Raw genomic sequence first — 55,382 nt, forward strand, 5'->3', positions numbered from 1 at the left:
CCGTTCCCTGACATTCGTGCAGTGTTCTCGGTACACCCTGAGCCGTTCAGCGTGATTGCGCGTGCGGATGCGGGCGTGAATGGTTTTGCCGACCTCAAGGGCAAACGCGTTAACGTTGGTAACCCCGGTTCCGGTCAGCGCGCCACAATGGAAGTTGTGATGGAAGCCTATGGCATGGACATGGGCGATTTCGCTCTTGCGACCGAGTACAAAGGCTCGGAAATGGCCAAGCAGCTGTGTGACGGCAACATCGACGCGATGGTTTATACCATTGGTCACCCAGCCGCCGCGATCAAGGAAGCGACCACAACCTGTGCTGCGAACCTTGTGAACGTTGTGGGTCCTGAGATCGACAAGCTAGTAGCGGATAACCCGTTCTATCGCGTAGCGACTATTCCGGGCGGCATGTACAAAGGCACCGACGGCGACACCACTACATTTGGTGTGGGCGCGACCTTTGTGACGTCGGCGACCATCCCTGATGACGTTGTGTACATTGTGGCGAAATCGGTGATGGAGAACATCGAAGATTTCCGCAAGCTGCACCCTGCGTTTGCCAACTTGAACCCAGCGGAAATGGTCAAAGACGGCCTGAGTGCGCCACTGCACCCCGGTGCGGCCAAAGCGTATATGGAGCTTGGCCTGCAGTAAGGCAGGTATGACCCTGAGTTAAAGCCTTTGAAAGCGCCCCGTGTGATGCGGGGCGCCTTCGCATATTCGTTCAACGGGGACAGACATGGCACAAGATCATCAAAATGATGGCACCGCCGCCGCCGACGCTATTGTGGCAGAAGCCGATACAGGCGCGCGCAACGCGACTGGATTTCAAGGCAAACTTATTATCTGGATCTGCATCATCTGGTCGCTTTTCCAGCTTTATATCGCGTCGAAATTGCCCGGAGTGCTGGCGCAACTGACCGGATTTACTGATTTTGCCAATGTGGTGGCGCAGGCGCGTTACATCCACCTGGCGTTTGCCATGTCTTTGGCGATTCTGGCGTTCCCGATGTTTAAGACATCGCCGCGCGACCGCATTCCGCTTTATGATTGGGTGTTGATTGCGTTGGGCGTTGGGGCCAGCCTCTATCTTGTTTTCTTCCGCTATCAGATCGCTGACCGTCCGGGTCTGTGGACCGATACGGATATGATTGTGTCGGCCATCGGCATGATAGTCTTGTTGATCTGTGTCTATCGCTCGCTTGGATTGCCGTTGGTGATCATTGCGTCGATCTTTGTGTTGTTTGCCTTTTTCGGCGGTGAAAGCGCGTGGGTGCGGGACATCACCAACTATGGTGGGGCCTCGCCCAAGAAGGCGCTGGGCCACTATTGGATGCAGACCGAAGGGGTGTTTGGCGTGGCGCTGGGCGTCTCGACGACGATGATCTTCCTGTTTGTTCTGTTTGGCGCGCTGCTTGACCGTGCGGGTGGGGGCAACTGGTTTATCAAAGTGGCGATTGCCCTTTTGGGTGCGCTGCGCGGTGGTCCTGCAAAGGCCTCGGTTTTGGCCTCGATGATGACCGGTATGATTTCCGGATCGTCAATTGCAAACACCGTGACCACAGGCACGTTCACCATTCCGCTTATGAAGCGGATCGGGTTTTCGGCCGAAAAAGCCGGCGCGGTTGAGGTGGCGAGTTCCACCAATGGACAGCTGACACCACCGGTGATGGGGGCCGCGGCCTTTTTGATGGTGGAATACGTCAACATTCCCTACATCGACGTGGTGAAACACGCGTTTTTGCCTGCGGTGATTTCCTACATCGCGCTTTTGTACATCGTGCACCTTGAAGCGCTGAAAATGCAGATGCAGGGCCTGAAGAAAGCCGGGCGGCACATCGGGCCGATCCTTATTCTGATCCTGTTCCTGTCTGGCTTCCTTGTCCTCGGTGCCTGTACGTTCTTGATGATTGGCCTGCGTGGCGTGCTTGATCCCATTATGGGCGACAGCATTTATGCAGCCGTCGGCATGGTCGGGCTGATCTATCTGGCTTTGCTATATGTCGCGTCGAAATATCCTGACGTCGAGATGGACGATCCCAACGCACCGCTTGAGGCACCTCGGCTGACGCCGACGCTGATTGGTGGCTTGTACTATGCGCTGCCGATTTTCATTCTGGTGTGGAACCTGATGGTGAAGACCGACTCGCTTGAGCGGCTTTCACCTGCGCTCTCGGCGTTTTGGGCGACGATCTTTATGGTCATCGTGGCGCTGACCCATCGCCCGATCAAAGCGTTCTTCCGCGGCGAAGGTGCTTTGGCGGAAGCGGTGATGGCGGGCAAGGACGACTTTGTTCAGGGCCTCATTATGGGGGCACGCAATATGATCGGGATTGGTGTGGCAACGGGTGCAGCGGGCATCATTGTCGGTACCATCAGCCTGACCGGCGCGCATCAGGTGATCGGGCAGGTGATCGAGGTGATCTCGGGTGGAAACCTGATGATCCTGCTGCTGTTGGTGGCTGTACTTAGCCTGATCCTTGGGATGGGGTTGCCGACGACGGCGAACTATATCGTGGTCAGCTCGCTCATGGCGCCGGTGATCATCGGTGTGGGCGCGCAATCCGGCCTCGTGGTGCCGCTGATTGCGGTGCATATGTTCGTGTTCTACTTTGGCATTTTGGCGGATGACACGCCACCGGTGGGCCTTGCGGCCTATGCGGCGGCGGCGATTTCGCGGGGCGATCCGATCAAGACCGGTATTCAGGGCTTTGCCTATGACATTCGAACCGCGTTGTTGCCGTTCATGTTCATCTTCAACACCGACTTGTTGTTGATTGACGTGGGTCTGGGTAAGGCGGTGCTGGTGTTCTGTATTGCCCTTATCGCGATGCTGATCTTCGCGGCGGCGACGCAGGGCTATTTCATCGCCAAATCGAAACGATGGGAGAGCGCGGCGCTATTGTTCATTGCCTTCATGTTGTTCAGGCCGGACTTTTTCCTCGATCAGGTAAGTGAGAAATACACCGTTGTCGAAGGGCCAGCCGCGCTTGAGGTGATCAGTGCTCAGGAGCTTGGCAGTACCGTGCGACTGACGGTTTCGGGACCGGATTTTGACACTGGTAAGGATCGACGAACAACAGTGACTTTTGTCTATGAAGGACCGGATGCGGACGCCGCGATGGGGGACAACGGGCTGACGGTGTTTGCCGAGGAGGACAAGCTGTTGCTTGAAGAACCCTTCCCGGGTTCGCCTTTCTTCGGAACGTTGGGCACCGAGTATGACTACTATGGCGACAGTCCGGTGGTGATCGCAAAAGCCGAAGTCGAAAACGATCGCTTGCCCAAAGAGCTGTTCTTTATTCCGGCCCTGTTGTTGCTGGCGGGTCTGATGTTGATCCAGCGTCCGCGCGCAACACAACCGGCGTTCTGAGGAGGAACGGATATGTTCAAGACAATTTTGCTGACGGTTGATGTGAATGACCTGAAGGGGGCGGAACGCCCCGCAGACGTAGCCTCCGAAATGATGAAAAACGGAGGGGAAGAGCTGCATGTGATGAACGTCGTGCCGGACTATGGCATGTCGATTGTCGGCAGCTTTTTCAGCGGTGATCACAACAAGGCGATCCTAAAGGAAGCCAAAGGAGCGCTTGAGGCTTGGGGAAAAGAACGCTTCGCCGAAGTTCAGAACCTGCGCCTGCATGTAGATCAGGGTACGATCTATGATTTGGTGTTGAAAGAGGCCGAAGCGGTCAAGGCCGACGCAATCATCGTCGGTGCCCACAAGTCGCATCTACAGGATTACCTGATCGGACCCAACGCGGCGCGGATTTCGCGCCATGCGAAACAGTCAGTTTTTGTGGTGCGATAAGCGGTTTATTAGCAAGTGAAAAGGGCGCTCCGACTGGAGCGCCCTTTTTGTTTGGAGGTGCCTAGAGGCCAGACAGGCGGTCTGGGACTGGCAGGTTTAGCCCGGCATTTTTTCAAAAGCGGGGAGAGCGTCGTCAAGAACCGTGGCCTGCATTTTGCTCGAGGTGTAAACATTCACTTTCGGGGTGAATTCCTGATGTTCGTTGATCAGGCCCGCGCGCAACCCCAACATGCCTTCGCGTGCCGAGTTTTGCGTGAACATAGGCGTTCCACAGGTCCCGCAGAAAGATTTGGTCATCGTGTTGCCGGTATCCGAGCTGTGCTGGTAAGTCTTTGGAGTGCCGGTGACGTTTACGTCGGTCTGTTTCATGAACATCAAAGTGGCAAAGGCGCTGCCGGTAGATTGGCGGCATGCGGTGCAATGGCAGTTTGCCATGACAGGCACATCGCCATCAGCGTCGAATGAGATCTCGCCACAGAGGCATTGGCCAGTAAGTTTTGTCATCGGATTTCCTTTGAGTTTGCGCGTTGTTGTCGCGCCGACACTAGGGGAAACGCCGCGATCATCAAGTCGCCAACGCAAGAGTGATCACTTTGATCTTTTCGGCGGTCTCCGCTGGTTTCCGAGATTGCGCGTTGGGTGTGAGGGAAATGGCCTGTTGGGTCACAGTTAGGCAGATTTATTTATTCTGACAAAAAAACTCGGATTGACATAATTGAGTGATTTTGTCAGATATGACTCGCGGGACAACAGGGAGCATAGGCATGACCTCATTTGAGGACCATCCGGTGTATGACGCGAAAGATCTGACCAAAGGCGAGACGCAGGCGCGGATCGTTTTGGACGGGCAAGTTTACACGCTGCGCATCACCAAAGCCAGCAAGTTGATCCTGACGAAATGATGCGGCTAATCCGCATGAACGAGATTCCATCGAAGGAAAGAGACAGTATGAAACGCACAATTTTGGGCACCTCGTTTGTGGCGCTGATTTCGGCCGGTGCGGCCATGGCGGACACAGCCGTGTTGACGACCTATGCCGATATTGCCGCGGCAAATTATGGCGACAGCACCGCAACGGCCAAAGTACTTGGCGCAGCGGTTGATGCGTTGATCGCAGATCCTACCGAAGCCAATCTGGCTGCAGCGCAGGCCGCTTGGGTGGCTGCGCGCGTGCCGTATCAGCAGACCGAAGTCTATCGCTTTGGCAATGCGATTGTGGACAGCTGGGAAGGCAAGGTGAATGCTTGGCCGCTGGACGAGGGTCTGATTGACTATGTGGATCCGTCTTATGGTGGCACTACAGACGAGAACCCTCTGGCAGTGGCGAATGTGATCGCCAATCCAACGCTGACGGTGAACGGGGTCGAAATCGACGCGACCAACATCACGCCGGAATTTTTGGCCGAAACCCTGCACGAAGCTGATGAGGTCGAGGCCAACGTGGCAACTGGCTATCACGCCATTGAATTCCTGTTGTGGGGTCAGGATTTGAACGGCACCAACGCGGGGGCAGGCGCACGTCCGGCGAGCGACTTCGCAGTGAGCTCCGCTTGCACGGGCGGCAATTGTGCACGACGTGCGGATTTTTTGAAGGCCGCGACTGATTTGCTGATCAGTGATCTGGGGTGGATGACCGCGCAGTGGGTCGATGGCGGTGCTGCGCGTGAAGCGGTTCTGGAGAATGAAGCGGCGGGCCTGAGCGCGATGCTGACCGGGATGGGCAGCCTGTCTTATGGCGAAACTGCGGGCGAGCGCATGCGTCTGGGTCTGATGCTGAACGATCCGGAAGAAGAGCATGACTGCTTTTCCGACAACACCCACAACAGCCATTTCTATAACGGTCTGGGCGTTCAAAACGTTTATCTTGGCAGCTATACCCGCGTGGATGGCACCGTGATCAGCGGTGCGTCTTTGTCCGGGCTGGTATCTGCGCAAGACGGCGGACTGGACGCGGAGATGAAAGCCAAGCTGAGCGCAACAATGGTGGCGTTGGGTGCGATTAAGGAAGCGGCTGAAGGCGGCTTTTCCTATGACATGATGCTGGAAGCGGGCAATGCGGACGGTGAGGCCCTGATTATGGGTGGCGTCGACGGCTTTGTGGACCAGACCAAGTCGATTGAGCGGGTTGTGGGCGTGTTGGGGCTGGACGACATCGCGGTCGAGGGATCGGACAGTTTGGATCGGCCGGACGCGGTCTTCCATTAACAGGAGGCGCAACGTGTGGTTGAAATAAAGAGGTGCGGACATATTGATCCGCACCTTTTGGTGGTTAGTATGCTGAGGCATGGATATGTCGGCACAGAAAAAAGCCCGATGGGGCGTCGCAGCGAGTTTGCTGTGTGCCGGATGGGTGTCGGCAGGCGAAAAACTGTCGGAGCCACATCTGAACGTGGTGCCGAGGGCGACGCAGGAACAGGTGCGGATTGATGCAATTTTGCAGCCGCCGACGGATTTTTCCAAGCCTGAGGTCTTTGAGGTGCTAAGCGCAGGTGCGGCAACGGTGTCGCGGCGCATGGATGGCCAAGTGTTTTCGCGACACGCCGAAAATTTGCCAGAAAATCAGCGACTGGATTTCGAGCTGGGCCGCGCGATGTTTGAGAAGCTTTGGGTGGCGTCGCCGTCGTCGACGCGGGCATCCGACGGGCTTGGGCCGTTTTATCATGCGCGCAGTTGCGGAAGTTGTCATGTCAACGACGGCCGCGGATTTGCCGGCACGGACGGGCTGTTGATCCGCGTTTCGGTGCCAGATGGAGATGGCGGAACGATGCCCCATCCGACGTATGGCGGGCAGTTGCAGCACAAGGCGCTGAGCGGCATGCAGGCGGAGTTTCAGCTTGGCATCCGCTATGACGAGGGGTCCGTTGCGTTGGCGGGGGGCGAAAGCGCCGACCTGCGCGTGCCCAGCTATGATCTTGATTTAAGGCAGGGTCCGTTGGGTGACGGTGCAATGATCTCGGCGCGGGTTGCACCCGCGATGATCGGATTGGGTCTTTTGGAGGCCATTCCGAGCGAAACCATTTTGGCTTTGGCTGATCCCGAAGACGCCAATAATGACGGGATATCCGGACGGGCCAATGTTGTGACCAGTGCCGAATATGGCGTGCCGATGTTGGGCCGGTTTGGTCACAAGGCGACGTTACCGACGGTGAGCGAACAGGCGGCGGCGGCGTTCTCTGCCGATTTGGGCCTCTCGACACCGCTGTTTCCGTGGCATTGGGGGGATTGCACAGAGGTGCAGCAGGATTGTCGCACAGCGCCGCACGGCGGCGATCCGGAGCGTGAGGGACTGGAAGTGGACAGCCGAGCGATGGGTGTGGTGGCCTTATACAGTCGAAATCTGGGTGTGCCCGCGCGGGCGCGTGTGGATGATCCCGAGGTGTTGCGCGGTAAAGAGTTGTTTCATGTTTCGGGATGCGTGGGCTGTCATACCCCGAAACATGTGACTCATCGTCTCGACGGTGGGGGCACAGGAAGCTTTCAACTGATTTGGCCCTATACCGACCTTTTGTTGCATGACATGGGAGATGGATTGGCCGATGGGCGGCCGGATGGTTTGGCCACCGGCCGCGAATGGCGGACAGCGCCACTGTGGGGACTTGGCCTTGTGGCGCAGGCAGGTGGCCAGCAAGGGTATCTGCATGATGGGCGCGCGCGCACCGTGCTGGAAGCTGTGCTGTGGCATGGCGGCGAGGCAGGGCCTGCGAAAGAAAAGGTGGTGGCGATGCCGCCAGAAGATCGCGCCGCGTTGTTGGCGTTCTTGGAGAGTTTGTGATGATCCGAAGCTTGGTTTTGAGCCTTTTGGTTATGGTGAGCGGTGCGGCCAAAGCGGCGGCGCAAGACGTGGACCTGTCAGCGCGGGTGACGGCAGCGGTTGAGCAGCATGTTTTGCCAAGTTATGCGCGATTTGCGACGTCCGCGCGGGATTTGTCGCGTGCGGCATATACCAACTGCAACGCGGAAGATGAGGCGTTGCGCGGGGCATATCACGCGGCGTTTGATGATTGGGTGCGGGTCAGCCATTTGCGCTTTGGTCCGAGTGAGACGGACAACCGCGCCTTTGCTTTGGCCTTTTGGCCGGACTCGCGCAGCAAAACCCCAAAGGCCCTGGCGGGTTTGATTGCAGAGGAAGTGCCCGCAGGGTTGGAGGCAGCAGAACTGATGCAGCAATCGATTGCTGTGCAGGGATTTTATGCGCTGGATTATCTTTTGTACGATCCAACCTACATGACGATGGGTGCGCCGGAGTATCGCTGCGAATTGATCCGCAACCTGAGTGAAGGCATCGCGGTGCGGGCTGAGGAAATCGATGGAGATTGGGGGCAGTACTATGCCGCCCAGATGATCGCGCCCTCTAAGTCGGGGGCGTATCACACCACAAATGAAGCTGCGGGAGAGTTGTTGAAGGCTGTGGCTACGGGGCTGCAGTTCACCGAAGAAGCGCGGCTGGCGCGGCCCTTGGGCACGTTTGATCGCCCTCGGCCCAAGCGGGCGGAGGCCTGGCGGTCTGGCCGGTCGCTGCGCCATGTGGTTCTGTCACTGGAAGCAACACGAGATCTGACGGCGGCATTGGCAGGCGAGACGTCGGTAGCTGCGCGGTTGGACGGTGCGTTTGAAACCGTGTTAAACAATGCGACCTTTGATGATCCGGCGTTCGCCGGTGTTAAAGAGCCGATTGCACGGCTGACGATTGAAAGCCTGCAGCAATACGTTAATGCGCTGCGCGAACAGGTTGTGGCGGAAATGACAGTCGCGCTTGATGTGTCGATTGGTTTTAATGCGTTAGACGGAGATTGAGATGACTTCGCGGCGTCGGTTTATGACAGGGGCTTTGGCGGCGAGCGTGGTACCGGTGCGCAGCTGGGCCGCGATCGGGGATCCGCAATACCTGAGTGCCGCGCGACGTTCGGATGGGACCTTTGTTTTGGTTGGGTTGCGCAGTGACGCGACCTTGGCCTTTGAGATGCCTTTGCCAGCACGTGGTCACGCCGCGGCGGCCCATCCGGAGCGGGCGGAGGCGGTGGCCTTTGCGCGGCGACCCGGTACCTATGCCATTGTGCTGGATTGTTCCGACGGGAGCATACTGGCGCGATTGGAAGCGCCACGGGGGCGGCATTTTTACGGGCATGGCGTGTTTTCCAAAGACGGTGCGCGGCTTTATACCACCGAGAACAACTATGAGAGCGCGGCGGGCGTGATCGGCGTTTGGGATGCCGGAAACGGGTACCGGCGTTTGGGTGAGTTTTCGTCAGGTGGCGTTGGCCCGCATGAGGTGTTGCGTTTACCGGGTAAGGAAATGCTGGTCGTGGCCAATGGCGGCATTCACACGCACCCAGAAAGTGGGCGGGAGAAGCTGAATCTGAGGCACATGCGGCCCAATTTGACCTATCTGGATGGCAAAGGCACCGTGGTACAGCGGGTGCAAATCAGGGATGACTGGCACCTCAATTCGATCCGCCATCTTGCGGTGGATGCGTCAGGGCAGGTGGGGTTTGCAATGCAGTGGCAAGGTGAGTTCTGGGACGCGCCGCCGTTGTTGGGATTGCACCGATTGGGTGAGACCGCGCGGTTTTGCATGTCGCCAGAAGCCGTACATCTGGGAATGAAAGGCTATGCGGGCAGCGTGGCGTATTGCGGCAGCGGCATGTGGATTGCGATCTCGAGCCCGCGCGGCGGGTATGTGGAGAGATTTGACGCCCTGAGTGGCGCGTATCTTGGCGCGGTGGGCGCGGCGGATGTTTGCGGGATCAGCGGCGCGGGCATGGGCATGATGGCGACAACCGGCGATGGCCATGTCGTTGGTATCCAGACGAAAATTGCGGCTTTTCACCCGTTGGCCTTTGACAACCACCTTGTGGCGATCTGAGATCTATTCGGCCGCAGCACGATTGTGAGCACCGTTCAGGATCGCGGCCAGTTCGGGCTTGCAGGAGCCGCAGTTTGTGCCTGCTGACAGGGCTGCACCGATGGCTTGAACACTCATCAGCTGGTTGGTTTCAATCGCCGTCAGAATGGTGTTCACCCCGACGTTGAAACAAGCACAGACGGTGGCGCCGGGATCGGGTTGATCTGCGCCCGGACGTCCGGCAAGCGCCCCTGTGCCGTCGGTGCCAATCAGGCCGGTGGCGAACGTACGTGAGACGCTGACAGGGGTCGGAGCGGCGTAGAGCGCACCAATGAGCTTGCCGTTTTCGTGCAAAGCCACGCGGGCGAGGTTGCGTGCGGGATCGGTGACGCTGCTGGCTTTGGCTTCGGGCGCCTCAAACAATGTGCGCGCGTAGTCTTGCCAACTTTCGGGCGCTTTGGTGTCGGCAAGTTCTGTGCGCCAACCCGTGTCGGACTTTGCTTTGGCCCAGTACGCAGTTTGTGGGGAGATATTGGCCACGCTGACAGCAAAGCCATACCATGCGGGACCGTATGGTTTGATCGATACTGGTGCGGATTTGCTGTCGGGCTGACCCGAGATCGGATCGGTGATAGGCGGCACCAATGCAGAAACTCGACCAGCGCTGGCGGTTTCGCCTGTCCAGTGTATTGGCGCAAAAACGTTGCCCGGCGTCACGCGATCCGTAATCAAGACGCGCAGAATGGCAGTGCCATGGTGGCTCTCAACTTGCGCCAGATCGGCGGCGCGCAGGCCAAGCGCAACTGCGTCCTCAGGATGCAATTCAAGGAAGGGTTCGCCATAATGCTGGTTCAAACGCGGGGCGAGTGCGGTGCGGGTCATAGTGTGCCACTGATCCCGAATACGGCCGGTGTTCAAACGATAAGGCAACGCGGCGGGGGATGCGCGAAGGGCAGGCTGCGCGACGGGCAGCATGTTGGCGCGTTTGTTGGGCGTGAAGAAACCGCCATTGGCAAAGAAGCGTTCGGTTCGGGAGCCATCGGCGCGGACAGGCCAGCGCGTAGGTTTGAAGGCGTCAAAATCGGCATCTGAAATGTCGGAGAGGCCACTGATGTCGAAGTCTTTGCCCTGAGCGGCTGCGAGACCGGAGAGGGCTGCATGTTCGCGAAAGATTTGCGCGGGGGTGTCATAGTCAAAGCCGGAAAACCCCATACGGCGGGCCACGTCTGCGATGATGTCCCAGTCGTGGCGAGACTGGCCAGTGGGCGGCATCAGCGGGCGTTGTCGGCTGATGGTGCGGTCGGAATTGGTGACGGTGCCATCTTTCTCGCCCCAGCCTGTGGCTGGTAGAACCACATCGGCCAAAAGCGCGGTGTCTGTTGTGGCCGACAAGTCCGAAACGGCAACAAAATCGCAGGTCTTGATGGCGGCCTGCACGGCGTTGGCGTCGGGCATGGACACGGCAGGATTGGTGCACATCACCCACAACGCTTTGATCTTGCCTGTTCCGATGGCTTGGAACATGTCGACCGCCTTGAGACCTTGTTGGTCAGCCATTGTCGGCGCGTCCCAAAAAGTTTGCACCACGTCGCGGTGGGTGGCGTTTTCGATGTCCAGATGCGCGGCCAGCATATTGGCCAAGCCGCCGACTTCGCGTCCGCCCATGGCGTTGGGCTGGCCGGTGACGGAGAACGGCCCGCCGCCGGGTTTGCCGATGCGACCTGTGGCAAGGTGGCAGTTCAGGATTGCATTGACCTTGTCGGCGCCGTGATCGGATTGGTTCACGCCTTGGGAGAACACAGTGACGGTGTTTTCGGTGCGCAACCAGAGGTCGGCAAAGGCTGTGAGCTGCTCGGGAGGCAAGCCGGTATCAGAGACGTCGGTCGAACTGGCGGCGTCCAACGCTTCGGAAAAGCCTGAGACGTGATCGCTGACATAGGCCGCGTCGACCGCGCCTTGGGCGTGGGTTTGCGCCAGCAAATAATTGAACAGGGCCACATCCGTACCGGGGCGCAGGGCAAGGTGCATGTCAGCAAGATCGCAGGTTGCAGTGCGGCGCGGGTCAATGACGACGACTTTCATCGACGGGCGCGCGGCTTTGGCGGCGGCGATGCGCTGGTAAAGCACCGGATGGCACCATGCGAGGTTGGATCCGGTGAGAATGACAAGATCGGCCAATTCAAGGTCTTCGTAGGTTCCGGGCACGGTGTCGGTGCCAAAGGCGCGCTTGTGGCCAGCGACGGTGGAGGCCATGCAGAGGCGTGAATTGGTGTCGATATTGGCGGAGCCGATGTAGCCTTTCATCAGCTTGTTGGCGACGTAGTAGTCTTCGGTCAGCAGTTGGCCAGAGACATAAAACGCCACGGAGTCGGGACCATGTTTGGCAATCGTTGTGCAAAACTTTTCGGCCACCAGATCGAGCGCTTCGTCCCAACTTGCGGGCCGGTTGTCGATCTGCGACGCGAGGAGACGACCGTCCGCAGTGACGGTTTCTCCGAGCGCCGACCCTTTGGAGCAAAGCCGTCCAAAGTTGGCAGGGTGCGCGGGGTCGCCTTTGACGGTGAGGCCGCCCGCGTTATCACGTGTCGCAACCACACCGCACCCGGTGCCGCAATACGGACAGGTCGTGCAGATCGATTTGGTCATTCTGCGGCCACAGAGGTTTTGACGGCGGCGGCGGAAATCAGAATGCGGTTGTCTTCGCATTTGATCGCATACGTGCCAACTTTGCCTTCGTCGGCCCCTTGGGCCTCGCCAGTGGCAAGGTCAAAAACCCAATTGTACATCGGGTCAGTCACTTTTTCGTCGTGCTGGATGCCATTGGAAAGCGGGCCAGCTTTGCCCGGCAGATATTCATCCAGTGCATAAACGTTACCTGTAGCGGTGCGGAAGACCGCGATGTCACCGTGATGGGTGCGCACGACGCGCGCGCCGCGCAGGGGGATGTCGTTGATGCTGCCAATGTCGATGAAATCACTCATTCTGCTGCCACCTTTGTAAAGTCCGCGATGGGGGCGAATTCGTGGGCGTCAACGCCTTGCTTGGCGCGTTCGGCCCATGGGTCGATCTGGTAGAATTTCTGGCTGTAGTGGAAACGCTCGGCCAGCGCCTTGCGGTTTTCCAGATCGTCAACAACCTGCTCCTTGACCCAGTCCAGACCGACTTTGGCGATCCATTTGTAAGGCCGGTGCAGGTATTGCGCCCCTTCGCGATAGAGTTGGTAGAAGGCGCAAGAAACTTCGATGGCTTCCTCTTCTGTGGCGACTTGCACCAGAAGATCTGTTTCACGCAGATCAAGCCCTGCGGCGCCGCCGACGAGGATTTGATAGCCGCTGTCGACGCAGATGATGCCAAGATCTTTGCAGGTGGCCTCGGCGCAGTTGCGGGGGCAACCGCTGACAGCCAGTTTGAACTTGTGCGGCGACCATGCGCCCCACATGGCCTCTTCGATCTGGATGCCAAGACCGGTGGAGTCCTGCGTGCCAAAGCGGCAATGATCCGATCCCACACAGGTTTTCACGGTGCGCAGGCCCTTAGCATAGGCCTGACCGGAGATCATGCCGGCCTTACCGAGGTCATACCAAATGGCGGGCAAGTCGTCTTTCTTGACGCCCAGAAGGTCGATGCGCTGACCGCCTGTCACCTTGACGGTTGGCACGTCGAATTTGTCGGCGGCATCGGCGATGGCGCGCAGTTCATTCGGGGTGGTGATGCCACCCAACATACGAGGCACCACTGAATAGGTGCCGTCTTTCTGGATGTTGGCGTGCACGCGTTCGTTGATGAATCGGCTTTTGCCGTCATCCTCATAAGCACCGGGCCACGCGCAAACCATATAGTAGTTCAGCGCAGGACGGCACACGTGGCAGCCGCAGGTGGTTTTCCAATCCAGTTCCTGCATGGCTTGCGGGATGGATTTCAACTCCTTTGCGACGATCAGTTTGCGCACGTCGTCATGGGAAAGGTCGGTACACTTACAGACCACTTCCTTTTCGGGCATTTTGAACTCGTCGCCGAGCGTAAAGCCTAGAAGATCACCCACCAGACCCACGCAGCTGCCGCAGGAAGAGCCGGCTTTGGAGGTGGATTTGACCGCGTCCAATGTGTGGGCGCCGTTGTTGATGGCGGCGATGATTTGTGCTTTGGAAATGCCGTTACAGCCACAGATTTCGGTATCATCCGGTAAGGCTGCAACGGCTGCCATAGGGTCCAGGGGGGACCCTCCTTGGTAGGCGGGGCCAAAGATGAGCGTATCGCGCATCTCGGAGATGTCCTCGCGGTCTTTGATCAGGCCAAAGAACCAGTTGCCGTCTGCCGTGTCGCCATACATGACGGCGCCGACGATGCGGTTGTCTTCAATCACAAGACGTTTGTAGACGCCGCGTGCCGGATCGCGGAAGACGATGTCTTCGCGCCCCTCTGCGTCGGCGAAATCACCTGCTGAGAACAGATCACAGCCGGTGACCTTGAGCTTGGTGGCGACTTCTTTGTTCGAGAAAGCCGCCTGTTCGCCTGCAAGGGTTTTGGCGATGACTTTGGCTTGGTCAAAGATCGGCGCCACAAGGCCGAAAATATCGCCGTTGTGTTCTACACATTCGCCAAGCGACAGGATGTTTTCATCTGACGTGACCATCTGGTCGTCCACATGGATACCGCGACCCGTGGCCAATCCGGCCTCAGCGGCCAGCCCTACCGATGGGCGGATGCCGACGGCCATCACCAGAAGATCGCAAGGCAATTCGGTGCCGTCATCCAGCAAGAGAGCTTTGACCTTGCCGTTTTCACCAAGGATTTCCTTGGAGTTGGCCGAGCATTTGACGGTGATGCCTTTGTCGACCAGCGCCTTGCGCAGAAGGTAACCGGCGGCCTCGTCCAACTGGCGTTCCATCAGGTGGCCCATGATGTGCACCACGGTTACGTCGACACCGCGCAGGGCAAGACCTGCGGCGGCTTCAAGACCCAGAAGGCCGCCGCCAATCACAACGGCTTTGGCATCAGGTTTGTCGCCAAGCGCGATCATCGCGTTGGTGTCTTCCAGATCGCGGTAAGCGATCACTCCGTCCAGATCATGGCCGGGCAGAGGAATGATGAAAGGGTTGGAGCCGGTGGCGATGATCAGCTTGTCATAGGCCAGCACGTCATCGTTGTCGGATGTCACGGTTTTGGCGGCACGGTCGATATTGGCGACCTTTTGGCCAAACCGGCAGGCAACGCCGTGTTCCTCGTACCACTCGGCGGGGTGGGTGATGATGTCCTCAAACGCTTTGTCACCCGATAGGACGGGGGACAGCATGATCCGATTGTAGGTGCCGCGCGGTTCGGCGTTGAAAAGGGTGACGTCATAAGCGTCAGGGGCGGCTTCGAAGAGATGTTCGAGCGCGCGGCCCGCGGCCATCCCAGCCCCGATGATGATAAGTTTCTGCGTCATGTCTGTCCTGGTGACCCGCCATAAGCGGCGTCTTTCATCACGCCCGAAAGGGTCGTGTATGCGGTTTCCCAAGCGGCTTCGGTTTCAGCGTCGAAATCGTTGCCCAGCCCGGTTTTGAGCGTGTGGAGCAGCGCTGCTCCCACAGGTTCATAGTGATCAGCGGTCACGCCATAGCCCACATGGGTCACGGCGAGGTTTTGTGCGACTGGCACGATGCGATCCAGATCGCGCAGCCCTTTGACGACGGCACCCAAAGTGGCCATCAGCTTGGCGCCCTGCTCGGCCATGTCGCTATGGAAAAGCGGTGTGACCTCTGGGGCGATTTCAAAGAGGCGGGCATAAAAAATCTCTGCCGCTTGTGGCGCGATAGGGGCCACTTTTTCGAAACTCTGTTGAACCAATGTGATCTGGGTATCGTTCATCTTTGCTACTCCGCTGCGATGGCCTTGGCCGGTTTTGCCTTTGGCTTCGCACCGTGCTCGTATTCTTCAAGAAAATCGAGCACATCCTGGCGGTAACGGTAGTAGTCTGGGTGCTCCAGCAGCGCCTTGCGGGTGCGTGGGCGGGGCAGGTCCACATCGACGATTTTGCCGATTGTGGCCTGTGGCCCGTTGGTCATCATGACCACGCGATCCGCCAAGAGAATGGCCTCGTCCACATCGTGGGTGACGCAGATCGCGGTCACTTTGGTGCGGTCCCAGACTTCCATCAGCACTTCCTGAAGCTCCCAGCGGGTGAGGCTGTCGAGCATGCCAAAAGGTTCATCTAGAAGCAGGAGTTTTGGCGACAGGGCAAAGGCGCGGGCGATGCCGACGCGTTGCTTCATGCCGTTAGACATGGAGTGCGCGGGGCGGTCCATGGCGTCACCCAGACCGACGCGTTCGAGGTAGTATTCGATCACGTCTTGGCGTTCGGCCATCGAGGCCTTCGGGTAGACTTTGTTCACGCCAATCGCGACGTTTTCCTTGGCCGAAAGCCACGGGAAAAGGTTGGGCGATTGAAAGACCACTGCGCGTTCGGGATCAGCGCCTTCGACGTGGCGGCCATCAAGGCGAATGCCGCCTTTGGAAATTTCATTCAGACCGGCCGCCATTGTCAGAACTGTGGATTTGCCACAGCCGGAGTGACCGATCAGCGAGATGAATTCGCCGCGCTGGATCTTGAGGTCAAAATCTTCAACCACGGTGAGCGGGCCTTTGGGCGTTGGATAGATTTTGTGCAGTTTGGAGAAGTCCAAAAAGTTGTAATCAATCATGCCTTTCTGGGCATCTTTGACGGCCGCTGGCACGCCGTGGATCGGGGTGACGTCTGGCAGCACTTTGGTGCCTTCGGTCTTGGCCGCGATGCCGACATCCATCAGGTATTTGGTCACTTCGGCGCGCAGTTTTTTGAACCCGTCGTGGTGGTTCATTTCGATGCGGTCGCGGCGGCGGGGGATGTCGACTTTGAACTCTTGGCCTAAGGTGCCGTCTGGGTTTAGCGCGATGATGCGGTCGGCCAGAATGATGGCTTCGTCCACGTCGTTGGTGATCAGCACACAAGTCTTTTTCTCGGCCTGCCAGATGGCCTCGATTTCGTCCGCAAGGTTGGCGCGGGTGAGAGCATCAAGGGCACTAAGGGGTTCATCAAGCAGAAGAACTTCGGGGTTCATCGCCAAGGCGCGTGCCACGTTCACACGTTGGCGCATGCCACCTGACAGCTCGGCTGGGCGGCGGGTGGCGGCGTGCGAGAGGCCGACCATTTTGATGTAGTGATCGACCTTGGCCTCTTTTTCGGCCTTGGACATTTTGGGGAACACGCTGTCGAGCGCGAGGCGCACATTGCCGTTCACCGTCAGCCACGGCATCAGCGAATAGCTTTGGAAAATCACGCCACGTTCCGGACCGGGACCAGAGATGGGTTTGCCTTTGAACGTTACATTGCCGGCGGAGGGCTTTTCAAGGCCAGCCATCAGGTTGATCAGTGTGGTTTTTCCCGATCCGGAAAAGCCCAGAAGGACGAGGAACTCGCCCTCCTGCACTTCCAAATCGATGTTTTTCAGAACGTCGGTTTTGGCGGTGCCTTCACCGAAGCTTTTGGAAACGTTTTCAAATTTCAGGATGCTCATGGGGATCACCGGTTGGATGTGAAGGTGAAGAGCGATTGGATCGCGTACATCAGGCGGTCCAGCAGGAAGCCGATGATGCCGATGGTGAAGACGGCGACCATGATCTTGGCGAGCGAGGAGGAGCTGCCGTTCTGGAATTCATCCCAGACAAATTTGCCAAGACCGGGGTTCTGCGCCAGCATTTCAGCCGCGATCAGAACCATCCAGCCAACCCCAAGCGACAGGCGCAGGCCGGTGAAGATCAAGGGCAGGGCCGAGGGCAAGACCAGTTTGGTGATCTTGGTATATGTGTTCATTTTCAAGACTTTGGACACGCTCACCAGATCCTTGTCGATGGAGGCGACGCCTAAGGCTGTGTTGATCAGCGTCGGCCACAGAGAGCAAAGCGTCACGGTGATGGCGGAGGTCAGGAAGGCTTTGGAAAACAGACCGTCATCCACCGTGTAGGTAGCGGAGACAACCATCGTCACGATGGGCAACCATGCGAGTGGCGAGACCGGTTTGAAAATCTGGATCAGCGGGTTTACGGCGGCGTTTGCATATGGCGACAGGCCAGCCATGATGCCGACGGGTACGGCGATCAGTGTGCCGATCAGGAAGCCGAAGAAAACGGTTTTGATCGAAGTCCAGATTTGTTTGTAGAAGCTCGGGCTGCCTGTGTATTTGATATCTTTGACTTTTTCAGGCTGACCGTTGGCGATAAACTTGGCGTTACGCGCATCGACACGTTCAAGGAACTTGGCCTCTTTGGCGGCTTTGGCCTTGGCGTCTTCGTGCAGAAGCACGGCTTCGGTCCAGACCTCTTTCGGTCCGGGGACAGCGCCGAGCGAGGTTTGCACTTTGGGCGCGAAGTTGGCCCAGAGCATCAGAAAGACGGCGATGGCCAGAAGCGGCACACCCAACAGACGCCAGATCTCGGCGGCTTGGGCGCGCGGATTGTCACCAGCAGCGGCTTTGAGGAGAGGTGTGACGAAGCTAAGGCCGAGGACTTGGAACCAGCCGTCGGCCTTGTTGATGCGTGTGAAGAGGCGTGCGCGGCGTGCTTCGCGGTCTTCGTCAGCAATGGATTGAGGGTCGATTGTGGTCATGGCTGGGTCCTTGGCCGGGAGGCCGTTTTGGCTGTCTGTTTTACGTCGGTATCGCATCGGCATTGCGACGGTGTCGTTTAGGCCGGGATGGCGGGTGGGTCGCTGGTTGCCCCGTGGGGCAACGCCGCCCCACCCGCCATCCCGAGGGAGTGATCGTTAGCCCTGGATCTCGGTGCCGACGACGCGCTGTTCGCCTTTCAAGCCGATTGGCAGGCTGTCGAGGTAGGCGTTTGGCGCTTTGCCGTCATAGGCGATGCCGTCGATGATATCCTCGGACGGTGTTGGCGCTTTGTAGCCGTCGCTGTCCCATGGGAAGTCAGCCTCATTGGCCAGACCTTCGTCGACGAGCAGACGGGCTGCTTCGAGATAGATCGCAGGCTTGTAAACCGACTTGGCAGTCTCGTCGTACCAGCTGTCAGGCTTGGCTTCAGAGATTTGGCCCCAGCGGCGCATTTGGGTCAGGTACCAGATGGCATCGGAGTAGAAGGGGTAGGTCGCGTTGTAGCGGAAGAAGACGTTGAAGTCGGGAACCTCGCGCTTGTCGCCTTTTTCATATTCAAACGTGCCGGTCATCGAGTTGGCGATCACCTCGTAGTCTGCGCCAACGTATTCAGGCCGGCTGAGGATCTTCACCGCTTCTTCGCGGTTGGCGTTGTCGTTTTCATCGAGCCACATGGCGGCGCGGATCAGCGCTTTGGTCACGGCGATGGTGGTGTTTGGGTATTGCTCGGCGAAGTCGGCGTTGATGCCAAAGACTTTCTCTGGGTTGTTTTTCCAGAGCTCATAGTCGGTGATCACGGGCACACCGATGCCTTTGAAGACGGCCTGTTGGTTCCAAGGCTCACCCACGCAATAGCCGTAGATTGTGCCGGCTTCCATTGTGGCAGGCATCTGTGGTGGTGGCGTCACGGACAGCAGAACGTCTGCGCCGATCTGGCCGGTGATGTTTTCGGGGGAGTAATATCCCGGCTCCAGACCACCAGCGGCGAGCCAGTAGCGCAGTTCGTAGTTGTGGGTCGACACAGGGAAAACCATGCCCATGTTGAAGGGCTTGCCTTCGTCGGTGTATTTTTCGACGACCGGCTTGAGCGCGGATGCGGAGATCGGGTGAACTGGCTTGCCTTCGGCGTCATGTGGGATGTTTGGCTTCATTTCTTCCCAGATCTGGTTGGAAACGGTGATGCCGTTGCCGTTCAGATCCATCGAGAAAGGCGTGATGATGTGGGCCTCGGTTCCGTAGCCGATGGTGGCCGCGAGAGGCTGGCCCGCCAGCATATGCGCGCCGTCGAGTTGTCCGTCGATCACACCATCCAGAAGCACTTTCCAGTTGGCTTGCGCTTCGAGAGTCACGAACAGGCCTTCGTCGTCGAAATAGCCCTGTTCATAAGCAACCGCGAGCGGGGCCATGTCGGTGAGTTTGATGAAGCCGAATGTCAGTTCGTCCTTTTCGAGCTCCAACTCGGCCAAGGCGGGACCCGCGAGCAGCGTCGTGGCCGCGAGGATGGAAGTAATGCGTTTCATGTGTCTGTCCTTTGCGTTGCCTGTGGCGAGGCGGGAGAACGAAAAAAAGCCGCTGACCAGCGCCGAGGGAGGAGGTACGGCGACAAGTCGAGCGGCTTTGCTCTGTATTTTCCCCAACTCTGGGGAAAGTATGAGTTGGAACAACCTTGCTCCAAACTTGCTCTTATCTGGCAGCGTTCGCGGCGGCGCAGCAAGAGATGGGCGTTCATTTATGCTGCGATGCCGCATTGGTGCATGGGTTTGCACAAAAATTCAGCGTTCTGGCCGGTCCGGGTCGAAAACCTGACCATCAAAAAAGCGATCCGGGCCGAGAATCAGTGTGCCTGAGTCGGTTGCGGCGCGGGTTGGTTCGGACAGCGCACCTTCGAGTTTTTCAGACGCAGCCGGTAAGTCGGCGCCAAGGGGGCCGAGGTGGCGACGGTAGAGATCGGAGCGGAAAACGGCGGCGGCCTTGGTCGCGGATTGCGCCCGGTCCAGACCAAAACGGGCCGCCATGCGGGCACCGATCCATGCGCCCTGGCTTTTCCATGGGAAGGTGGCTGCGCCAGCGAAGAAATCCATCATTTGTGGCACATGGCGCGACCGGCCGCGGGCGTTGATCAGGAGGTTGCCTGAGAGGGCGCGTTCGGTGATCTCGGCGGAGACACCGAGATATTCCGGCCAGCTGAGGATCTCGGCAGCGGTGGCGTGTTTGTCCGGCTGGTTCAGCCAACGGCCCGCTTTCCAGATCGCGCGCATCAGGCGACCGGTGATGTCCGGTTCCGATGTCGCCCATTCATGGCGCACGGCAAGGACTTTTTCTGGCGCGAATTGCCAGATGGCCGCGCCGGGCAGCAGCAATGTGCCGCCACCGTTCTCAACTGTGATTGAGCCCCAGGGTTCGCCAACACAGAAGGCGTCGACCTCGCCGGAGGAGATGGCGTCGGCCATGAGCGGGGGTGGGATGGTGCGCACATCGAGAGCTTGGGCGGTATTCAGGCCAGAAGCTGCGAGCCAGTAGTGCAGCAGCTCGGCGTGCATGGAAAACGGGAACGGCACACCGATCCGCAGAGGTTTTTTCAGACGTGCAAGCGCCGCGCCGGCGGCTTTGGCGTCTAGAAAATCAGGGATGGATCCAGCGGCGTCTAGCTGATCGGCGAGTGCGTTTGAAATGCCTATCACGTTGCCATTTATGGACAAAACGGAAAGCGCGTCGAATTGGGTGCGCATGCCGCCAAGGCCGAGCGCCATCGCGACGGGTACTGGCGATAGCATATGGGCGGCCTCGATCTGGCCAAGTGCAAGCCGGTCGCGCAGGGTGGACCAGCTGGGCGCGCTTTGCAGGGTCAGCGCGAGGCCTTCTTCTTCGGCAAATCCCAGTTCGCGGGCAATAATCAGAGGGGCGGCGTCAACAAGAGGCATGAAGCCAAGGGTCAGGGGAAGGGTTCTCATGACAGCAGCTCCGAGGCGGTGACGAGGGCTTGGGCGACGTCAGCGATCTTTTTGCCCTGGCTCATCGCGGTCTTGCGGATGAGAGCGTAGGCGTCGTCTTCGGACATGTTGCGCGCGCGCATGAGGATGCCTTTGGCGCGGTCGATGATTTTGCGTTCCTCAAGAGCGCGTTTGGTGGCAGCAAGTTCGGAGCGCATGCGCGAGAACATGTGAAACCGCGCGATAGCGGCATCAAGAATGGGTTTGATGCGGTCGGGCTGCATGCCGTCCACGACATAGGCCGACACGCCAGCTTCGATCGCAGCTTTGGTCAGGCCGTCATCGGAGCGGTCCACGAACATGGCGACAGGACGCTCCAGCGGGGAAGACGCCAGCGTCAGTGCGTCAATCGCATCGCGGCTGGGGTTGGCCATGTCCAGAAGCACGAGGTCAGGGTTCATTTCAGCAACAGAGCGGGCGAGGCCGGTTGAGGCCGACAGAACGCGGATGTGGTGGTCACCGGTGGCCGCGAGGCTGTCGATGATCGCCTGGGCGCGGGTTTTGTCTGGTTCGACAATGAGAATGGTGAGCTTGTCGGTCACGGCTTTGTCCTGCTGGAGTGGCTTGCCCCTTTGGTATCGGGGCAAGGTCAGCGAGGGCCAGAGGGGGCGTGGGGTGTGACGCATGATTTGATTATTTTTTGGGCAGAATTCCTACGATTGCCGTGCGATTGAGCGAAATGAATGCTGCGACTGCACAATCATATGCAGCGGCCGCCGTCGACTTCCATCAAGGTGCCGGTGATCATGCTGGCCTCGTCCGAGCACAGGAATGCGGCGGCGTTGCCCATGTCTTCGGGTTGGGAGAAGCGGCCCAACGGGATGGTGGAGATGAATTTGGCGCGAATTTCCGGGGTGTCTTCGCCCATAAAGGATTTCAACAACGGCGTTTCACCCGCGACGGGGTTGAGCGCATTGACGCGGATGCCTTGGGGCGCAAGTTCGACAGCCATGGTTTTGGTGGCGGTGTTCACCCAGCCTTTGGAGGCGTTGTACCAGTTGAGATTGGGACGCGGCGACAGGCCCGCGGTGGATGAGACGTGCAAGATCGCGCCGGAGCCGCGGGATTTCATGTGCGGCACGATGGCCTGTGCCGTGAGGTAGATCGATTTGCAGTTCACAGCGAAGACACGGTCAAAGTCGTCCTCGGTGACGTCTTCAAGTGGGGTAGGCAGGTGGGTGATGCCTGCGTTGTTCACCAGAATGTCGATGTGGCCCCATGCCGTGAGGGCGGTGTCGATCATTGCCTGAACGCTGGCGCGGTGTGACACATCGGTTTGGGCGGCGATGACGTTGGCGTTCTCGGCGGCTTTGGTCGCGGCCGCGTCGCCGTTGATGTCGGCCACCAGCACTTTGGCGCCTTCGGTCAGGAATTTGTCGACGATGCCCGCGCCGAAACCTTGTGCGCCTCCGGTAACGATGGCTGTTTTTTGAGAGAGACGCATGTATTGGGTCCTTTTGGCAGGTGCCGAAGACAGAAGGTGCCTCCGGCGGGGATATTTATAGCAAGAGGAAAGCCTAGCCGTGCAGGGCGGCGACGGTTTTGAGTTGGGAGAAGTGAAAGAGGGCCTCAAAGCCTTTTTCGCGGCCGTGGCCGGAGTGGCCGGTGCCGCCAAACGGCAACTCGACACCGCCGCCTGCGCCGTAGTTGTTGAGAAAGACCTGTCCGGCGTTGAGTTGTTTGGCGAGGCGCATCTGGCGGGCGCCGTTTTGCGACCAGACAGAGGCGACAAGGCCGAATTTTGTGCTGTTGGCGATCCGCACGGCGTCTTCTTCGGTGTCAAACGGGATCAGGACCTGCACGGGGCCGAAGATCTCGTCCTGAGCAAGGCTGTGGTCGGGGGGCACGTCGGCAAAAAGGGTTGGCGCGATGTAATGGCCGGGGGCGTCGGTGGCGATTTGACCTTGGGCGGCTTGGGTGAGGTCGGCGCCTTTGGTCAGGAAGTCGGTGACAAGCTGTTTTTGGCGGGCAGAGATCAGCGGGCCCAGAGTTGCATCCTCGACCGCAGGTGCGGCGCGCATGTCGGTGTAGGCGGCGGCCATGCGGGTGGCGACCTCGTCATAGACGGCGCGCTCGACAAGGATACGCGACGAAGCCGAACAGGTTTGGCCGGCGTTCTGGATGCCGGCGTTCACCAAAAAGGGCAGCGCGGCGTCGAGGTCGGCATCGGCAAAGACCAGTTGCGGGCTCTTGCCGCCGAGTTCGAGGGTTACGGGGATGACATTTTGCGCGGCGGCGGTTTGCACAAGGCGACCGGTGTTGACCGAGCCGGTGAAAGAGATGTGTTGCACGTCCGCGTGGCCAGCGAGCGCTGCGCCAGCCTCGGCGCCGAGGCCTGGAACGACGTTGAGCGCACCGGCGGGCAGACCGGCCTGCATGGCGAGGTCGGCGAAGGCGAGTGCTGTGAGGCAAGCTTCTTCGGCTGGTTTGAGGACGCAGGCGTTGCCCATGGCGAGAGCGGCGCCGACGGAGCGGCCGATGATCTGCATCGGGTAGTTCCATGGCACGATGTGGCCAGTGACGCCAAAGGGTTCACGCAGCGTGTAGACGGTGTAGCCATCCAGATAGGGGATGGTCTCGCCGTGCACTTTGTCTGCCGCGCCGCCGTAAAATTCCATGTAGCGGGCCAGGGCTGTGACGTCGTTGCGGGCCTGCGTAAGCGGTTTGCCCACATCCAAAGCTTCGAGCAGGGCGAGGGTGTCTGCGTTTTCCAACACAAGCTGGCCGATGCGGGTCAGGACGCGGCCACGTTCGGCTGCGGTGAATGTGCCCCAATCGCCCGCGCGGGCTTGATGCGCGGCGGCGACGGCCGCGTCGACGTCAGCGCTTGAACCGCGGGCGATGGCAGCGAGGCCCGAACCGTCGGACGGGTTGGTCAGGTCGAGTGTTTCGCGGCCTTGGGCGGCGATCCAGTGGCCACCGATCAGACATAGCGACGGGGCGAAGGGCAAGTCAGGCAGGTGCATTTTGGGCCTCCTTGAGGTCGGGCAAGACGGGTGCTGCGGCGATCAGGCTGCGGGTGTAGGTGTGTTGGGGGTCTGTGAAGACACCTTCCGTGTCGCCATGTTCAACAATTTCGCCGGATTGCATCACCAGGACACGGTCGGTGACGGTGCGCACGACAGACAGATCGTGGGAGATGAAGAGGTAGGCGAGGTTGTGGCGGCGTGACAGGTCAGCAATCAGGTCAAGGATTTGCGCGCGGATTGAGACATCAAGCGCGGAGACCGCTTCGTCGAAGATGATGAGTTCTGGCTTGGTGATCAGGGCCCGGGCGATGGCGATTCGCTGGCGTTGGCCGCCGGAGAATTCGTGGATGTATTTGGTCGCGTCTGAGGGCGTCAGGCCAACATCGGAGAGCACGGTGGCGATGGTGTTGGCAAGGGTTGCGCCTTTGGGGGCGTTCGGATCGAGGTGGAAGGGCTCGCTCAGAATGCGGGCGACGCGGTGGCGGGGGTTGAAGCTGCCATACGGGTCCTGGAAGACCACCTGAATTTTGGCGCGGGTGGCGGCGGGCATGTCGGGGCCGACGGGGCTATCGAAGGCCGAGATTGCGCCGAATTGCAGCGGTTCAAGCCCGAGGATGGCGCGTGTGAGGGTGGATTTGCCACATCCGGATTCCCCCACCAGCCCGACGCGTTCGCCGTGGTGGATGTCAAAGCTGACGGCGTTCACCGCGCGGTGGAACTGGCGCTGTGCAAACAGTGTTGTGCGGGGCAGCGCGTAGTCGCGAATCGCGTTTTGCACCGAGAGGATCGGGGCAGCTGTTTCGCGCTGTGGTGGAAGGTCAACTTGGTGGGCTGAGGCTTCAAACAGGGCTTTTGTATAGGGGTGCTGCATATTGGCGAGCAGGGATTGGGTTTCGCCCTGTTCGACGATTTCGCCGTGGCGCATAACAATGATGCGATGTGCCATGTCGGCCACGACAGCGAGGTCGTGGGTGATCATCAAAAGACCCATATCGAATTCAGTCACAAGGTCTTGGAGCAGGTCAAGAATGCGAGCTTGGGTTGTGACGTCGAGGGCGGTGGTTGGCTCATCCGCGATCAAAAGGCGCGGGCGTCGGGCGATGGCCATGGCGATCACGACGCGTTGGCGCTGCCCTCCTGACAGTTCATGCGGATAGCGGCTGAGCGGAAATTGGTCCTGAGGCAAGCCGACACGGGTGAGCATGGCGGCGGCTTGGGCTTGGGCCTCGCGCTTTGTGGTGGCCGCATGGATCAGGATGGTTTCCACCACCTGCGCGCCGATGGTTTTCACGGGGTTTAGCGCGGTCATTGGTTCCTGAAAGACCATGCCGATGTCGTTGCCGCGAATGGCGCAGAGGTCGGGTTCCGGCACTGTCAGCAGGTTACGATCTTGCAGAAGAATTTCGCCTTGGGCCGCCGCGCTGTCGGGCAAGAGTTGCATCACCGACAGGGCGGTCATGGATTTGCCAGAGCCGCTTTCGCCGGTGATGGCGACGATTTCACCGGGTGCGATGGAAAAGCTCACGTCGCGCAGGATCGGCAGGGGGCCGATGGAAAGCGAGAGGTTTTGCACGGTCAGCAAAGTCATGCGCGCATCACCCGGATTTTGGGGTCAAGATGGTCGCGCAGCCCGTCTCCCAGAAGGTTGAGACCGAGCACAGCGGAGACGATTGCGAGACCGGGGATCAGGGCGAGGTGCGGCGCGAAGGCGACCATAGTTTGCGCGTCGGCCAGCATCCGGCCCCACGACGGCGTGGGCGGCTGCGCGCCGAGGCCCACATAGCTGAGCCCGGCTTCGGCGAGGATGCCAAGCGAGAACTGGATGGTGCCTTGTACGATCAGCAGGTTGGCGACGTTGGGCAAAATGTGCTCAAGGCTGATGCGGGCGGGGGATTTGCCGGCAACCCGCGCGGCGAGGATGAATTCGCGTTGCCACAAGGGAAGCGCGCCGGCGCGTGTGAGGCGGGCGAAGACAGGGATGTTGAAGATGCCGATGGCGATGATTGCGTTGATCGCGCCGGGGCCAAGAATGGCGGTGATCAGGATGGCAATTACGAGGCTGGGAAAGGCAAAAATCAGATCGTTGCCGCGCATGATAATTTCGTCAGTCCAGCCGCCTTGGCGGGAGGCAGCCCAGAGACCAAGCGGCACGCCGAGGCCCATGCCGATACCCACCGCCACCAGCGCCACAGCCAGCGAAGTGCGCGCGCCAACCATGATCATTGAAAAGATATCGCGCCCGAAGTGATCGGTGCCAAACCAATGGGTGGCCGAGGGGGTTTGCAGCTTGTTGGGGATATCCAGTTGCGTGATGTCGTATGGCGTCCATAAAAAACTGAGCAAAGCCGCGGTGACGATCAGGCTGCTGAGCAGGCCGCCAAAAAGAATGGTGCGCGATAGGGTCATGTGCGGGCCCTCAGGCGTGGGTCGACGGCGGCATAGGCCAGATCGACGACGAAGTTCACCATGATCACGAGGAACACAAGCAGCATGACCACGCTTTCCACCACGATCAGATCGCGGGCGGAGATGGATTGAAAGATCAGGCGACCGAGGCCGGGCAGGAAAAAGACCTGTTCGATGATGATACCGCCTGCGAGCAGGAAGGCGAATTGCATGCCGATGATGGTCAGCACAGGGATGAGGGCATTGCGCAAGCCGTGACGAAAGAGGGCTTGTCGGCGCGACAGGCCTTTGGCGCGGGCGGTGCGCATGAAGTCCTCACCCAAGATATCGAGCAGCGACGAGCGCATGACGCGGGCAAGGATTGCCGATTGCGGCAGAGCCAGCGCGATGGCGGGCAGTGTGAGGGATTTCAGGGCAGCGGCGGCGCCTTCGTCCCAGCCGGCAAAACCGCCCGCAGAGAACCAGCGCAGGTTGATGGCGAATATCAGCACCAGCATCATCGCAAACCAGAAATTCGGCACGGCAATACCAAGTTGCGTCGCGCCCATCACAGTCAAGTCGCCGGGTTTGCCACGGCGGGCGGCGGCGTAGATGCCAACGGGAAACGCGATCAGCGTGGACAGCGTGAGCGCATAGAGCGCCAGGGGCAGGCTAACCCAGATGCGGTCCCTGATCATCCCGCCCACCGGTGTGCGGTAGGTGTAGGAGGTGCCAAAGTCACCGGTCAGCATGCCACCAACCCAGTTGAGATATCGCTGGGCTTTGGAGACGTCCAAGCCAAGCTCTGTGCGCAGGGCGGCCACGGTATCGGGTTGGGCATTGAGGCCAAGCATGAAACTGGCCGGATCGCCCGGTGCGATTTCGATCACCGCAAAAATAACCACCGACGCGATGGCGAGGCTGATCAGCAGCGAGAGCAGACGTTTGAGAGCGTAGCGCAGCATTTAGGCAGGCGGCGTGAGGTAGTCGGTATCACTGACATGTTCGAGCCAGTCCGCGCCGGAGCCGTCCATCACGTCTTGAATAGCGATGTGGCACATGCCGGTTTCAGGCCCTGCGCCGTGCCAATGCTCGACACCCGGTTCGATCCAGACGCTGTCGCCGGGACGGATCACACGAGGCGCTTCGCTGCGCAGCGCAATTAGGCCGCTGCCCGAGACAACGTGCAGGATTTGCCCGACGGGATGGGTGTGCCAAGCGGTGCGCGCGCCCGGGTCAAAGGTCACGCGGGCGGCGAAAACTTGTGATGGCGGGCGGCTTTCGGTGATCACGTCAAGGCGCACATTGCCCGTGAAATAGTCGGCAGGGCCTGTGCGGGTAGGCGTGGCACCGGCGGGGGTCAGTTCAAGCATTGTCGCACCTTTGCGAAGTAAAAACGCCGGCGGGTCGGGGGAAGGGTCCCGAACACCGCCGACGCCGGGAGTGTTAGTCAGACCAGCTGACAGCAGTCAGGTCTGTGGCCTGTGTGGGCGCATTTTCCCAGAGACCCTGAACACCGGCCTTGGCGACGGTCGGGAAGGCGAGCTGGAACAGATACCCGTTCACGTAATCTGCCGAGATCATTTTTTGCGCGGTGGCAAGAAGTGCGGAGCGTTCGGCGGGTTTGGTCGCCTTGTTCAATGTTTCCATGATTTGCTGGAACTCGGGGTTGTCATATTGGAAATAGTAATCGGGCCGCGCATAGATGCCGATGTCAAAGGGTTCGGTGTGGCTGACGATGGTCAGGCCGAAGTCCTTGCCACGGAACACCTGTTCAAGCCACTGCGCCCACTCCAGATTGCTGATTTCGGTCTGAATACCCACAGAGCGCAGTTGAGCCGCGATGATTTCGCCGCCGCGACGGGCATAGGAGGGCGGCGGCAGTTTCAGCGTGGTGGTGAACCCGTCCGGAAAGCCAGCCTCGGCCAGCAGTTGCTTGGCTTTGGCGGGGTCATAATTCGACGATCCGGTCAAATCGACGTAGTCCGGATGGTGCGGTGCGAAATGGGTGCCAATCGGGGTGCCAAGACCAAACATGGCCCCGTCGATGATCGCCTGACGGTCAATCGCGTGGGCAATCGCCTGGCGCACTTTGACGTTGTCCAGTGGCGGCATCTTGTTGTTGGTTGACAGGATGGTTTCGCCTTCGGAGTTGCCGACGATCACCTGAAAGCGCGGGTCTGCCTCAAACTGAGGCAGCGCTTCTGGGGTTGGGAAACCGGCAAAGACGTCAACATCCTCGGCCATAACTGCCGACATCGCCGCCGTAGGATCGGAGATGAATTTGAAAGTCACATCGTTCAGCACAGCCGGAGTGCCCCAATAGGCATCGTTGCGCGTCAGTTCGATTTTGTCGCCCTGCACCCAGTTGGTGAATTTGAACGCGCCGGTGCCGATAGGCGTGGTTTTGATGTCGTCGATGCTTTCAGGTGCGACGATCACAGCATCGCCCCATGCCATGTTGAAGATGAAGTTGCCGTTTGGTTCGGACAGGGTGACTTTGACAGTCATCGGGTCCATGACGGACACGTCAGAAATGCCCGCAAACAGCGCTTTTTGCGCGTTCACGCTGTCCTCGGCGCGGGCGCGGTCCAGCGAGAATTTCACGTCCTCGCCGTCCATCGTCGAGCCATCGTGGAAGGTGACCCCGTCATTGAGCATGAAGGTGTAGGTCAGGCCGTCGTCTGAGATGTCCCAGCTCTTGGCGAGGCCTGGGATCACGGCGCCGTCAGAGGCAAAGCGGGTGAGGCCTTCGAACACGTTGGAATAAAGCACCGAGTCGATGGCGCCCGCGGCGGCCGAGGTTGGGTCAAGGTGAGGTGGTTCAAGCTGAAGCGCGACGGTGATGTCGGTCTGGGCCGAAACGGCGGTGGCGAGCGCGAGTGGCAAGGCGCTGGCCAGCAGGAACGTGCGATGTTTCATTGTCTCTCTCCCTAGTCGTTTTTGTTATTCTGATTGTGGCAAAAGCAGTTGAGTCAGGCTGTGGGCCATGACTTTGGCGCTGTCGATCATGTCATCTATGCCGATATATTCGTCTGGTTTGTGCGCCAACTCAAGGATTCCGGGACCATAGGCGATGCAATTCTTGAGTTTTCCGATCCGGTCAATGTGCTTTTGGTCGTAGGTTCCGGGGCTGGCGACATAGTCGGGCGCCTTGCCCAGAACGTCTTGGATTGCACGATCCACCGTGGACACCACCGGCGCTGCGCGGTCGGTCATCGAAGGCGCAACGTGGTTGATTTCGCGCATTTCAAAGCGGAAATTCTGGCGGTTTTCGGCGAGGTCTTGCAGCAGCTTTTGCACCTCGCCTGCGACTTGCGCGTGGTTTTCCTCAGCCAGATAGCGGCGGTCGATCACGATGCGACAACTGTCAGGCACACAGTGGGCGGGCAGGCCGGTGTAATCAGCTGGCTGTTCGGGTTGGCCGCCGTGGATCGAATTGATGTTCATGGTGGAAGACCGCGCGCCTTCGGGCACCACTGGCATATCGGTGTGGCGCGCGGACATTGCCGGGTAAAGGTCGGTCTCGAATTTATCCAAGACCGCGCCCATGTGGCGCACGGCGCAGTCGCCAAGGAAGGGCATAGACCCGTGAGCGATTTCGCCAAATGTTTCGATTTCGGCCCACCAGCCGCCGCGATGGCCAAGGCAGATGCGATCTTTGTTCAAAGGTTCGGGAATGATGACGTGCTGCACGCGTTCAGGGGCAAAGAAGCCTTTTTCGGCAAGATGCGCCACGCCGCCGTACCCGCCGGATTCCTCGTCCGCGGTGCCGGATATTTCGATGGCGCCTGAGAAGTCGGGAAATTCGGCGATGAAGGCCTCGGCGGCGATGATGGAGGCGGCAAGCCCGCCTTTCATGTCGCAGGCGCCGCGCCCGTAGATCTTGCCATCGTGGATGTCGCCTCCAAAGGGATCGAAGGTCCAGCCGTGGCCAACCTCGACCACGTCGGTGTGGCTGTTGAAATGCACGCAGTCGCCGGGGTGGTGGCCGGATTTATGGGCCACGATATTCCAGCGGGGATATTTGTCGCTGTCGCCGGGGGCGCCGTGGGCCCGGATCAGTTGCGTGTCAAAGCCGTGCCGCGTCAGGCGCGTATCGAGATAGTCGCAAATGTCGCGGTAACAATCGCCCGGTGGGTTGAGCGTTGGGATGCGGATTAGGTCCTGCGTGAGCTGGATCAACTCGTCGCGCATGGATTGGATGCGGACCATCAGACGGTCGGTGTCATGCGGCATGTGGGACCCCGAGAAAGGTATCAACAAAAGTTAAGACAGCATGGCTTGCAACACGCTACGGTATCAATACCGTAGGATTACGGTTCGAAGGGGATGGATATGGATTGGGATATGCTGGCTTACGAGGCCGCGCCGGTGGGGATTGTGGTGACTGAACATCGGGTGATCAGGGCCTGCAATCGCGGTTTTGCCGAGATGCTGGGCTATGCGCGGCGGGCATTGGTGGGGCAATCGTTTCGGCTGCTGTATGACAGCGCGGCCGAATTTGAGCGGGTGCGGGACATTGGGATGGCGCCGTTGCAGCGCGACAATGCCTATAGTGACGAGCGCATGATGCGACGCGCAGATGGTGGGCAGATCTGGTGTCGGTTTCGGGCGCAGACGCTGACACCCGCGGAGCCGCTGGCGCGGCTGGTGATGAGTTTTGCGGTTATTCACGATGGCCCGCCTGTGTCACTAAGCCAGCGGGAGCGGCAGGTGGTTGGCGGCTTGGGGCGTGGGATGACCAGCAAGGAAATAGCGCGTGAGTTGGGGTTAAGTCCGCGTACGGTCGAGGACGTGCGGGCGAGGTTGCTCAAGCGATTTGAGGTCAGGAATGCGGCGGAATTGTTGGCGCATTTGACGATCGGCCATTGAGCGACCGCATTATTGCCAGTGGCGGGAGAGTTTTCGCCAAGCGACCACAATCGACATGGGTTTCCAGCTGCCCATGCCGAAATGCTTGACCTCGCGCCAGTGCAGCGCGGGGCGGTCCACAAAACGCACGCCGTCGATGAGGACAGACCGCTCTTTGCGCAGGTGGCGCACCAGATCAGGGGCGGAATGACCGCGTTCAGCCAGCCAGTCATAGATTACATCGGTGAAGACGCCGGGGCCGGTTTTTTTGATGGTCCAGTCGGGATGGTCGCGGGTGAAAAACGGGTCATGCGCATTTATGGCGATGCGACGGGCGGTTTCCGCGAGAATGTCGTGACCGGGTTTGAAGGCGAAGGTCCAGTTGGAGAACGCAACGATATTATCGCGCCACCACAGATCAAGGTTGTAAGCGCCGCCGGATTTTACGTGACCGGTGGGCTGCCAGTTGGGGAACTTGTTGAGGTAGTCGCCGTCGATGCCGATCACGGCCTCGTCGTCTGGATCGATCCAGCTTGAGAGCGGTTTGCGGCAGATGGTGTCTGCATCCGAGTAAAGTCCACCGTGGTGCAGCAGGACAAGCACGCGCCAGAAGTCGGACCGTTCTACCGGATTGAGGGCCATGTAGGTGTCGAGATGTTCGGGAAACACGTCGCTTATGAGCGCAAGACAATCCTGATCATCGTTGAAGTCCACGTGCCAGTCGGGGTTTTGTTTTTCCCACGACAGAATCCATCGCTGCATCGGGCGGTCCATCGCGGTGACGTCTTTTGTCTTCCATGTCTGAAAGATCGAACGGGGGATGTTTGGCTGGGCGGAGATTGGATTTGTCCTGTTGCAGTTTCCGCCACCCTAGGGCGACGACCGCGGGCGGGCAAGCTGTTGGTGAAACTTGGGATTTGACCTTTGGGACAGCCGCGCCAAGATGGCAAGGTGATCAAGAAAGGGCGCAGGTTTGCCGATACCAATGGGATATTCAGAGGCGATTGTCACACCACAACAGTCGCGTTCTGTCGAGGCGGTGTGGTCCTATGTTGCCACATCTTCGGGCCGTGGAGTTATCCTGCCAGACGGGCGGTGTGATTTGATTTTGCGGTTTCGTGAAGGCCAGAGGGGCACGGTTCAGCCAGTGGTTACGGGGCCAGCGACGCAGCCGTATGAAATACGCTATGCGGCGGGCGATGGCTGGGTTGGCGTGCGGGTGCGGCCAGAGCGCGGGGTCGCTGTGTGGGGCAAGGCAATACGGGCGGCAAAGGATCAGGTGCGGCGCGGGGCGGAGGCTGTGACATTGGTGCCGGCATTGGCTGAATTGGTGGATATGGCACCCCGTGAGGCAGAGCTGCGCGCGGGATTATTGGATGTGCCGGATGTCTTGGCGTATCGGGATGTGGATGCACGCGTTGCACGAACGGTCCAGCAGATACACCTGACTGGCGGACGGGTCAGTGTTACGGATTTGGCGGCGCGGGTTGGTGTCACCGCGCGGCATTTGGGCCGGCTGTTTCAAAGCTCAGTCGGGCTTGGGGTGAAGACATACATCGGATTGGTGCGCTTTCATCGCGCGTTGCGATTGGCGGTGCGGGGTGGTGTGTCGCTGAGCGAGGTGGCGTTTGAAGCAGGCTTTGCCGATCAGGCGCATCTGAGCCGTGCGGTGCGGCGGTTTGGAGGGATTTCGCCGGGACGCGTGCCACCGGAGTTGATTTTGCCCGGTGTGGCCGGATCTGGGCAGGGATTGTTTGGCGCGGCAGGTCAATTTTGACGATGTCCGATTTGTTCAAGATCGGGGGCTTGGACCACGGTAAGGTGAGGGCATGAAACTTGGATACACAATCATTTATGTAGCTGATGTGCCCGCAACGGTCGCATTCTACGAAACCGCATTTGGCCTGGCGCAGCGCTTTGTGCATGAAAGCAACCTGTATGCCGAGATGGAGACGGGTGAGACCGCACTGGCATTTGCCGCCGACAGCGCGGCCGAGATGAATGGGCTGGCCTTTGCGCCCAATGAAAAGGCGGCAGTGCCTGCGGGGTGGGAGATCTGTTTCGTCACTGACGACGTGGCGGGAGGTTTCGCCAAAGCTGTCGAGGAAGGCTGCACGCCTGTGACCGCGCCCGAGACAAAACCTTGGGGGCAGGTTGTGGCGTATGTGCGGGATATGAACGGGTGCATAGTGGAAATCGCCTCGCCCATCGATAAAGGGACAGAATGATGGACGCCGCCGATATCGTGGATGCTTTGGAGCGGGTGATTACTGATGCGGCACCCGAATTGCATGGGCGTGGCATGTATGGCGGGCAGGTGTTGGAGCGTGAAGCAGGGGTTGCTGCAACGTTGGTCGGCGGGTATTTCGTCTACAAAGCCCATGTGTCGTTTGAGTTCTCACAAGGCGCGCAATTGAATGACCCGGCAGGTCATCTGGAAGGCAAAGGCAAAGCACGACGCCATTTGAAGTTACGTAACTTTCGCGACATTGAAAGCAAAGATGTCGCCGGTTTTCTGGCGCAGGCGGTGGCGAAAGCCTGAATTTTTCAGGTCGATTGCGTGAATGTGATCGGCTGCGTTCTTTGTGAAAGCGTTTTGGCCAATTTTGGGCAACAAAATTTCCGCCAACTCTTGCAAATCCTCTTTTGGAGTGGCACCCGTTCTGATCAGACATGCAACGGGTGCCGGAAGGGTGCCCACGCCATCCGCAGGAGAGCAAAAGATGCCCGATCTTCGTTCCAAGACCTCGACCTTTGGCCGCCGTATGGCCGCTGCCCGCGCGCTGTGGCGTGCAACAGGTATGAAAACCGAGGACTTTGGCAAACCGATTGTGGCGGTGGTCAACTCGTTCACCGAATTTGTCCCCGGTCACGTGCACCTTAAGGACATGGGCCAGCTTGTGGCGCGTGAGATCGAAAAAGCCGGTGGTGTTGCCAAAGAAATGAACACCATTGCCGTGGATGACGGCATTGCGATGGGCCACGACGGGATGCTGTATTCTCTGCCAAGCCGCGAAGTGATCGCTGACAGCGTGGAATACATGGCGAACGCGCACTGTGCCGACGCATTGGTGTGCATCTCCAACTGCGACAAGATCACGCCCGGCATGTTGATGGCGGCGATGCGTCTGAACATTCCGGCGATCTTTGTGTCGGGTGGACCAATGGAAGCGGGCAAGGTCATTTTGTCCGATGGTGAGCACAAGGCCGACCTCGTGACCGCGATTGTTGGCGCGACCGATGAAGACCGCAGTCAGGACGAAGTTGACAAGCTGGAACGCTCGGCCTGTCCGACGTGCGGATCTTGCTCGGGTATGTTCACGGCGAACTCGATGAACTGTCTGGCCGAAGCGCTCGGTCTGGCGTTGCCGGGCAACGGATCGCTGTTGGCGACGCACTCCAAACGGCGTGGGCTGTTTAAAGAGGCTGGCCACCGGATCGTGGAGCTGTGTGAACGCTGGTACAAAGATGGGGATGAGACTGCGCTGCCGCGCGGGATTGCCAACTTTAGGGCTTTTGAAAATGCGATGGCTTTGGACATTGCGATGGGTGGGTCCACCAACACGGTGCTGCACTTGTTGGCGATTGCGCATGAGGGCGAAGTAGATTTCACCATGGCCGACATGGACCGTCTGAGCCGCGAAGTGCCGCATCTTTGTAAAGTGGCGCCGTCGACGCCAAAGTATCACATGGAAGACGTGCACCGCGCAGGTGGTATCGCGCGGATCTTGGGCGAGCTGGACCGTGAAGGCAAAATTCACCGAGATTGCTCGACTGTGCATGAGAAGACCGTTGGCGAGTTCCTGGACAAGTGGGATGTGCGGCGTGAAAGCGCGGGCAATGAGGCGCATGACATGTTTATCGCGGCCCCCGGTGGTGTGCGCACGACGCAGGCGTTCAGCCAGTCGCGGATGTATACGGAATTGGATGTCGACATCGAGGACGGGTGTGTGCGCGATTACGCCAATGCCTACTCCGAAGAAGGCGGGCTTTGCGTACTTTCGGGCAACTTGGCCGAGCAGGGCTGTATCGTGAAGACGGCTGGCGTTGTGAAAGAGATGTATGAATTCGAGGGCACGGCTGTGGTCTTTGAAAGCATGGAAGACAGTATGCACGGCATTCTGGGCGGCAAAGTGAAGCCGAACTCGGTTGTGGTCATCCGCTATGAAGGCCCCAAAGGCGGGCCGGGCATGCAGGAGATGCTGTATCCAACTGCATATCTGAAGTCGAAAAAGCTCGACACCACCTGTGCGCTTTTGACGGATGGGCGGTTCTCGGGCGGGACGGCTGGTTTGTCGATTGGCCACGCCTCGCCGGAAGCGGCTGAGAAAGGCTTGATTGCTTTGGTGGAGGATGGCGACCGGATCACCATCTCGATCCCCGAGCGGTCGATCCATCTGGATGTGTCGGATGAGGAAATTGCCCGTCGTCGGGCCGCGCATCCGCAGGCGGACAAGAAATCGTGGAAAGCCGAAGGGCGGCCGCGGGCAGTGTCTACGGCGCTTAAGGTCTATGCCGCGCATGTTGCAAACGCGTCGCTGGGCGCAGTTCGACTGCCTCCTGAAGAAGATTGATCGGTTTGATCAGCGTGTGAAATTGAGACGGGGTCGCGGTGCGGCCCCGTTTTGCATTTGGGTATTTAGAACCGGAAAGAAATTACAAGGACGTTGGTGAAAACGCCGCCGTAATGCCTTGGCCACCGCCGATGCCGATCATGGCCATGGCAAGCGCATCTTGGGGCGCAGGGGTGCGGATCAGTTGGGAGAATAGCCGTGTAACGAGGATAGCGCCGGACGCGCCAAAGGGATGGCCAAGCGCGATGGCGCCGCCTTGCGGGTTGGGCAAAGTTTCAGGGATTCCGAGCGCGTCGAGGCAGGCGAGGGTCTGGGAGGCAAAGGCTTCGTTGAATTCGAGATGAGTGAGCGCATCAATCGACAGGTCGGGGTTGCGCGTCAGCAGTTTTTGGGTGGACACGACGGGGCCGATGCCGAGCAGGTTGGGGTCAACGCCTGCTGCGGTGGCGTCCAGAAAAGCCAGCGCGGTTGTGTGGCCAAAGGATTTGGCGCGGGCTGCCGACGTGACGATAACAACGCAAGCACCGTCGTTGAGCGGGCAGGCGTTGCCGACTGTGACAGTGCCGCCTTTGCGAAAAGCTGGCCGCAGACGGGCGAGGCGGGCCACGGTCATGCCAGCGCGGATGCATTCGTCTTGGGATTGGCCCGCAATGGCGACGATTTCGGCGCTGAAGGCGCCTGCGGTTTGCGCAGCGGCGGCGCGGGATTGGGAACGTTCGGCGAAGGCGTCTTGGCGGGCGCGGGAGATACCGTAGGTTTCAGCGACGTTTTCGGCGGCTTCGCCCATGTCGGGATCGCCAATAGCTTCGGGTGCAAAGCGGGCGCGCACGTAGCGGTGTTCTGCGAGATCACCGCTGGCAGGCAGGGTGCGCAAAGGTGCGCGGCTTTGGCTTTCGACGCCGCCTGCGAGAATGCAGGTAGCTGAGCCGGATGCGATACGCAGGCAGGCCTGCCAAATCGCTTCAAGACCGGAGCCACATTGGCGGTCGACTGTTACGGCAGGGATGGCCGCGGGCAGGCCGGCGTGCAGCGCTGCAAGGCGCGCGACGTTGCCGCCGGGACCTGCAGCGTTGCCAAGGATGACCTCGTCGATTTGGGTGGGCGCGATGTTGGCGTCAGAGATCGCGGCCTGCATCACGGGTGCGGCGAGGTCTTCGACGTCAAGCGAGGTAAACATGCCACGTGCGCGGCCTATGGCGCTGCGCCTTGCGGCGATGATCACCGGTTGGCGATCAGCTGGCAGGGTGAAGCGGGGCAAGGCGGGCATCCTTTTCTTCGAGCCAGCGGAGTAGCGTGGCGCGGTCGGGTTTGCCGCTGCTGGTCAGGGGCCATTGGGAGGCGCGAAAGAAGCGGCGGGGCAGTTTGTAGCGCGGCAGCCGGATGGCGAGTTGGCTGCGGATCTCCTCAAGCGGCGTGTCACCTTGCAGCATCGCGACGAGTTCCTGACCCCGCGATGGATGCGTGCGGCCAAGGACCAGCGCCGTTGTGATGCCGGGAATTTCAGAGAGCGCGGTTTCGATTTCCTGCGGATAGACGTTGTGGCCCGCGGTGATGACCATACCGCCCTCTCGGCCCAAAAGCGTAAGTGAGCCATCAAAATTGAGTTTGCCAAGGTCACCCACTGTGGCCCATGGACCTTCGCGCCGGAAGCCGGAGTGGCGGCCGCCCCAGAGGTAGCCTTCGATGGCAAGATCGCCGCGCACGAAGATGGTGCCGGGTTGGCCCTGGGCAACTTCGGAGCCGTTTTCGCGGACTGAAAGCGCGACATGTGGAAAAGGGTGGCCGACGGAGTTGGCGGGGGCGGAGGAGGAGGAACGGCCATGGGTGTTGAGGCTGACAAACCCCAGTTCGGAGGCGCCGTAGTATTCATGGATGCGGGCGCGGGGAAAGAAGTCGCGGGCCTTTGCGAGCAGGGCGGGGTCGAGCTTGGCGCCAGCGGTGGTGATCTCGATCACCTGATTCTGTGGGGTGCCATGGCAGAGCGCGGCGAGCAACGACGGTACAGCGACGATGCGGCGTGTGGCTGACATGGCGCGGTGCGCGTCGGTCAGATCAAAGCGCGTGATCGTGTGAAAGGCAGCGCCGAGGTCGAGGGTTTCGGCAAGCGCATAAAGCGAGATGCCGTGCGCCAGTGGGCCGGGCGAGAAGGTGTGGCTTTTGTCGGTAAGGGCAAAGGCCAGTCGGGAGGCATCCAGCGATGCGCGCCAACTGTGGCGGGCGCGGGCAAAGGCCTTGGGTTCGGACGTGGTGCCGGAGGTGAAGCCCACCATGAATGTGTCGCGCGGAGACGTAAGAGGCAGGTCCGTTGGGTCTGCAAGAAACGCTTCAAACGCGTCGGTGTCCACGGTGATGGCCGGGATGTTCAGGCGTTGAGCGGCGTCGATGAGGGCCGTTTGTGTGGACAGGCAAAAAACCACATCCGGTGGCAGTTTTGTCAACATGCGTTGGTGCAGGGCCGCAGGCCAATGCGGGTCCAGCAACATCACGGCGTGCGGCGTGGCAAGTGCTGCTGGAAGGAGTGTGGCGGCGGCAGGGTGGTTGCCGATGGCAACAGCGAAGAGGCGGGATTCGGCTGGCAGCGTCAAGTCGGCATTGCGGCGGCTCGGCAAGGCAGTCAGCGCGGCATGCAGACGCTGTAGCCGCCTAAGCAACGCGCTATAGGTCAGCGGTGTGCCGGAAATAGAGACCGCCAGCGCGTCGGGGCGCTGGCGGGCGTGATGGTCAAGTGCGTGGCGAAGTGGCAAGCGCGTCCTCAGAGATTTGGATAGGCGCGGCGCAGACCGTTGGTCAGCAGCGCGGCGATAACGACCTTTACCAAATCTCCGGGGATGAAAATAGAGTTGTTCACAAAGGCCACGCCCAACGGGATTTCTGAGAAGATCGCATACCAGACAATGCCAAAGGCGTGCATGACGACGATGCCGCCAAACGCGATGATTGCGCCAATAAGCCAGACGTTTGCGTCCTTGCGGCGCGCCAGCAGGGCTCCGATCAGGAAGGCGCAAAGAGGCCAAGCCAACACATAGCCGGACCAAGGCCCAACCAAAGCCGCCATGCCGCCGCGCCCGCCGGCCAACAGTGGCAGTCCAATGGCGATCAGCGCGAGAAACAGCATCATGGCCAACCCGCCGCGACGTGCACCGGCGAGGCTGCCAGCCAACATGACCCCCAGAGATTGCGCGGTGATGTTGATGCCAAAGCCAGTGGGAATGGGCGGGACAATTCCGAGCGCGGCTGTAAGGGCTGCGAATAGCGCGATGTAGACGATGTCTTTGGTGGTCATGGCGTTTTTGTCCCGTGCGTTTGATCTTGGAATGCGCCTTGCGGCGCAAAATTTGGCGTGGGGTAAAATCCGCGCGGGGCAGCAACAAGGGCAGAGGGCGACTTGGGTGCGGAATTAGGAACGATATCCTCGGGAGTCGATGGCATCGGAAATATCGTCCGCCATCTTGATCGTGCGGATGGCGACCGGCATGGCCACAGCCAGCACCGAGCGTTCCAGACCGCGCGCTTTTTGCGCCTCGCGCACCTCGGTGGTGATATTGCTGAGTACGGGTATAAAGCGTAGGGCCAGCGAAATCGCGAGGCCGACTTTGTCCGGATTCACGCCAATCGGGCGCAGAAAGCGCAAGCTGCGGGTGATTGTGTCGATCATGTCGCTGGAGCGTGTGGTCAGGGTGACGAGACTGGCCAACAGCAGAAGTGCTGCCAGTCGCAATACAACAAATGCTGCCAGATATGGGCCGCTCAGCCACCATTGCAGGACAAAGAAAAACAGAAACAACCAAAGAACGGGGCGAAGTTGCTCAAGTGCTTTGCGTTGGGGCAGACCCGCGACGCGATAGAGCACCAGCGTGGCACATAAGGCCAAAAGGGGGGCCCACACCGCGTCGACAAAAAACAGCGTCGTGCCTGCGATCAGCAGCAGCAGAAATTTCGGCCCCGGAGAAGTGCGGTGGAAGATCGATTTGCCCGGCGTATAGAGGTCCAGCATCAGCCCATCAACTCTGTGTAGATCGGGATTGCTTTGGACGGGACATCGTCGGCAAAGACGCGGCCCTCGTCGATCACGATCACGCGGTCGTAGTCGGTGATCTGGTCAAGGTCGTGGGTGACGTGGATCAGCGTTTGATCGAGCGCGCTCAGAGCACGTGTCACGCGGCGCTTGTTGCGCAGGTCAAGAAGCGTGGTTGGCTCGTCCAACACGATATACTGCGGCGCCATCACCAAGACACCTGAGATCGCGAGCAACTGTTTTTGGCCGCCGGACAGCAAATGCGCGGGATGTTCGCGCATGTCGGTCATGTCGTATCGCGCGAGGATTTCTGTGATGCGCGCGTCGATGGTGGCTTTGTCCAAACCAAGGTTTTTCATACCGAAGGCGAGGTCTTCCTCGACCACCGGAAAGACAATCTGATTGTCGGGGTTCTGAAAGACAAAGCCGACGCGGGCGCGCACGTCTTTGCCTTTCTTGGCGGTGTCAAATCCGTCGATGGCGACAGTGCCGGAAGTGGGAAGAGCCAGACCGTTCAGCAGTCGCGCAAAAGAAGATTTACCCGATCCGTTGGCGCCGATCACGGCGATACGGCGTTCGGTCAGGGTCAGGGAAATGTCGTGCAGCACAGGATGGTCGCCAAAGGCGAGGCTGACATTGGTGAGTTGAATCATGGCTGTCCCTGACGGCGGTTTTGGCGCTCATAGCGCAAATGACGCGTCGGTTGAAGCGGTGGGATGCCTGCGGCGCAGGTATTTATGGAACAAAAAGCGCGGGGGTGTGGAAAGCTGTCCCGAATGCGCACTACAGGAACGGCGTGATTCTGGCGTTTTGGTCAGGGGGTGATCATCGTGGCGATCCTATGCGCCATGAATGGCGCCACCGAGTATTTTCCGGTGTCGACGCTGATGTAGTCGCCGGTTTGCACGATGCCGTATTTGTCGCGACGGTGGATGCTCGCAGAGGCCTGATCCAGTCGTCCCCGTCCTTGCGCGTAGACCCAGCCGCCTTCGACTTTGATGTTGCTGGCGGACTGAAAGACCTGTGCTATGTCCGGCGCGAGGCGTTCAATTTGTGTGCGGGTTTGGTCGATGATGTCCTGATCAGACCTGTCGTGCTCAACAGAAGGCGGAGCTATACCCTCTCCCTGCGCCAAAAGACCGGCGGGATACCACGACACGTAAAACCGCGTGCCGTCATAGTTTTTTAGATCCCCAAATGGACCCACGACAAACACCCGGCTGGGCACATCGCAGGGATGTTTCGTGGTGACAAACAGGGATTTTCGAAAGCGGTGCAGGCCTTCTTCTGCGACCGGAAGACCCAAGGCGAGATCCAGAACGGGACGGCCTTCCCAGAGGGCGTTTACGACGACATCGAAAGGCCCGTGGCTTATTTGATCGCTGGTGTGCACTGTCCAAGGGCCAAGCATACCAGAGGTTGTCGGTGTCGCGCGGTCCACTCTGGCGCCGAGGATCAGTTCAATATTTTGCGTGGCCTCGACTGCGTCGGTCAGGCGGTCGGCGAGCCATTGTGTGTCAATTGAGTATTCGGGGACCTCAAAGCCATCCAAGCCGTGTCCGCCTGAAAGCTGGTCCAAAGTCGATCGGGACAAACGTCGCGTGGGATGTTGAGCACCGAGGCTGCCGGAGGTATTTTGATCGCTGATCATGTCATCCACATGGGCGAAATGTGCGGCCACTGCTGTGGGCGGCACGACGGAGTCGGGGTGAACGATGTAGGTGTCGGAATGCTGTGTGACATGGCCGGCAAGCGAGGTTGCAATAAGGTCTTCGATTAGGGGGCGAAACGCCAGTCCGGCGGCGAGCATGGCGCGGGCGGAGTTTCCGCTTTGGTCACCAGCATAGAGATAGCCCAGATGGATCTTGCCTTCGTTCCAGCGGCTGGCACCGTTGATCAGTGTCGACTGTTGGTCAAACAGGCAGACTTTGGCGCCTCGGCGCGCCATCTGGAGCGCGGTGGCGATGCCCATGATGCCCGCCCCCAATACGGCAACAGACTTGGTCATGACACGCGAGCCTTGGGCAGGTGGTCAAGGCGATCTGACACTTGGGCGCGAAACGCAAGAACGTCTTGCGACACCGTGGCGCTGACGCAGTCCGTCGATGGTGTGTCCAGCAGTTCCGGTAGCATCGGGCGCTGGTGCCAGATGTCTTGCAGGCAGGCGCGAGACACATCTTTTGCGTTCAGGATCTGCCAGACTGCGCGCAGCACAAAGCTGTGTTTGATCAGGGCAAGCGCCTGCGGGTCAGCTATGCGGGCCTCAAGATAGGGCCAAAGGCGATCCAGATTGGTTACCCATACCTTGCGAAGGTCGCGACAGTCGGGCTTTTCAGCGCTGGTGGTTAAGGCGTTGTCGCGCATCCAGCGGGTGTAAAGCGGCTCGTCCACACCGATGGCGGGGCCTGCCAACATAATGGCCGTGTGCAGGCCATAGGCCTGAAACATCTCTCCGGGTCCGATGCCGGGGCGTAGCAAGTTGGCAATATCAAGCGCCTCTGTGCGGATCATGCTTCTGAGCGGTGCGCCGGGCACCTGATGATTGGCCAGCATTGTCAGCATCCGGTTCGCCGGGTCGAGGTCATATCTGTGGGCGGGTATGCGTTTTTGGGCGCGGCCGATCAGATCGAGGCTGCAGTTTGCGCTGGCGGTATTCGACGTGGCCTTAAGCGCCTGAACCATGCGTTTGCAATAATGGGGGGAGACAAAATCGTCGTGAAAATAGATGAAGAAATACGGAGTTTGCACACGCCGGATAAGACCTGCGACGTTGCCGGCCCATCCGACCCGCGTGCTATGTTCAAAAACCTCAATGCGCGGATCTGTTGCGGCAATTGAGTGGCAAATGGCGGCGGTGCTGTCGCTGGATTGATCCACCGAAATCAGGATGCGGATGTTGGGCAACGTCTGGCCTGTGGCAAATCCCAGCGTCCGCGCAATAAAGGCCTCCGCCTCGTATGTCGGGATGCAGATTGTGACCTCGGGATCTGCCATGTTTTGCGTCGCCAATATTTTGCGTCCTTTTCCGTTTAGACAGCAGGTTAGTCCAAATAGCTGTCTTTGGAATACCGCTCACTGCTCAGGACGAGAAGGCGATCCTTTTTGGACCGGTAGGTTTGCGCGCTCCATGTTCCGGCCTCGATGAGCGCGACGACGCCATCCGGAACCAGATCAAACCGGGTAGATTGCGCGCCATTGCGGACCTGAATACCTACGCGACCTGAGACACAACAGAAAAGCTGTTGGGCGGTGCGATGCGCGTGTTGGCCACGTCGGGATCCACCTTGCGCCCCTTCCACGAGAAAAAGCCTTTGCGGAAGAAACGGAAGTTTATCCATGTCAAACGGGATCAGCGACCCACGCGCATCAGCGATTTTGTCATATTCCAGAAACCGGACGCCTTCGGGGAGATCGGCTACAGCACCTTGAAAAATATGCATTTCAGCCTTTTGCCTCGAGCTCCCCATGGTGCAACTAGATCATAGAAGCCCATGGCCCGCAAGTTGGCCATGGCGTCGGGCATCCGGGTTGAGACAGTGGTCTCCGAAGGGTTACCGTTTCACCATCGTCAGCGTGTAGCCCTTGTTTTTGAGCAGGTTCAGCACGCCATATTGGCCGGGAAGATGGGCCGCGCCCACGGCCACCATGATGCGCTTTTCTTTGCGCGACAGGATGCGTGGCATCCAGTTTTTGTTGCGCTCATCCAGAATGTACTTGTCCCGACTGCGCATCAGGCGGGAGACCTCGGAGCGAGAGACTTTCAAATCGCGGTAGCTGAAGGCTTCGTTGATCAGCATGGCTTCTGTCAGCTTGTCGTCAAAATAGCCGTTGCGAAGTGTGACCGTCGCATTGGCGATTTCGGCTTTGCTGAGCATATCCCACTCCAGCATTTTGACCTGATTGCGGATCGGCTCGGCGGAAATCGTGCGCAGGCTTTCCTCAACGGTCTCAAGTGACATGGTCGGCACACGTTTGGTGCGGGCGACCCGTTCAAGCCGAGCGTCAACGCCTTTGGAGCGGTTCCAGGCGAAGGGGTCGCAATCACCGTGCACCACAGAGCCGGTGATGAACCAGGGCTGAATGCGGTTGAGTTCGTCGGGGGTGAAGCCGTGCAGTTGCATGCGCAAGCTGAGCTGTTCCCACAGGTCTTTGCGCAGCAGTTGGCTCATGTACGGGCCGCGTTGGCGCAACAAAACACCGGGTTTTTTAAAGACGGCGTCCCATTGCGGTTCGATTTCCTTGGTGCGGATTTCGAGCATCAGCAGGTCAGCGTCTTTTAAGAATTTGGAGGCGTCGGCGACAACTTTGCGGTGACGCCCGTCACCGGAATGGTGCGTGCCCACGACGTGGATGGTCTGATCGCCTTTGCGGGCTTCCCATATGATGCCTTCGGCAAAAGGGATACGGGCGGCTTGTTGCGCGAATTTGGCGCGGTCCTGCGCGCTGATGCCTTTGCGCAAATCGGTGCCCTTGCACCGTGCCTCAGACGCGGTGGTAGATAGGGTCAACAAGCCAACAGACAGGAGGCCGACGAGGGCGGAGCGGAGCGCGTTTTTCTTCATCATGCCAAATGAATAGAGCCGCGCAGTGCGCGGCTCAACTCAGGAGATCATGACTTTGGTCAAATTCACGCTAGGGATGGCAGCCAGAGCACAATTGACGGGAAAGCCACCAGCAGCGCGATGGTCACAGCATCAGCGATAAAGAAGGGCGTCACACCTTTGAACACGTCTTGTACCGTCAGGTCATCACGAACCCCTGCGACCACGAAACAGTTGAGGCCGATGGGTGGGGTGATCAGACAGAACTCGGCCATTTTCACCACCAGAATGCCGAACCAGATCGCGCACATGGTGCCGCTCATGCCAAACGTACTTTCGGCCGCAGTTACGGCTTCGCCGCCGTTGAGCGCCATCACGGCTGGGTAAACAACCGGCAGGGTCAACAGCAACATACCAATGGCGTCCATGAACATACCAAGCACTGCGTAGGCCAGAAGGATGCACACGAGAATCAGCCAAGGGGACATTTCAAGGGAGGTGATCCAATCGGAGAATGCACCCGGCAAGTCTGCAAACCCGAGGAAACGTACATAAATCAACACGCCCCAAATGATGGTGAAGATCATCACCGTGAGTTTCGCGGTGTCCAGCAGAGCCAGTTTCAGTTCCGGCCAGCGCATGCCACGGATGAGCGCGAGCAGGAAGACGATGAATGCGCCAACTGCGCCGCCTTCGGTTGGGGTGCCCCACGCGTCGCCGAAGGGATTGTAGACAAAGAAGATGATGATCACGACCACCGCCACAATCGGCAGCGCAGGTGGCAGGGATGCGAAACGCTCGCGCCATGTGAAACCGGTCACAGGAGGGCCAACGTTTTTGAACACAACGGCGATGCCGATGATCATGGCGGCATAGATGATCGCGGAAAACGCGCCGGGGATGAAGCCCGCGAGCAACAGTTTGCCCACGTCCTGTTCCACAATAATGGCGTAGATCACGAGGATCGCGCTGGGCGGAATGAGCGAGGCCAATGTGCCGCCAGCAGCCACAACGCCAGCGGCGAATTGTTTGTTGTACCCTGCCTTGAGCATCTCGGGGATGGCGATGCGGGCAAAAACCGCCGCCGTCGCGACGGAAGCGCCCGACACGGCAGCGAAGCCTGCGGTGGCGAAGATGGTGGAAACCGCTAAGCCGCCCGGCACCCATGCGATCCAGCGTTTGGCGGCCTCAAACAGCGCGGAGGTCAGTTTCGCGTAATAGGCAAGGTAGCCGATCAGGATGAACGTGGGGATCAGGCTGAGCGCCTGAGAAGAGACTTTGGAATGCGGCACAGAGCCGGCAATGGCGATGGATTTGCCAAGCGCGCCGTCCCAGATTTCGCGGCGTTCGTTCCAATAGAGGAATTTTTCGGGCGCATAACCGAACTTCGCCCAGAAGATCCAGACGATGCCAATAAAGCCTGCCAGCGCGGCAGCAAAGGCCACGCGCATGCCCAGAACAACAAGCACCAGCATGCCGCCGGTGACCCAAAGGCCGATGGTGATATTATCCATTGTCGTTGCCTCCGAGCTGATCGACTTCGGCGCGGGCTTGTTCCTCGATGGATTGAACCAGAGGAACGGCAACCGGATTTGGGATGTTGAGAACAAAGGCGCGTGCGTAGCCCCAGACCTGAATCATAAGGCGCAGACACATGACGCCAAAGGCGAGGGGAACGATCAGCTTGGATGGCCATATCGGCAGGCCGATGTCGATCGAACTGTCACGTGAACAGAGCGGGCGGGCGCAGTCAAACGAGCGGTCAAAGTGTGCCCATGCTCCCATCGTCAGCGCGATCATTAGCAAAAGGATCAAGGTAACGGACAAGAGTTCGGCGCCCCAAAGCGCGCGGCCGCGTAGTTGGCCGATGACCATGTCCATGCGGATATGGCTGCCGTCACGCTGTACAAAGGCGATGCCCATGACAGCGATCAGCGGCATCAGGACTTCGATGTAATCGACGTAGCCAGACAAGGGTGAGGCAAAGAATTTCCGGCCACCTACGGAATAGGCGGCGAGAAACATGAGGCTGAAGACGGCGAAGCCGCTGAGCAGCGCGAAAAAGGTTTCCAGTTTGAGTAAGTTGCGATCCAGCTTGGAAAGCAGGCTGTCGTCCTCAAACACGGCAGAAGCACCGGCCATTAGTCATCCCCTCGTTCTTATGCAAAACGGCCCCGCGCATTGACGGGGCCGTTTCGGTTTTTGGTAAATTTAGTTGCTGGCGCGGTGGTCAGCCAAAGTCTTGACGACGAGGTCATAGAGTTCCTGACCAGGCAGGCCTTGGCCTTCCATGTCGGCAATCCATGCGTCTCGGATCGGATCAGCAGCCGTGGCACGGAATTCGGCCAGAACAGCGTCGTCGATCATGACTTTTTCGACGCCTTTTTCAGCCAGAACGCTGTCCCACTTCTCAAGCAGGGTGCCGTAGTTGGCAACGTAGTGATCCAGTGCTTCGTCAACGGAGCTGTCCAGCGCTGCGCGGTGGTCATCAGACAACATGTCGTAGGCGTCGATGTTCACAACAACCGGGCAGTTCACGGTGCCAGGGTTGAGGTTCGCAGTCCACCACTCGGCCTGATTTATGGTGCCAAACGCGAGGTGCGCGTGCTGGGCAAACGCAACCGTGTCGACCACGCCGCTTTCCATTGCCTGATAAGCTTCGGTTGCGGTCACGGACGTTGGAACGCCGCCCACAGCTTCGAACGCTTTGCCCAGACCACCGGTTGCGCGGACGCGCATGCCGTCAAAGGCTGCCAATGTGTCACGCGGCTCGCCGGTGCCAACCAAGTTGTACTGTGGCATCGGGGATGTCATCAGCAGCATGGCGTTCCACTGTTCCATTTCTTCGGCTGCAGCGGGGTGCGCGTAAACAGCTTTGGACACGGCCACTTCTTCGGCCAGGTTGGCCACGCCGAGGAACGGCAGTTCCAGCACGGTTACAACGCGGTTTTTGTCGCGGTGGTAGCCAGCGCAGAACTGCGCCATTTCAAACGCGCCAATCGAGATGCCGTCGAGGTTTTCACGGTTCTTGGACAGGCCACCGTAAGAGATGTTCAGTGTGAAATCGCCGCCGGTTTTTTCGCTGACGAGTTCAGCCAGTTTCTCAACGTGCTCGGTAAAGGCGCGGCGTTTGCCCCATACAGAGACGTTCCATTCGGTGGCCATAGCTTCGGTTGCAAATGCCAACGTGAGTGCAGCCGCAGCAGTGCGGCCCAAAAATTTCTTCATGATATCCTCCCATTGAATGGCTTCGGTGCCATTTCAAGCGAGAGGTTACCGCAGGGGCTTCACCGTGGATAGTCCGTATTTGTCGGTATATGATTTGAGCCGACAGTGCCTTTTTATTGTGCGATCAGCTCTGGAATGCCGCCCATCTCGCCGATTAGCGGCAGGATGGCCTCGAAGCCTTTGCCATGGCGCAGGGAGGTGAAAACGAAAGGCCGGTCGCCGCGCATTTTGGTGGCGTCACGCTCCATCACTTCAAGCGAGGCGCCCACATAGGGGGCGAGATCGGTTTTGTTGATGACGAGAATATCAGAGCGGGTGATCGCGGGACCGCCTTTGCGCGGGATCTCTTCGCCAGCGGCCGTGTCGATCACATAGATCGTCAGATCGGCGAGTTCGGGGCTGAACGTTGCCGATAGGTTGTCGCCGCCGGATTCGATCAGCACCACGTCGAGATCGGGTATCTCGCGGTTCAACTCATCAATTGCGGCGAGGTTGATCGAGGCGTCTTCGCGGATTGCCGTGTGTGGGCAGCCGCCGGTTTCCACGCCTTTGATACGTTCAAGTGGCAAAACCTGTTGACGCATCAGTTCCTCGGCGTCTTCGCGGGTGTAGATGTCGTTTGTCACAACCGCGACCGAGAGCTTGTCGCGCAAGGCACGGCACAGGTTGGCGGTCAGGGTGGTTTTGCCAGCGCCGACAGGGCCGCCGATGCCAATACGTAGAGGACCGTTGGGAGATGCCATGTCAGGCTCCTTGTAGGCGTAAAATGAGGAAGGCCACGCCGATCGCAAGGATCAGCGGGCTGTAAAGGCGGCGGTCAAGCGTGACGAAGGGCTCTTCGCAGAAGATTTTTCGCCAGAACGGGGTGTAGGCGATAGCACCGCGCAAAAGAAAGACAACGGCGGCGCCGCTCATCAGAAGGCTGTGCAGCGGGAAGGCGGGAATATGCGGCAAGATCGCCGCAAATAGCAGCGCCATCGCAACCACGGCACAAGGGACGGCAGGCGGCATGCGGGTGATGTCTTTGGCCCCGACTGTGGCGCGAGCAAGGGCGACCTCGTCCTTGATCGGGGTCCAGTAGCCGATGGCCCAGAGCAAATGCAGGGCCGCGGGGACAAGAAGAGTGATGGTCAGAAGCGTTGCAAGAAAAGTCATGATCGGAAAAGCCTCGAATACTGCGTTTCATGGTTCATGGACGCAATGTCGGAGGCAAATGTGGTTGAGGCAATGTCGTGGATTGTCTCAGTGAGCGCTTTGTCGGCAATCTGTTGGCATAGCGGGGCGGTTTTCAGCAGGACGGTCTGTGCTTCGGTTTGCCCCAAAGGCACGAGGCGCGTGGCTGCCGAGGTCAGGTTGGCCGCAAACGCGTGCAAGAACAGCCGGGCGGTGTCCCTTAGTGGCAGGTCTTGCAGGCGGGCGGCGTGGCCGACGGCCACCGGATAGGTCAGGGCGGCAAGATCAATGTTATGGATGGCTGCGATGGTGCGGGCAAAGGCGCTGCCTTGTTGATCCGTTTCAAGCAGACGCTCGGCACTTGGCGCGAGGGCGCGGGCGAGGTCGTCGATTTCCTGCAGGCCCCCGTCGCTGGCTTTGTAGGCCGCAGTGAGCAAGATGGTGTCGTTGTGGCCCGCGCCAAAGCGCAATGTGTCCGTGAGCCACTCGGAAAAGGTCGCGGCATTTGTGATCGCTTCGGTGGCCACCAGATGTTCCAATCCATGACTGTAGGTGAACGCGCCGACCGGAAAGGCGGGCGAGAGCCATTGGGTCAACGTCAGGATTGGATCAGTGGTCATGGCCGTGATCGTGCGTGTGATCATGCGCATGAGGATGGCTGTGGTCGTGGCCGTGGGTGCGGCCATGTCCGTAGGCGCCACCTTCGGGCGTGAAAGGCTCTGTCACGTCGGTGACAGTTGCGCCCAGTAACGCCAGCATGTCGCGGATCACGTGATCGGGTTGCAGCAAGAGACGATTGGTTTCGATTTGGCAAGGGGTGTGGCGGTTGCCGATATGCCAAGAAATGCGCGTGAGGTCGTGGGAGGTGACCTGCATCAACGCTTCGGGCGCGGCGGTCACGGTGATTTCGGTGCCATCCGTCAACACTAGAACCCCGCCATGATCAAGCGAGGCGGTTTTGGGCAGGTCTACTAGGATGCGGCTGCCGTCTTCAAGCTGCAGGGTTTTGCGGCGTAGAAATCGGTCTTCGTAGTTCAGGGCCACACGCCCCGATGCCGGGGCATGTGCGTGGCCGTGATAGGCGCGGGCGGTGGGGATTGCAGTCATGCGACACCCCCAAGGCCCGAGTCGATCACAGGTGCATATAGTCGCCAAACACGTGGCGTACGATGTCTTCGCGACGTAGGCCGCGTGCTGCCAGCTGTTCGTCGGACATCGCGTTCAGCGCGTCGACGCGTTTGATGCGGCTGTTGCTTTCCATGATCGCCACGAAGAAGCGGCCGATTGCCTGGAATGGTGCAGCGAATATTTTGCCCAGAGAAATCGGGGCGGTGGTGTGAGTTGTATCTGTCAGTGCCATTTCGAACCTCGTTTGTAAAAACTTTGGTCCTCCCTTGGGTGCAAATATGCGTCAGGTTCGTTGCCATGTGTAGGGTTGCTTTTGTCATAGCTGTCTTGCGTCCGCTGCAACGCAGCATTCTCAAAGGGTTAACGAAGTTCATTTGAGCGCCTCAGAACATGAAATAGCGCTGCGCCATCGGCAGCACTTCGGCAGGTTGACAGGTCAGAAGTTCACCGTCCGCGCGTACCTCATAGGTTTCCGGGTGCACTTCTATTTCAGGCGTAGCGTCATTGAGTTTCAGGTGAGATTTGCCGATGTTGCGGGTGTTTTGCACGGCCAACGTCTGTTTTGCCAAGCCAAGCGACGCACCGATGCTGTCGGCCTGAGCGGCCTCTGACACAAATACTACGGCGGCGTTTTCTACGGCGCGGCCATAGGCGCCGAACATCGGACGGGAATAGACCGGCTGTGGTGTTGGGATCGACGCGTTTGGATCGCCCATTTGCGCACATACAATCGAGCCACCGATCAGCACCATTTCTGGTTTGACGCCAAAGAATGCAGGATTCCAGAGCACAAGGTCAGCACGTTTGCCTTCTTCAATAGAGCCAATGTGCTGGCTGAGGCCGTGCGCAATGGCCGGATTGATGGTGTATTTTGCAATGTAGCGTCGGACGCGGAAATTGTCGTTCTCGCCGGTTTCCTCGGCCAACCGCCCGCGTTGTTTCTTCATCTTGTCTGCGGTTTGCCAAGTGCGGATCAGGACCTCGCCAACGCGGCCCATGGCTTGGCTGTCGGACGCGATGATCGAAAACGCGCCCATATCGTGCAGAATGTCTTCGGCCGCAATCGTTTCACGTCGGATGCGGCTTTCGGCAAAAGCCACGTCTTCGGGAATGGATTTGTCGAGGTGGTGACAGACCATCAGCATGTCGAGATGCTCGTCCACGGTGTTGACTGTGAAGGGCCGCGTCGGGTTGGTGGACGACGGCAGCACGTGTTCTTCGCCGCAAATTTTGATGATGTCGGGGGCGTGTCCGCCGCCTGCGCCTTCGGTGTGGAAGGCGTGGATGGTGCGACCCTTCATGGCGGCCACGGTGTTTTCGACAAAACCGGATTCATTGAGCGTGTCGGTGTGGATCATCACCTGCACATCCATCGCGTCGGCCACCGTCAGACAGCAATCAATCGCGGCGGGCGTGGTGCCCCAGTCTTCGTGCAATTTCAACGCACAGGCGCCGCCTTTGACCTGTTCTTCGAGAGCTGCCGGTAGCGACGCGTTGCCTTTGCCGGCGAAGGCGAGGTTCATTGGAAATGCATCCGCCGATTGCAACATGCGGCCGATGTGCCAAGGACCGGGCGTGCAGGTCGTGGCGAGCGTTCCGTGCGCAGGGCCAGTGCCGCCGCCGAGCATTGTGGTCAGGCCAGAGTGCAGCGCATCCTCGATTTGTTGTGGACAGATGAAGTGGATGTGGCTGTCAAAGCCGCCTGCGGTCAGGATCCTGCCTTCGCCCGCGATGGCCTCGGTGCCAGGCCCGACAATGATGTCGACGCCGGGTTGCGTGTCGGGGTTGCCTGCCTTGCCGATTTTGGCGATGCGCCCGTCGCGCAGGCCAACGTCGGCCTTGTAGATGCCGGAATGGTCCACAATCAGCGCGTTGGTGATAACGGTGTCCACGGCGCCTTCGGCACGGGTGGTTTGGGCTTGGCCCATCCCGTCGCGGATCACTTTGCCGCCGCCAAATTTGACTTCTTCGCCGTAGGCCAGCGCGTTTCCGGCACTGGCGCGTTCGGCTGTTAGGTCGCGTTCGACTTCGATCACGAGATCGGTGTCGGCAAGGCGAAGCTTGTCGCCCACTGTGGGGCCGAACATGGCGGCGTAATCGGAGCGTGAGATTTTTGCGGGCATCAGGTGCGTCTCGTTTTTTGGAGGGGCAGGCGCAGGCGCGCCGCCCTTATGTTTTCTTCTTCGGCTTTGCAGACGGTGGCATGGCCGGCGGCGACGAGGGTAGGCGCGGGCGTTTGCGAGGCGCCGGTTTGGACGTGTCCAGCTTCGCGGGCGCGCTTTGCGCCTTGGCGTCCATTGTCGGCATGGAGGTCTTGGGTTCTGGTTTCGACACATCTGAGACGGCAGTCTTGGCCGTTTTCCGGCGTGGTTTTGCGGTTGCTGCCGATTTTGTGGAGGTCGCAGGCTTTACAACTTTGGCCGTTTTTTCGGCTGTCACTGGTTTGGGGGTAGGCACGGCGGCCTTGGCGACGGGCTTTGGAGGCGCCTCTGCGACAAGAACCGGCTTCTCGACCGGTTTCGGCGTGGGTTTGGCGGCCACAATCGTCTTCTTGACGGCTGGTGCGCGTTTGGGCGCAGCCTTGCGTACAGGCGCTGGTATAACGGTTGATTTGGGCGCGGCGCGGGGCGCGGCAAACGGAGAGATCATAGTGCGGGTAACTGCGTGGGATGCACGCAATTGCCGCTCCATAATGCGCGACATCAGAATGTATCCGGTGAGCGAGGCGGTAATCGGGGCTGTCACAAAAGTCGTCATTGAAGTCTCCTTTGTTGAACATCAGGTCAGGAAAGAGGTCCCATGACCTTTTGGTTGAAACCGAAAATACGCCGCGCGCCACTGATCGGTATCAGGGACACTTCGCGGCGCTGGCCCGGTTCAAACCGCACGGCGGTACCCGCCGCGATATCAAGGCGCTGGCCATGCGCGGCGGCACGGTCAAAATCCAGCGCTGGATTGGTTTCGGCAAAATGATAGTGGCTGCCCACCTGAATTGGCCGGTCGCCGGTGTTGGCGACCATCAAGGTGGTGACTTCTGCACCTTCGTTCAGGGTCAGATCGCCTTCGGCTGGGAGCAGCTCACCGGGGATCATTTGCCGGTGCCCATCCAAAGCGCGAGGCCGCCAATCAAAAGCCCGCCGACCATCATGCCAAGCCAAATTGGATTGTCGGCGTGGGGATTCAGGTGCAGCCCTTCGTGGGCGGCAGCTGGCGAGGCGGCGGTGAGGGCGAAAGTGGCAATGGCGAAACGTTGCATAGAAATCTCCTGCGGTCAGCGAATGGGGTTGTGGACGGTCACAAGTTTGGTGCCGTCGGGAAAGGTAGCTTCGACCTGCACTTCGTGGATCATCTCGGGGATGCCTTCCATGCATTGGTCGCGGGTGATGATTTGAGCGCCTGCCTGCATCATATCCGCCACCGAGCGGCCGTCGCGCGCGCCTTCAACCACGGCGTCAGTGATCAGCGCGATCGCCTCGGGGTGGTTGAGCTTGACGCCCCGTGCAAGGCGTTTGCGGGCCACTTCGGCGGCCATGGCAATCAGCAGTTTGTCTTTTTCTCTTGGCGTGAGTTGCATGTGTCAGAGCATCCAGGTTCGAGGTAGGTCGCCGCCGCGCAATAGGCGCAGGGCGGGAATTAGGGTTTGGCGCAGCGTGTGGCCGTCGTCCGCCAGCAGGCGCGCAAAGATGAGGCCGTCGCGGATCAGGCTGACACCACAGTTGGCAGGTAGAAGATCACGCAAAGGGGCGAGGAAACGGTCGGCATCCGGCGTCGCGTACAGCAGCGCGGCCATGGCACGCGCGCCGCCCGCAATGGTCGGGCGATCCAAATGGGCTTGTACGTCGCCAGAGAAAGCGACGCGGTCAGCAAACAGCAAGCGGGTGTCGCGGCGCAGGGTGATCCGGTCTGACAGAGTGGCGTTGTGAATGGTTTCACCCATAGCGGTGCGGCCAAAGATCATTGGTTCCACCATCAGAAAGTCGGCGTCTGACGCAAGCGAGATGTCCAGAGACCGGTCAAGATGCGCGCCTTCAAAAACGATGGTTTCCTGAGGCAACCAGTTGAGTTTGGCGCCGGTTTCGACGGTGAGGGACGTGTGTACCAGCGCGGGTTTGTGATCGATGCTGCGATAGGCGCGTTCCGCGGCCTGCGTGGTCACTGTCAAATGGCTCTGGGCCCCAGCGATGATTTCGGTGTCGAAGTGATCGCCGCCTGTTAGCCCGCCGGATGTATTCAGCAACACCGCTTCAAGGCTGTCGCGGCCGCGTGGAAAAAGAACACGGGAGGAACCAGATAAGCGAAAATCGTCGAGCACAGTTTGCCCGTCACGGCACTTGCTGCGCACCAAAGCAGTGCCCATGGCGCGCGGCTGGGTCTCGGTGGGTATGGTGGCAAGTGCCGGAATGGTGCTCTCCAGTCGGTTTGCCGAGATCGTGGCGGTGCATTTGCCCAATGAACAGGCAGTTACAGGGGTTCCGTGGGGCGATGGGAGGATGTGATGGACGGAATTGGCTAATTTTTTGGCGACAAAGGCTGGTGTGCTGAAAAATTAGCCTATTTGAGATTTTTGTGATCTTGGCAAAGGCCGTTGCACTTTGACGTGGCACACCGCATTTTCGCGGCACTGTCGAATCGTGTCGTGTTTGCGGTTTGCAGGGTCTTCAAATTATTGCCTCACCGAGGGGAAACATCCATGTCCTTTGACCGTTCCATAAAAATTGCCCCGTCGATCCTATCGTCGGATTTTGCCAACTTTGGTAAAGAAATCCGCGCGATCGAAGATCAGGGTGCTGATTGGGTGCACGTCGATGTGATGGACGGGCATTTTGTGCCGAACCTCACGTTCGGCCCGCCCGCTGTGAAAGCGTTCCGCCCGCACGTGAAAACCTTCATGGATGTGCATCTGATGATTTCGCCTGTGGATCCTTATATCGAAGCCTATGCCGAGGCGGGTGCCGATATGATCACCGCGCATGTGGAGGCCGGACCGCATATTCATCGCACATTGCAGGCAATCAAAGCGCAAGGCGTGAAGGCGGGTGTTGCGCTGAACCCCGGCACGCCGGTTGAAGCCATTTCTGATGTGCTGGATCTGGCGGACATGGTGTTGGTGATGACCGTGAATCCCGGTTTTGGCGGGCAGAAATTCATTCACTCAGGTGTTGAGAAAACGCGCCGTGTGCGTGAGATGATCGGGGATCGCGAGATTCACATCCAAATTGACGGTGGTGTGACGCCCGAAACCGCGCCGTT

Annotated in this window: 57 protein-coding genes (2 of these 57 running past the window's edge); 15 read left to right on the forward strand and 42 right to left on the reverse strand. The window is 59.3% G+C overall.

Annotated elements, in window-relative coordinates; all coding sequences use genetic code 11:
• The 3 genes from SHIM_RS00885 to SHIM_RS00895 form a co-directional block, all read left to right on the forward strand.
• On the forward strand, positions 1-651 hold the 3' portion of the coding sequence (locus tag SHIM_RS00885; RefSeq protein WP_054000734.1) for a TAXI family TRAP transporter solute-binding subunit. Its footprint begins 312 nt before the window's first position; only the last 651 of its 963 coding nucleotides appear in the window; the start codon falls outside the window, past its left edge; the stop codon is at positions 649-651.
• An 85-nt stretch (positions 652-736) separates the two neighbouring features.
• Positions 737-3,370: a TRAP transporter permease gene (locus SHIM_RS00890; RefSeq protein WP_054000735.1), complete on the forward strand. Its 2,634-nt coding sequence runs from the start codon at positions 737-739 to the stop codon at positions 3,368-3,370.
• A 12-nt stretch (positions 3,371-3,382) separates the two neighbouring features.
• Positions 3,383-3,808 carry a universal stress protein gene (locus tag SHIM_RS00895; RefSeq protein WP_054000736.1) on the forward strand — a complete coding sequence of 142 codons (426 nt, stop codon included), beginning with the start codon at positions 3,383-3,385 and terminating at the stop codon, positions 3,806-3,808.
• A gap of 96 nt (positions 3,809-3,904) precedes the next feature.
• Here the strand turns inward: SHIM_RS00895 and SHIM_RS00900 are convergent, their stop codons facing one another.
• On the reverse strand, positions 3,905-4,312 hold the full coding sequence (locus SHIM_RS00900) for a GFA family protein (RefSeq protein WP_082358209.1): 408 nt from the start codon (positions 4,310-4,312) through the stop codon (positions 3,905-3,907).
• Between the two features lie 260 nt (positions 4,313-4,572).
• Here SHIM_RS00900 and hemP point away from each other — a divergent pair, with 260 nt between their 5' ends.
• From hemP to SHIM_RS00925, 5 genes are all read left to right on the forward strand, one after another.
• Positions 4,573-4,710, forward strand: coding sequence for a hemin uptake protein HemP (hemP, locus tag SHIM_RS19885; RefSeq protein WP_152926361.1), 138 nt, complete (start codon positions 4,573-4,575; stop codon positions 4,708-4,710).
• A 47-nt stretch (positions 4,711-4,757) separates the two neighbouring features.
• Positions 4,758-6,014 carry an imelysin family protein gene (locus tag SHIM_RS00910; RefSeq protein WP_054000739.1) on the forward strand — a complete coding sequence of 419 codons (1,257 nt, stop codon included), beginning with the start codon at positions 4,758-4,760 and terminating at the stop codon, positions 6,012-6,014.
• Between the two features lie 79 nt (positions 6,015-6,093).
• Entirely contained in the window at positions 6,094-7,581 is a 1,488-nt protein-coding gene (locus tag SHIM_RS00915; RefSeq protein ID WP_241488755.1) for a di-heme oxidoreductase family protein, read from the forward strand.
• Entirely contained in the window at positions 7,581-8,603 is a 1,023-nt protein-coding gene (locus SHIM_RS00920) for an imelysin family protein (protein ID WP_054000740.1), read from the forward strand. The genes SHIM_RS00915 and SHIM_RS00920 overlap by 1 nt, the downstream gene beginning before the upstream one ends.
• Position 8,604: 1 nt before the next feature.
• Entirely contained in the window at positions 8,605-9,672 is a 1,068-nt protein-coding gene (locus SHIM_RS00925; protein WP_054000741.1) for a DUF1513 domain-containing protein, read from the forward strand.
• A 3-nt stretch (positions 9,673-9,675) separates the two neighbouring features.
• On the opposite strand, the gene SHIM_RS00930 is transcribed toward SHIM_RS00925, so the two are convergent.
• The 17 genes from SHIM_RS00930 to SHIM_RS01010 form a co-directional block, all read right to left on the reverse strand.
• Entirely contained in the window at positions 9,676-12,297 is a 2,622-nt protein-coding gene (locus tag SHIM_RS00930) for a nitrate reductase (protein WP_054000742.1), read from the reverse strand.
• A complete protein-coding gene (nirD, locus tag SHIM_RS00935) occupies positions 12,294-12,632 on the reverse strand; it encodes a nitrite reductase small subunit NirD (RefSeq protein ID WP_054000743.1) in 339 nt (112 codons plus the stop codon). Before nirD ends, SHIM_RS00930 begins: the two co-directional genes overlap by 4 nt.
• Positions 12,629-15,079 carry a nitrite reductase large subunit NirB gene (gene nirB / locus SHIM_RS00940; protein WP_054000744.1) on the reverse strand — a complete coding sequence of 817 codons (2,451 nt, stop codon included), beginning with the start codon at positions 15,077-15,079 and terminating at the stop codon, positions 12,629-12,631. The genes nirD and nirB overlap by 4 nt, the downstream gene beginning before the upstream one ends.
• Positions 15,076-15,501, reverse strand: coding sequence for a globin family protein (locus tag SHIM_RS00945; RefSeq protein WP_054000745.1), 426 nt, complete (start codon positions 15,499-15,501; stop codon positions 15,076-15,078). The genes nirB and SHIM_RS00945 overlap by 4 nt, the downstream gene beginning before the upstream one ends.
• Before the next feature lie 5 nt (positions 15,502-15,506).
• Positions 15,507-17,186 (reverse strand): ABC transporter ATP-binding protein, encoded by a 1,680-nt coding sequence (locus SHIM_RS00950; RefSeq protein ID WP_054000746.1) that lies wholly within the window; start codon positions 17,184-17,186, stop codon positions 15,507-15,509.
• 5 nt (positions 17,187-17,191) lie between these two features.
• A complete protein-coding gene (locus tag SHIM_RS00955) occupies positions 17,192-18,274 on the reverse strand; it encodes an ABC transporter permease (RefSeq protein WP_054000855.1) in 1,083 nt (360 codons plus the stop codon).
• A 156-nt stretch (positions 18,275-18,430) separates the two neighbouring features.
• Positions 18,431-19,795, reverse strand: coding sequence for a CmpA/NrtA family ABC transporter substrate-binding protein (locus SHIM_RS00960; RefSeq protein ID WP_054000747.1), 1,365 nt, complete (start codon positions 19,793-19,795; stop codon positions 18,431-18,433).
• Between the two features lie 252 nt (positions 19,796-20,047).
• Positions 20,048-21,226 (reverse strand): ABC transporter substrate-binding protein, encoded by a 1,179-nt coding sequence (locus SHIM_RS00965; protein ID WP_054000748.1) that lies wholly within the window; start codon positions 21,224-21,226, stop codon positions 20,048-20,050.
• Positions 21,223-21,807 (reverse strand): ANTAR domain-containing response regulator, encoded by a 585-nt coding sequence (locus tag SHIM_RS00970; RefSeq protein ID WP_054000856.1) that lies wholly within the window; start codon positions 21,805-21,807, stop codon positions 21,223-21,225. The genes SHIM_RS00965 and SHIM_RS00970 overlap by 4 nt, the downstream gene beginning before the upstream one ends.
• A gap of 158 nt (positions 21,808-21,965) precedes the next feature.
• The gene (locus SHIM_RS00975) at positions 21,966-22,709 is read right to left on the reverse strand and encodes an SDR family oxidoreductase (protein WP_054000749.1); all 744 of its coding nucleotides are present in this window, start codon (positions 22,707-22,709) and stop codon (positions 21,966-21,968) included.
• 73 nt (positions 22,710-22,782) lie between these two features.
• A complete protein-coding gene (locus SHIM_RS00980) occupies positions 22,783-24,231 on the reverse strand; it encodes an aldehyde dehydrogenase family protein (protein WP_054000750.1) in 1,449 nt (482 codons plus the stop codon).
• Entirely contained in the window at positions 24,218-25,822 is a 1,605-nt protein-coding gene (locus SHIM_RS00985) for an ABC transporter ATP-binding protein (protein ID WP_054000751.1), read from the reverse strand. The genes SHIM_RS00980 and SHIM_RS00985 overlap by 14 nt, the downstream gene beginning before the upstream one ends.
• The gene (locus tag SHIM_RS00990) at positions 25,819-26,640 is read right to left on the reverse strand and encodes an ABC transporter permease (protein ID WP_054000752.1); all 822 of its coding nucleotides are present in this window, start codon (positions 26,638-26,640) and stop codon (positions 25,819-25,821) included. Before SHIM_RS00990 ends, SHIM_RS00985 begins: the two co-directional genes overlap by 4 nt.
• A complete protein-coding gene (locus SHIM_RS00995) occupies positions 26,637-27,584 on the reverse strand; it encodes an ABC transporter permease (RefSeq protein WP_054000753.1) in 948 nt (315 codons plus the stop codon). Before SHIM_RS00995 ends, SHIM_RS00990 begins: the two co-directional genes overlap by 4 nt.
• A complete protein-coding gene (locus tag SHIM_RS01000) occupies positions 27,585-27,992 on the reverse strand; it encodes a (R)-mandelonitrile lyase (protein WP_054000754.1) in 408 nt (135 codons plus the stop codon). It abuts the gene before it with no gap.
• A 73-nt stretch (positions 27,993-28,065) separates the two neighbouring features.
• Positions 28,066-29,541, reverse strand: a complete 1,476-nt coding sequence (locus tag SHIM_RS01005; RefSeq protein ID WP_054000755.1) for an ABC transporter substrate-binding protein — start codon at positions 29,539-29,541, stop codon at positions 28,066-28,068.
• A 24-nt stretch (positions 29,542-29,565) separates the two neighbouring features.
• Positions 29,566-30,858 carry an acetylornithine deacetylase/succinyl-diaminopimelate desuccinylase family protein gene (locus SHIM_RS01010; protein ID WP_082358214.1) on the reverse strand — a complete coding sequence of 431 codons (1,293 nt, stop codon included), beginning with the start codon at positions 30,856-30,858 and terminating at the stop codon, positions 29,566-29,568.
• A gap of 99 nt (positions 30,859-30,957) precedes the next feature.
• Here SHIM_RS01010 and SHIM_RS01015 point away from each other — a divergent pair, with 99 nt between their 5' ends.
• On the forward strand, positions 30,958-31,494 hold the full coding sequence (locus SHIM_RS01015) for a PAS and helix-turn-helix domain-containing protein (protein ID WP_241488756.1): 537 nt from the start codon (positions 30,958-30,960) through the stop codon (positions 31,492-31,494).
• A gap of 9 nt (positions 31,495-31,503) precedes the next feature.
• On the opposite strand, the gene SHIM_RS01020 is transcribed toward SHIM_RS01015, so the two are convergent.
• Entirely contained in the window at positions 31,504-32,235 is a 732-nt protein-coding gene (locus SHIM_RS01020) for a glycosyltransferase family 32 protein (protein ID WP_193749838.1), read from the reverse strand.
• A 223-nt stretch (positions 32,236-32,458) separates the two neighbouring features.
• On the opposite strand from SHIM_RS01020, the gene SHIM_RS01025 reads away from it, so the two are divergent.
• From SHIM_RS01025 to ilvD, 4 genes are all read left to right on the forward strand, one after another.
• On the forward strand, positions 32,459-33,250 hold the full coding sequence (locus tag SHIM_RS01025; RefSeq protein ID WP_054000758.1) for a helix-turn-helix domain-containing protein: 792 nt from the start codon (positions 32,459-32,461) through the stop codon (positions 33,248-33,250).
• 52 nt (positions 33,251-33,302) lie between these two features.
• The gene (locus tag SHIM_RS01030) at positions 33,303-33,701 is read left to right on the forward strand and encodes a VOC family protein (protein WP_054000759.1); all 399 of its coding nucleotides are present in this window, start codon (positions 33,303-33,305) and stop codon (positions 33,699-33,701) included.
• Positions 33,698-34,015, forward strand: a complete 318-nt coding sequence (locus SHIM_RS01035; RefSeq protein WP_054000760.1) for a DUF1801 domain-containing protein — start codon at positions 33,698-33,700, stop codon at positions 34,013-34,015. The genes SHIM_RS01030 and SHIM_RS01035 overlap by 4 nt, the downstream gene beginning before the upstream one ends.
• A 181-nt stretch (positions 34,016-34,196) precedes the next feature.
• Positions 34,197-36,047 carry a dihydroxy-acid dehydratase gene (ilvD, locus tag SHIM_RS01040; protein ID WP_054000858.1) on the forward strand — a complete coding sequence of 617 codons (1,851 nt, stop codon included), beginning with the start codon at positions 34,197-34,199 and terminating at the stop codon, positions 36,045-36,047.
• 82 nt (positions 36,048-36,129) lie between these two features.
• Here the strand turns inward: ilvD and SHIM_RS01045 are convergent, their stop codons facing one another.
• From SHIM_RS01045 to SHIM_RS01150, 23 genes are all read right to left on the reverse strand, one after another.
• Positions 36,130-37,305: a thiolase family protein gene (locus SHIM_RS01045; RefSeq protein ID WP_206541354.1), complete on the reverse strand. Its 1,176-nt coding sequence runs from the start codon at positions 37,303-37,305 to the stop codon at positions 36,130-36,132.
• Entirely contained in the window at positions 37,280-38,791 is a 1,512-nt protein-coding gene (locus tag SHIM_RS01050; protein ID WP_054000762.1) for an AMP-binding protein, read from the reverse strand. Before SHIM_RS01050 ends, SHIM_RS01045 begins: the two co-directional genes overlap by 26 nt.
• Before the next feature lie 8 nt (positions 38,792-38,799).
• Positions 38,800-39,330: a biotin transporter BioY gene (locus SHIM_RS01055; protein ID WP_054000763.1), complete on the reverse strand. Its 531-nt coding sequence runs from the start codon at positions 39,328-39,330 to the stop codon at positions 38,800-38,802.
• Positions 39,331-39,444: 114 nt separating this feature from the next.
• A complete protein-coding gene (locus SHIM_RS01060) occupies positions 39,445-40,041 on the reverse strand; it encodes an energy-coupling factor transporter transmembrane component T family protein (RefSeq protein ID WP_054000764.1) in 597 nt (198 codons plus the stop codon).
• Positions 40,041-40,715, reverse strand: coding sequence for an energy-coupling factor ABC transporter ATP-binding protein (locus SHIM_RS01065; protein ID WP_054000765.1), 675 nt, complete (start codon positions 40,713-40,715; stop codon positions 40,041-40,043). The genes SHIM_RS01060 and SHIM_RS01065 overlap by 1 nt, the downstream gene beginning before the upstream one ends.
• Before the next feature lie 161 nt (positions 40,716-40,876).
• Positions 40,877-42,070 (reverse strand): NAD(P)/FAD-dependent oxidoreductase, encoded by a 1,194-nt coding sequence (locus tag SHIM_RS01070; RefSeq protein WP_054000766.1) that lies wholly within the window; start codon positions 42,068-42,070, stop codon positions 40,877-40,879.
• On the reverse strand, positions 42,067-43,071 hold the full coding sequence (locus tag SHIM_RS01075) for a glycosyltransferase family 2 protein (protein WP_152926363.1): 1,005 nt from the start codon (positions 43,069-43,071) through the stop codon (positions 42,067-42,069). The genes SHIM_RS01070 and SHIM_RS01075 overlap by 4 nt, the downstream gene beginning before the upstream one ends.
• A 32-nt stretch (positions 43,072-43,103) precedes the next feature.
• On the reverse strand, positions 43,104-43,502 hold the full coding sequence (locus SHIM_RS01080; protein ID WP_054000768.1) for a sugar 3,4-ketoisomerase: 399 nt from the start codon (positions 43,500-43,502) through the stop codon (positions 43,104-43,106).
• Positions 43,503-43,613: 111 nt separating this feature from the next.
• On the reverse strand, positions 43,614-44,627 hold the full coding sequence (locus SHIM_RS01085; RefSeq protein WP_054000769.1) for a TraB/GumN family protein: 1,014 nt from the start codon (positions 44,625-44,627) through the stop codon (positions 43,614-43,616).
• 62 nt (positions 44,628-44,689) lie between these two features.
• Positions 44,690-46,117, reverse strand: coding sequence for a TRAP transporter large permease (locus tag SHIM_RS01090; RefSeq protein WP_054000770.1), 1,428 nt, complete (start codon positions 46,115-46,117; stop codon positions 44,690-44,692).
• Entirely contained in the window at positions 46,110-46,745 is a 636-nt protein-coding gene (locus tag SHIM_RS01095; RefSeq protein ID WP_054000771.1) for a TRAP transporter small permease subunit, read from the reverse strand. The genes SHIM_RS01090 and SHIM_RS01095 overlap by 8 nt, the downstream gene beginning before the upstream one ends.
• A 69-nt stretch (positions 46,746-46,814) precedes the next feature.
• A complete protein-coding gene (locus tag SHIM_RS01100; protein WP_054000772.1) occupies positions 46,815-47,831 on the reverse strand; it encodes a C4-dicarboxylate TRAP transporter substrate-binding protein in 1,017 nt (338 codons plus the stop codon).
• A 113-nt stretch (positions 47,832-47,944) separates the two neighbouring features.
• Entirely contained in the window at positions 47,945-48,574 is a 630-nt protein-coding gene (ureG, locus tag SHIM_RS01105; RefSeq protein ID WP_054000773.1) for an urease accessory protein UreG, read from the reverse strand.
• Position 48,575: 1 nt separating this feature from the next.
• On the reverse strand, positions 48,576-48,986 hold the full coding sequence (locus tag SHIM_RS01110) for a DUF3995 domain-containing protein (protein ID WP_054000774.1): 411 nt from the start codon (positions 48,984-48,986) through the stop codon (positions 48,576-48,578).
• A complete protein-coding gene (locus SHIM_RS01115) occupies positions 48,983-49,654 on the reverse strand; it encodes an urease accessory protein UreF (RefSeq protein WP_241488757.1) in 672 nt (223 codons plus the stop codon). The genes SHIM_RS01110 and SHIM_RS01115 overlap by 4 nt, the downstream gene beginning before the upstream one ends.
• Positions 49,614-50,111: an urease accessory protein UreE gene (gene ureE / locus SHIM_RS01120; protein WP_054000775.1), complete on the reverse strand. Its 498-nt coding sequence runs from the start codon at positions 50,109-50,111 to the stop codon at positions 49,614-49,616. The genes SHIM_RS01115 and ureE overlap by 41 nt, the downstream gene beginning before the upstream one ends.
• A 25-nt stretch (positions 50,112-50,136) precedes the next feature.
• On the reverse strand, positions 50,137-50,364 hold the full coding sequence (locus SHIM_RS01125; protein ID WP_241488758.1) for a DUF1127 domain-containing protein: 228 nt from the start codon (positions 50,362-50,364) through the stop codon (positions 50,137-50,139).
• A gap of 151 nt (positions 50,365-50,515) precedes the next feature.
• A complete protein-coding gene (ureC, locus tag SHIM_RS01130) occupies positions 50,516-52,255 on the reverse strand; it encodes an urease subunit alpha (RefSeq protein ID WP_054000776.1) in 1,740 nt (579 codons plus the stop codon).
• A 46-nt stretch (positions 52,256-52,301) separates the two neighbouring features.
• Complete coding sequence (locus SHIM_RS20095) at positions 52,302-52,889, reverse strand: hypothetical protein (protein WP_152926365.1); 588 nt, start codon at positions 52,887-52,889, stop codon at positions 52,302-52,304.
• A gap of 26 nt (positions 52,890-52,915) precedes the next feature.
• Positions 52,916-53,224 (reverse strand): urease subunit beta, encoded by a 309-nt coding sequence (locus tag SHIM_RS01140; RefSeq protein ID WP_054000778.1) that lies wholly within the window; start codon positions 53,222-53,224, stop codon positions 52,916-52,918.
• Positions 53,221-53,388, reverse strand: a complete 168-nt coding sequence (locus tag SHIM_RS20290) for a hypothetical protein (RefSeq protein WP_193749839.1) — start codon at positions 53,386-53,388, stop codon at positions 53,221-53,223. Before SHIM_RS20290 ends, SHIM_RS01140 begins: the two co-directional genes overlap by 4 nt.
• 15 nt (positions 53,389-53,403) lie before the next feature.
• Positions 53,404-53,706, reverse strand: a complete 303-nt coding sequence (locus SHIM_RS01145) for an urease subunit gamma (protein WP_054000779.1) — start codon at positions 53,704-53,706, stop codon at positions 53,404-53,406.
• A 3-nt stretch (positions 53,707-53,709) separates the two neighbouring features.
• Complete coding sequence (locus SHIM_RS01150) at positions 53,710-54,489, reverse strand: urease accessory protein UreD (RefSeq protein ID WP_054000780.1); 780 nt, start codon at positions 54,487-54,489, stop codon at positions 53,710-53,712.
• Between SHIM_RS01150 and SHIM_RS20295 the strand changes: the two genes are divergently transcribed.
• Both SHIM_RS20295 and rpe read left to right on the forward strand, forming a co-directional pair.
• Positions 54,488-54,628, forward strand: a complete 141-nt coding sequence (locus SHIM_RS20295) for a hypothetical protein (protein WP_193749840.1) — start codon at positions 54,488-54,490, stop codon at positions 54,626-54,628. The genes SHIM_RS01150 and SHIM_RS20295 overlap by 2 nt on opposite strands.
• A 194-nt stretch (positions 54,629-54,822) precedes the next feature.
• Positions 54,823-55,382 carry the 5' portion of a ribulose-phosphate 3-epimerase gene (gene rpe / locus SHIM_RS01155; RefSeq protein WP_054000781.1) on the forward strand. 124 nt of this gene lie beyond the right edge of the window, so 560 of the gene's 684 nt are visible here — the first part of the coding sequence; the start codon lies at positions 54,823-54,825; its stop codon lies beyond the right edge, outside the window.

The organism is Shimia sp. SK013 (assembly GCF_001292625.1).
GTDB lineage: Bacteria > Pseudomonadota > Alphaproteobacteria > Rhodobacterales > Rhodobacteraceae > Shimia.

Excerpts from the sequence above, each read along its gene's own strand:
- SHIM_RS01055 (WP_054000763.1), bottom strand. The coding sequence starts at position 39,330 with ATGACCACCAAAGACATCGTCTACATCGCGCTATTCGCAGCCCTTACA.
- SHIM_RS01015 (WP_241488756.1), top strand. The coding sequence starts at position 30,958 with ATGGATTGGGATATGCTGGCTTACGAGGCCGCGCCGGTGGGGATTGTG.
- SHIM_RS00980 (WP_054000750.1), bottom strand. The coding sequence starts at position 24,231 with ATGCACCTGCCTGACTTGCCCTTCGCCCCGTCGCTATGTCTGATCGGT.
- SHIM_RS00985 (WP_054000751.1), bottom strand. The coding sequence starts at position 25,822 with ATGACTTTGCTGACCGTGCAAAACCTCTCGCTTTCCATCGGCCCCCTG.
- SHIM_RS01100 (WP_054000772.1), bottom strand. The coding sequence starts at position 47,831 with ATGAAGAAATTTTTGGGCCGCACTGCTGCGGCTGCACTCACGTTGGCA.
- SHIM_RS01005 (WP_054000755.1), bottom strand. The coding sequence starts at position 29,541 with ATGAAACATCGCACGTTCCTGCTGGCCAGCGCCTTGCCACTCGCGCTC.
- nirB (WP_054000744.1), bottom strand. The coding sequence starts at position 15,079 with ATGACGCAGAAACTTATCATCATCGGGGCTGGGATGGCCGCGGGCCGC.
- ureG (WP_054000773.1), bottom strand. The coding sequence starts at position 48,574 with ATGGCATCTCCCAACGGTCCTCTACGTATTGGCATCGGCGGCCCTGTC.
- SHIM_RS00895 (WP_054000736.1), top strand. The coding sequence starts at position 3,383 with ATGTTCAAGACAATTTTGCTGACGGTTGATGTGAATGACCTGAAGGGG.
- SHIM_RS01010 (WP_082358214.1), bottom strand. The coding sequence starts at position 30,858 with ATGCCGCATGACACCGACCGTCTGATGGTCCGCATCCAATCCATGCGC.
- SHIM_RS01060 (WP_054000764.1), bottom strand. The coding sequence starts at position 40,041 with ATGCTGGACCTCTATACGCCGGGCAAATCGATCTTCCACCGCACTTCT.
- SHIM_RS00920 (WP_054000740.1), top strand. The coding sequence starts at position 7,581 with ATGATCCGAAGCTTGGTTTTGAGCCTTTTGGTTATGGTGAGCGGTGCG.
- SHIM_RS01110 (WP_054000774.1), bottom strand. The coding sequence starts at position 48,986 with ATGACTTTTCTTGCAACGCTTCTGACCATCACTCTTCTTGTCCCCGCG.
- ilvD (WP_054000858.1), top strand. The coding sequence starts at position 34,197 with ATGCCCGATCTTCGTTCCAAGACCTCGACCTTTGGCCGCCGTATGGCC.
- SHIM_RS00925 (WP_054000741.1), top strand. The coding sequence starts at position 8,605 with ATGACTTCGCGGCGTCGGTTTATGACAGGGGCTTTGGCGGCGAGCGTG.
- ureC (WP_054000776.1), bottom strand. The coding sequence starts at position 52,255 with ATGCCCGCAAAAATCTCACGCTCCGATTACGCCGCCATGTTCGGCCCC.
- SHIM_RS20290 (WP_193749839.1), bottom strand. The coding sequence starts at position 53,388 with ATGCAACGTTTCGCCATTGCCACTTTCGCCCTCACCGCCGCCTCGCCA.
- SHIM_RS00990 (WP_054000752.1), bottom strand. The coding sequence starts at position 26,640 with ATGACCCTATCGCGCACCATTCTTTTTGGCGGCCTGCTCAGCAGCCTG.
- SHIM_RS01025 (WP_054000758.1), top strand. The coding sequence starts at position 32,459 with ATGGGATATTCAGAGGCGATTGTCACACCACAACAGTCGCGTTCTGTC.
- SHIM_RS00930 (WP_054000742.1), bottom strand. The coding sequence starts at position 12,297 with ATGACCAAATCGATCTGCACGACCTGTCCGTATTGCGGCACCGGGTGC.
- SHIM_RS01085 (WP_054000769.1), bottom strand. The coding sequence starts at position 44,627 with ATGATGAAGAAAAACGCGCTCCGCTCCGCCCTCGTCGGCCTCCTGTCT.
- SHIM_RS01070 (WP_054000766.1), bottom strand. The coding sequence starts at position 42,070 with ATGACCAAGTCTGTTGCCGTATTGGGGGCGGGCATCATGGGCATCGCC.
- SHIM_RS01150 (WP_054000780.1), bottom strand. The coding sequence starts at position 54,489 with ATGGGCACTGCTTTGGTGCGCAGCAAGTGCCGTGACGGGCAAACTGTG.
- SHIM_RS20295 (WP_193749840.1), top strand. The coding sequence starts at position 54,488 with ATGGCGCGCGGCTGGGTCTCGGTGGGTATGGTGGCAAGTGCCGGAATG.
- SHIM_RS01095 (WP_054000771.1), bottom strand. The coding sequence starts at position 46,745 with ATGGCCGGTGCTTCTGCCGTGTTTGAGGACGACAGCCTGCTTTCCAAG.
- SHIM_RS00910 (WP_054000739.1), top strand. The coding sequence starts at position 4,758 with ATGAAACGCACAATTTTGGGCACCTCGTTTGTGGCGCTGATTTCGGCC.
- SHIM_RS01030 (WP_054000759.1), top strand. The coding sequence starts at position 33,303 with ATGAAACTTGGATACACAATCATTTATGTAGCTGATGTGCCCGCAACG.
- SHIM_RS01090 (WP_054000770.1), bottom strand. The coding sequence starts at position 46,117 with ATGGATAATATCACCATCGGCCTTTGGGTCACCGGCGGCATGCTGGTG.
- SHIM_RS00900 (WP_082358209.1), bottom strand. The coding sequence starts at position 4,312 with ATGACAAAACTTACTGGCCAATGCCTCTGTGGCGAGATCTCATTCGAC.
- SHIM_RS00975 (WP_054000749.1), bottom strand. The coding sequence starts at position 22,709 with ATGCGTCTCTCTCAAAAAACAGCCATCGTTACCGGAGGCGCACAAGGT.
- SHIM_RS00955 (WP_054000855.1), bottom strand. The coding sequence starts at position 18,274 with ATGACCACAATCGACCCTCAATCCATTGCTGACGAAGACCGCGAAGCA.
- SHIM_RS00965 (WP_054000748.1), bottom strand. The coding sequence starts at position 21,226 with ATGAGAACCCTTCCCCTGACCCTTGGCTTCATGCCTCTTGTTGACGCC.
- SHIM_RS00945 (WP_054000745.1), bottom strand. The coding sequence starts at position 15,501 with ATGAACGATACCCAGATCACATTGGTTCAACAGAGTTTCGAAAAAGTG.
- SHIM_RS01020 (WP_193749838.1), bottom strand. The coding sequence starts at position 32,235 with ATGCAGCGATGGATTCTGTCGTGGGAAAAACAAAACCCCGACTGGCAC.
- SHIM_RS00915 (WP_241488755.1), top strand. The coding sequence starts at position 6,094 with ATGGATATGTCGGCACAGAAAAAAGCCCGATGGGGCGTCGCAGCGAGT.
- SHIM_RS00960 (WP_054000747.1), bottom strand. The coding sequence starts at position 19,795 with ATGAAACGCATTACTTCCATCCTCGCGGCCACGACGCTGCTCGCGGGT.
- SHIM_RS00950 (WP_054000746.1), bottom strand. The coding sequence starts at position 17,186 with ATGAGCATCCTGAAATTTGAAAACGTTTCCAAAAGCTTCGGTGAAGGC.
- SHIM_RS00995 (WP_054000753.1), bottom strand. The coding sequence starts at position 27,584 with ATGCTGCGCTACGCTCTCAAACGTCTGCTCTCGCTGCTGATCAGCCTC.
- SHIM_RS01145 (WP_054000779.1), bottom strand. The coding sequence starts at position 53,706 with ATGCAACTCACGCCAAGAGAAAAAGACAAACTGCTGATTGCCATGGCC.
- SHIM_RS20095 (WP_152926365.1), bottom strand. The coding sequence starts at position 52,889 with ATGACGACTTTTGTGACAGCCCCGATTACCGCCTCGCTCACCGGATAC.
- nirD (WP_054000743.1), bottom strand. The coding sequence starts at position 12,632 with ATGAGTGATTTCATCGACATTGGCAGCATCAACGACATCCCCCTGCGC.
- SHIM_RS00890 (WP_054000735.1), top strand. The coding sequence starts at position 737 with ATGGCACAAGATCATCAAAATGATGGCACCGCCGCCGCCGACGCTATT.
- ureE (WP_054000775.1), bottom strand. The coding sequence starts at position 50,111 with ATGACTGCAATCCCCACCGCCCGCGCCTATCACGGCCACGCACATGCC.
- SHIM_RS01125 (WP_241488758.1), bottom strand. The coding sequence starts at position 50,364 with ATGGCACTGACAGATACAACTCACACCACCGCCCCGATTTCTCTGGGC.
- SHIM_RS01115 (WP_241488757.1), bottom strand. The coding sequence starts at position 49,654 with ATGCGCATGATCACACGCACGATCACGGCCATGACCACTGATCCAATC.
- SHIM_RS01035 (WP_054000760.1), top strand. The coding sequence starts at position 33,698 with ATGATGGACGCCGCCGATATCGTGGATGCTTTGGAGCGGGTGATTACT.
- SHIM_RS01000 (WP_054000754.1), bottom strand. The coding sequence starts at position 27,992 with ATGCTTGAACTGACCCCCGCCGGTGCCACGCCTACCCGCACAGGCCCT.
- SHIM_RS01140 (WP_054000778.1), bottom strand. The coding sequence starts at position 53,224 with ATGATCCCCGGTGAGCTGCTCCCAGCCGAAGGCGATCTGACCCTGAAC.
- SHIM_RS01080 (WP_054000768.1), bottom strand. The coding sequence starts at position 43,502 with ATGCATATTTTTCAAGGTGCTGTAGCCGATCTCCCCGAAGGCGTCCGG.
- SHIM_RS01065 (WP_054000765.1), bottom strand. The coding sequence starts at position 40,715 with ATGATTCAACTCACCAATGTCAGCCTCGCCTTTGGCGACCATCCTGTG.
- hemP (WP_152926361.1), top strand. The coding sequence starts at position 4,573 with ATGACCTCATTTGAGGACCATCCGGTGTATGACGCGAAAGATCTGACC.